Source organism: Hoeflea sp. CAU 1731, from assembly GCF_039888615.1.
In the GTDB taxonomy this organism is placed as follows: Bacteria; Pseudomonadota; Alphaproteobacteria; order Rhizobiales; family Rhizobiaceae; genus Flavimaribacter.
This window is the reverse complement of the sequence record NZ_JBDQQS010000018.1, coordinates 57,672-114,334: the sequence shown is the minus strand read 5'-3', so window position 1 is coordinate 114,334 and position 56,663 is coordinate 57,672. Positions and strand designations below refer to the sequence as shown.

Sequence of the window (56,663 nt, the reverse complement as noted above, 5' to 3'; positions counted from 1 at the left end):
ATCAATCTTCTTTTCACTATTAACTATCGCAATCCTATTATCATCGACATCTGTTACATTGTAAAACCAATGCCCTCCTAGAATAAACAGGGTGACCAGAACTGAAAGAACGATTGGAACAATTGCAATTGTGAACCGTGCTGACGGATTCAGGCCGATGAATCCGAGCAATCCAAGAAACGGACGGGCGATAAGTGGAGGATTATCTATCTTAAATTGTTTGCTGATTGCATTCTGTACCGTAGAGTCAATGTAATCGGCAAATTTTTTATTAGCGAATAGGTCGTCCAAATCTATCGGATCAGTATCGTGATTAGACATTTCCTAACCCCGCGTATAACATGTACCCTTCACGATCTTTCAACTTTAGGATACTAACACGTGCTGCAAAAGAAAATCCAGATACTTTTAGCGTCGTTGGTTCTTGTGATTTGCAGTATTGATGTTGTTTCAGCTCATCCAACGCACAATCAAAATGGATGCCATCCCGACGGAACTTGCCACTGATCGGAGTTCTGGGCGTAGGTTTTAGTGTCTGTCCAAGAATGGCCGGTCAGGTGTCGGGGGTTGAGTGAAGGGCGGCAATCAGATTCTTTATATTTTGCGACAAATACGGTGAGATCGAATGGTGTGGACATCATTCACCCGCTGTCAAAACCCCGTATATTCTAGTAAATACAACAGGCTAAACGAATATTCACAGCCATCCCTTTGCGGGAATCGGCTGTCCGGCGATGCGCTGACGGAAGAGAGGCTTTTCCGGGCATTCCCCCGGCCGGCATTGCGTGGATTGTTGTCAGGTCTGCGCTTTGAGAATTGAACAACGCTACGGACCGACAACAAAGTGGCGACCCGGAATGGCATTCATTTCAAATGCCACATGGCTTCGGTGTCGGCCGCGTCGCTGCGAGCGCAGCGGATTTTGACGTAATTGGGTCCCGAGACCCGTTGCGTCTTGCAGGCCCCGACCGGGCCAATATGTCTGACGGTGACATAGAGACCGTGGACTTCCCTGGTTTTAAAGTAATCTTCCTTACCGGAAACCGGACGGGGGTGGTGACGGCAGATCGCCTGCTTCAGCAATGTCTTGACATGCGTCGTCTGCAGTCCGGTTATGCCAGAGACATTGTAGTATGCCGGGTTATCAAGCTGCGTCTGATTGGCGGCACAGGCGCCTGGCGCCGAGTTTGTGTCGCGCGCAATCAATTGCTGGGCGCATGCCTTGGCGGCATCGTTGACGCGGTTCCAAGCGGATGATGCGTAGTTTTGCGATCTGCCCCAGGCGACAAACCGTGCGCCGTCCACTTCCTTTTCAGGCATGTCTCTTGCCGAAACCATCAATTTCACGGTGCATTTACGAAATTCTGCAGCCGCAGGCGATGCGATCAACATGGCGATCAAGAATGGGCCAAGAATTTTGGAGTAACTGAGCATTTCGCGTTCCATTTGTTGCTTGAATGGTTAAGTCTTAGACACAGGACTGGTGATGCGTTTCAATAGTTCTTACCCGACATCTTCCGAATGGGATAATTTGATGCTTTGAAGTTGGCACATCGGCCTCCTTTTTCCAAGTCGATGGCTCACGATGAGAACAAATCAGGAGCAATCCCTTGCTATTTCGCGCTATGCGTGCTATGAAGCGTGCCCAAAATCACGACAAGGCGACACAGTGATTTGTAGTCTTCAGACCCTGTCACGCCAGACAACCGGCCTTGATCCGGAGGCGCCGTGACTGCGCAACACATCGTCCAGCGCAACCGGGCGAATGCCGGCAACAGCACAGGACCAAGAACCGAGGCGGGCAAGGCCGCCGCGGCAGGCAACGCCCGCAAGCACGGCGCGACCGCGAAGCCTCAGCCGTCGCGCGTCGGCCTGTGGCTTCGCATCATTCTCGGCCGGCCAGACTTGACGCTTGCCGATTTCATTCCCTGCGACGAACGCAGCTTCCGCGCCCTGGCGCTGGCCGAAGCCGAGGCCCGGCTTGAAACCTGCCAACGCGCGCTCAGCGATTTCGAGGCGGGAAGGAATTTGGCCGCGCCTTACCCTGACGATTGCGACGACGCGGAGTTGATGAAGCGCGCGCTTGCCGGCGAAAGCCTCACCCGATCGGAAGACCGCAGGGTGATGAGCCTGTTCAACGCTCTCCTCGACCCGCGGGCCGCACGCCGCTTGGAAGATCCGGCCCGGCTCCTCCGGCGCTACCGCAACGAAGCGCGCGCCCGGCGAAAAAAGGCGTTCAAAGCCTGGATCGCATGCCCCGCTGAAGCCGAAACCCCGCCGCCAGTTGCGCCGGACGGACCGCAAAATCCCGGATTCCCGAAACGAAGCCAGATCGCCGAAGCGCCGGAAAAGGCGGAATCCCGAAACGAAGCCAGATCCGGAGAAGACGCTGCAAAGGCTGTAATACCAAATAATAACAGATACATAAGTGTTATTTTTAATTCGAAAGCATGCCCAAGCCGGCTCCCTGGCCATGTGTTGTCGAAGGAAAGACGTTTTTCCGGCCCTTCGCCCGGCTTGCATCACGCGGTCAGTGGTCATGAACACGCCTTGGCGCCATACCAACGACCAGTGGCAGCCATCCGATCGACGACCAATTTCTGGAAAACCGCAACTCCCTTGGGGAAGCAGCATGGTCTGCCTGGCGCGAGAGGCGCCGGATGGTCCCCGGATCAAGAACACAGGTAGAAAACGAATTATCAAATTTGTCGATTTGACGTAAATCTGAAAACCGTGAATTTGCAAGACTGCCGCAATGCCGGACCAATCAGCCGTTACCCACGGATAGTGACGACAAGGGAAATTTTGAGTGACGCGGGAAACACGGAAATCCGATTTTTTTAGTTTCAGGAAGATTGCTTCCGTCGATGCGGGGGACAATGGCGAGACAGCTGATTTCTTCGTCCGGATGGCGCAGGCCGAAGCGCATCGCAGACGCTTTGCCGAAAGCGACGTCAGGGAAATTCTGTCGATGGGCGGCGCTTTCGCGGTGTCCGCCCTTGCTCCGATTTCCACCTGGAGCGCCTATTGCGACGGCGCCGCGCGCTTTCGTCTCGCAAAGGCGAGGCGCAAGCAACTGGAGGCTCTCGCCATCAGGGCTGCGGCGATCCTGGACATGCGCGATGCGGATCAGGTTCGGAAACTTCATGAAGACTGGCGCGCGCATCAGATGCGTCGGCGGCTCGCAATCACGGCGGAATTCACCCGCGGCAAGCGCACTGTGGACCTGTCGTCACAGGGGCTGGAACACGTTAAGTCGTCGCTGAAGGCCGGCAAGGGCGCGATTTTATGGGCCAACCAATTCGCGACGCAGACGCTCTTCGGCAAGCGCGTGCTCTGGAACGAAGGTCTCAAGCCCGTACAGATCAGCGTCGAGCAGCACGGCTTCTCCCACTCCTCGTTTGGAATACGCACACTCAACAAGGTCGTCCTGTCGGCGGAAGACCGGTATCTGGCTGATCGCCTGACGTTCGACAGGGACGACGGCGCCGCCGTCACCCGGAAAATACTGAATCTGCTGGACGACGGCGCGCTGATAATCATTACCAACAACTCGTTTTCAGGCAGCAGTTTCGTGGAAGTTCCCCTGGTCGAGGGCGCCTATATGAGCATGGCGACCACTGCGCTTTCCATGGCGACGCGGCGCGGAACGCCGCTTCATGCGATGAACGCCATAGAAACGGAGCCGTTCAAAAGCTACCGCGCCGATTTCAGCCCGGCGTTAAACGATATGGCGGCTCCGGCCCGTCTCGGAAAAGGTCGTGACAATGAGGCCATGGCGAGGCTGGCGCTGAAGGCCGGCGAGTACATGCTGGAGGGGATTCACAAGGCGCCGGAACAGTTTCTCGGCTGGTTCAGCATCACGACCAGCCGCTTCGTCTGATTGTTCGAAAGGTTTTCCCGCAAGCGTGAGTGGCCTGCGTCGCGTTCAGATCCATGTCTTGCGGTGGAGCCGCCATGGGTCAAGAGACAGGCGATAGCTGTTGATCGGTACAGAGAAGGTTGCGAAGCGTCTCTTCCAGCTCGAATCGCCCGTCATGATGTCGACGCGGCGCATTCCGAGATCGATCGCGACGCGACAGAGCTCGATCATGAGAAGCAGACCCGGCGAGGCATGGGAGAACTCCGGATCATAGGCGATCTTCGAGCCGAAAAGCGTGTCCTTGTGAACGTAGAACAACGCAGAAACGACCCGTTTGTCGCCGCATGTCAGGGTCAGAACTTGAGACTTTCCAGGCAGCGATTCGCTGAAGGACTGAAACCATTGCTCCGTTTCAGGCTGGGAAATCCAGCCCTTGTCTCCGGAGCGCTCCATGGCCCAGTCGCGCTTGACATCGAATATCCAGGAAATCTCGGATTTCAGGTCGGAGTCAGCGTCATACAGGTTGAATTTCGTTTCTCCAAGTTGCGACAACCTGTTGAAATATAAACGGTATCTCTTGCGGCTTTTGGCCGGTTTGTCGGCAAAATAGGCGTCCCGATCGGCATAGTTTTTCAGGTCTGCTTCGAGCGCCGGATGCTCGCTCGAATCGACAGGCCCCATACTGGAAAGGATCGCATTGAGACTGGAATCTTCCCGCACAATCGAGACTTTGAGCTTGCGTGCAAACGGTATGGAGCGGACATGCCTGGCGAACTGACCGGCGATCACGTCGACATTCGCCTCCGGCGCGATGAGCACGTCGTCGTAGAGCGGCGTCAGAGACGTCAGCCATTTCAGCGTCGAGGTGCCGATCCGGTCGCGCTGCTGTATCATCGGGGCTGCAAAGAAGAGCTCGCCCGACTGTCGCATGGTGACGATGTGGAGCGAATTCGATCGCGCCTCCCGGTGGCGCGCCCAGTTCAGCATCACCGCGCGATGATCGTTGAAAAACGCCTTGGCGTAACACCGGGCGTGGAGGGCGTCCCATTCGGGACGAAGCGCCTCCAGCGCCTGCTGGCTTCGGATGATTTCGAGGGTGAGTCCCATTGTCACTTGGCTATCAGAAAGAGGGGGCGCGGAACAGGGAGGAAGGCAAAAAGGCTCGCCAGAACGGCGGCTTTCGAAGCGGGTGAAATTCGGCGCCCAGGGCTTCCAGCCGGCGTTCGTTGCGAACCAGGTCGTCTTCGTCGCGACCCATGATCATCATACGGCATCGCGCCTGGCCGGGATCAGCTACTCCGAATTCCGGGTCGAATGTCGAGACGGGAACCAGCCAGCCGGCTTCGAACGCCGGGCGGCACCGGGCTAGAAAGGACGACAGACCATGATCGATGAAACAGAATGCGAGCCTGCCGCAGGTCATGGCGCGCGGCTCCGCCAACGCGTCGAAAAGATAGCCGAAGGCCGAACTCGACGTCATGCGGAAGTTCAGGTCGATCGCCCAGGCGCGACCGTCGCGATCGAGCAGTATGTCGAAACCGGCCAAGCCGAAATAGCCGCGTTCACGGCCCGCCTCGGCGATGGCGCGCGCAAGGTCAAGAACAGCGTCCGGGGGAGCGTCTCCGGAGCACGCCAGATTGCCGACATGGACGCCGTTTCGCATGCAGATCTGCTTGCTTTGGCCGGAGGATCGGGGCGGTTCGGCGCGCAAGATTTCATAGCGCACGCTCCAGTTTGCAGACGCCTGGATGTAGTCTTCGACGATCACACGATCAGCGCTGGAAAGTTTTTTGCAGGCCCGGGGCAGGTGGCGCCTCTTGCGGCAGATCGCGACATCGGTCGCGCCGCCATTGGGCTTGTCCGTCGCCACCTTGAGAACGGTCGGCGTCTTCAGGCCAAGCACCGCCGCCTCGTCGAATGGGTCGAGGATTCTTCGCGCGGGCGCGTTGTTCCGCCCGGCCAGTTCACCGAGATTGGATTTGTCGTTCAGAAAGCAGATCGTTTCCTCGCGTATCGCCGGATCGCAATCATCAAACAGGCCCGGCGGATTGGCGTGCTGGAAAACCGGCTTCAGTCCCGAAGCCGCCATCGCCGTCACCTGCTCGATATAGTCCTGCCGATCCCTGTAGGTGATCACGTTCTCGCCGATGCTGAGGCCGCAGTCCTTCATGGCGGACAAGCTGTCGGGCGACATGGTCGATTCATGAACCAGCATCGGCATGTCGCCCGCCACGGCCACAAGGCCCGCCGTCATGAACTCGATCGTGTTCAGATCATCGATCACCCACTCGCTCATTTCCTCCATGAGCCTCGGCGCGATGAACACGTCCTCGCCGAAGATACGCCGCATCGTTGCCTGCGATGACTGTGTCACGCCTTACCGTCTCCTCCGCGACTGGCGACGCGATAGCGCTGCTGTCGCTTCAATCGCTTGAATTTTCTCCGCCATTCATCATACGGCGCCCAGCGCCGGGTCAGCTTTTCCCTGTCGTATCGGGCAAAGGCCTTCGTCAGATAGTCCACCGCGGGCGAGGAAGGTTTTCGCTCGATGAACGCCTGCCGGAGCTTGGTCAGATCGGATATCGATCCTTCCCCCGTCACGCGCACCCGCGCCGGATCGACCGGCGCCCGGCTGAACGTGGGAGCGCGGTCAAATCCATCAAGCACGTCCAGCGCCATCAACATGAAGGTGCAGTCTTCGCAAACTCCGCAATTGTCGACAGAATAATCGCAGACCCTCAGATTGGACATCAGGTCGGGCTCATCGATGATTCTCGCCACCTTGGACAGCCGGTCGACAAGGCCATGGTGCTCGATGCGGGCTCCCGGCGTTCCGAACAGAGGGTCGAGCGCCGGATGCGACCCCCACCGCCGGTTCCAGGAGGACTCGTCCGCGGAAGAGGCGATGAGCTGGTTTTCCAGGCGGTCGGCGAGCATGTGCCTGACGGCGGCGAGCAGCGCGCCGTGATACTCGACCCATCCGACCAGCCGGTCCGATACCCGCCGGATATCCGTGTGGACAATAAACGGCTCCAGTCCGTACCGGGCGCCGACCTGCCTCACCACGCCGTCGAGATGGCTGGCCTGGCGCGTGTCGCCGATATCGACGTCCGCGCCGACAAGCGTGACGAGGGCGTCGAGACGATCGCTCGCGTCCGCCAGCGAATAGGACGAATCAACGCCGCCGGAGTAGAAAACGCCGCTGCCGCGGCCGTCCGGATATTGGCGGGTCGTCGCTTCAGCGTGTATCTTGACGGGCCTGTATCCCGGATACCACCGGCAAAGCAGTTCCTGGATCTTCTGGCCGTTGTCCAGGAGCGCCTGATCCACGGGGCTGTGGATGTGGAGATCGACGCCGATTTCCATGGCCGGGACGAGGCCGAGACAGAACAACGCGTCGCCGCTTTTTCGCAGCGGGTGACCGGGGCAGGAAAAGTAAGTTGTCCGGCGCGCCTTACCCCACGCAAAGCTCACGTCGACCCGGTCGGACGGGGCGTCAGGTCCGTCGAAGGACAGGTTCAGTGGCGGTAACACGTGGTCGATTCCGTTCGGCGCTCAGCCATGATGTTATAAGCGTCCGGCCAGCCTGTTCAATTTGCTTCCGGCACGGACTCCAGAAAGGTCATGATCGTATCCGGAAGTCCGCCCAGATGCAGTATCGGCGCATGTCCCTGGCCGGGAACGGTGACAGAACGCATGCCCGGATGTCTTTCCGCCATCAGGTGCACCGATTCCTCGGAAAGCAGTTTCGAATGCTCGCCCCGCAAGGTCATCAGGGGCACGGCGCCGAGGCCGTCGAATTGCGGCCACATCGTCGGCAGCGGCGCGTTCAAATTGATCTCGCGCAACATTTCGGCGATCGCCGGATCGAAATTGCCGACCAGCCGACCGTCCTTTTCGACGAAGGTCGCCTCGGCGTAGTCCAGCCAGTCCTCGTCGCTCAGAACCGGAAAGGATTTGCCATGCGCCTCCTTCATCATCGCCGTCGCCTCGGCCATGGAATTCGGCTGGTTTCTGTGGTCGTGATAACTCATGATCTGCGCCAGTCCATCGCCGTCGATTACCGGCCCGGCGTCGTTGAAGATGGCGGCCTTGATCGCGCCCGGCCGGGTCGCTGCGAGCGCCATGATGATCAGGACGCCGCGGGAGGTTCCGAGAAACACGCCGTGCGGAACGTCGAGCGCAGTACAGCCGGCGACGATATCTTCGGCTTCCGTCAGGATGTTGTAATGCTTCCTGTCCTTGTCCCATTCCGAGCCGCCCCGCCCGCGATAGTCGAAGCAGACAACCCGGCGGGGCGTTGTCTCATGCCCGCTAATCAGTAGGGCGAACTGGTGGAAATCCGCGCTATTGCGCGTAAGACCGGGCAGGCTGATCAATGGCGTACGGTCGCGCGCCGCGGGATTGTCGCGTCCGTAAATGCGGGCGTGCAGCCTCAATCCGTCCGGTGATGAATAGGTGACGGAGTGGTATCCGCTATCGGTGTCGGCTTGCATCAGTTCCCCTCAGGCTTCGAAGGCTTTTTGTCTTGCGCCAAGGGAATAGAACAATTTCTCAGCGACGGCCATATCGCAGATCGCTTACGATATCCGCGTCCTGTCCCAGCCGGGTCTTGTAGACCTGATAGTTTTCCATCACCCGCTGCACGTAATTGCGGGTCTCTGGGTAGGGGATGCTTTCCACCCAGTCCACGACCTCGTCGATTGACTTGCCGTGGGGGTCGCCGAAACGCTCGATCCATTCCGTCGAGCGACGCGGGCCGGCATTGTAGGCGACGAAGGTCAGGATATAGGAGCCGCCGAAATCGGAGATGTGCTCGCCGAGATAGTGCGCGCCGAGCGTGGCGTTGTAGGCGGCGTCGCTGGTAAGGCGGGATTCGGAGTAGGAAAGGCCATGCTTGCGCGCCACAAGTTTCGCCGTCGACGGCAACAGCTGCAGCAGGCCGCGCGCATTGGCGCCGCTGACCGCAGCCGGATCGAAGGCGCTTTCCTGCCTGGCGATCGCGTAGGCCAGCGCCTTTCCGGAGCCGCCGATATTGGCGCTGGCTGGAATGACGCCGATCGGAAAGGCGAGCGCCGCGACGTCAGAATTCCGGGCGAAGGCGGCCTTTCCGACGAGCAGCGACATGCGATGATCGCCCTCGCGTTCGGCCATGGCGGTCAGCAGCGCGATTTCTCCCGGACTGTCGAGCTCTTCGGCAAGCGCCAGGTAGAGCCTGGTCGCCCGATAGCCGTGCCCGGCGTCGTTCAGGCGTTTGATGGCGAGCACGGATTCGCGCTGGGAAAACCTCTGGCGTTCCGCCGGCGTCGGGGAGGGGTAGTCGATCCGGATCGACTTGCGGTTCAGTTTTGCGGAAGCAAGTTGTCCGTAATAGGTTCCGGGGTATTCCGCGGCTTTGGCGAACAGCGCTTTGGCGGAGCCCGGTCCGCCTTTCTCCGCCGCCCGGCCGAGCCAGTAGAAGAAGCGCGATCTCGAAAGCGGCGTGGCGGAACGGTCGAGCCCGGCCTGAAAATGGCGCGCAGCCGTTTTTCTGTCATTGAGACCGCGCAGCGCGTACCAGCCGGCGTGCCATTCAGCGTCGACATAGTCGCCGGCGTCCGTCGCTGTGTGTTGTGTGGCCACCTTGTAGGCGAGCCGGTAGTCGCCCTTTTCGGCGAGCGACCGGGAAACGATGCGCTGCTCGGTCCACCATTCATGCGTGTCGACCAGCGCGTCGGCGTTACGCGGGGCTTTCAGAAGCCATTTCGCCGCAGTCTCGTATTTATCCGCCTGGCGGTAATATTTTGCGCGGGCGTGAATATAAATCGGGTCGCGATGCCAGCTCGAATCGACGGCGTCCAGCAGTTTGCCCGTATTGCCGCTGCGCTGGCTCAGACCGGCGCGGGCATTGAAGAGCGATTGTGCCTTCGCGAGCCCCTCGACCCTCTTCGCCTGGGACACGCGGTCCCTGTAAAGGAGCATATCCATTCGCCGCTTGTGGTCGGCCTGCGTCAACAGGCCGGAAAACTCGGACTTCACGAGATTCTCGGTCGAGCGATCAAGCGCTTTTGTGCGCCAGAGGTTGGAAATCACCTTGGCCGCCTTCTTCGAATCGCCGGTCGCGTGCAGCGCGCGGGCAAGCGCGATCGAGCCATCGACCGTTTCCGGCGTCGAGTTTCCGAAAGCCGCGACGATCTGCCGGGCGGTCGCCTTGCGGTCGCGGTATTCTTCGTAAAGCGCCTCTTCCGAATTGCCGCGGAGGGAATTAAGCCCAGGCCAGTCTTGCAGTTCGCGGGAGGCCGCCGCGATGTCAGCGGAGGGAACGCCCTTGGCGCCCGATACGGCGATCGCCCAGGTCAGGATGTGGTTGTCGAGCGATCCGCGGGGCAGGCTGTCGCGCATCGCGCGCGCCTTGTCGATCTGATCCGCCTTCAACGCGTCGAGGCCGGTTTTCAGCTTTGGCGAGACGGCTGCGGGGCTGGCGGCGCGCGGTATCGATGCGGTGGTCTCATAGGAAGGCGAGGCTTCCTCGGCGACGAATGCGCGATCCACAGAAGGTCGCGGCGTCGGCACCGGCACGTCTTCCAGCAGTGTCATCGCGAAACCGGGTCCGGATATGGCGAGCAAGGCGGTTGAAATCATCAAAGTCGCTGTAAGGCGTCGTGTCATGGCTTTATCTGACCGTGAAAATGCGGCGTAAGTCGGGACGCATGCCCGGCTTTTCCAGCCGGGGCTCGTCAAGACTTAGGGTCTCAGACTTCGATGAAAAGAGCGTTAATGGAAAGTTTCCCCGATCAAAAACGCGCGCGGTTATAGCTTGCGATGGCATGGGAGCGGGACTATGGTGCAGCGCCTTTCGGCCTGACGGCTGAGCGGGCTTGGAACGACGTTCCTCCTAGTGGAGATGGAACGTCAGAACTGTCAGGAGATGAAATGTTTACAGGGTCACTCCCAGCGCTCGTCACGCCGTTCGACGAGGATGGCGCGCTGGACGAACCGGCATTCCGCGCCTTCGTGGAATGGCAGATTTCAGAAGGAAGCAACGGTCTTGTGCCTGTCGGCACGACCGGTGAATCCCCGACCCTGAACCATGATGAACACAAACGTGTCGTCGAGATCTGCATAGAGGTTGCGAACAAGCGCGTGCCAGTCATCGCCGGCGCTGGTTCGAACAGCACGCGCGAGGCGGTTGAGCTGGCGAAGCACGCAGAAAGCGCCGGCGCGGACGGCGTGCTCGTTGTAACGCCGTACTACAACAAGCCCAACCAGAGGGGCCTGTATGAGCATTACTCGGCGATCGCCCGCGCCACTTCGCTGCCGATATTCATCTACAATATTCCCGGCCGCTCCGTGATCGACATGAGCGTCGAGACTATGGCCGCGCTCTCAGGCGAATTCGACAATATCGTCGGCGTCAAGGATGCGACGGCGAAGATGGATCGCGTATCGCTCCAGCGGCTTGCCTGCGGCATGGATTTCATCCAGCTGTCCGGCGAGGACGCCACAGCGCTCGGCTTCAACGCGCATGGCGGAGTGGGCTGCATTTCGGTGACGGCCAACGTCGCGCCACGCCTTTGCTCCGAATTTCAGGCGGCGACGCGGAACGGAAACTACGCGCTGGCGCTTGAATATCAGGACCGATTGATGCCGCTGCATCAGGCGCTGTTCGTTGAACCAAACCCGGCAGGCGCGAAATATGCGCTCAACAAGCTCGGCCATATGACAGATTCCTTGCGCAGACCGCTCGTATCGGTCGCTCCGGAGACGCGTGCGATCATTGACGATGCGATGCGCCACGCAGGTCTCCTGAACTGAGAAATCGCAGGAGAATCCGCAAGACATGGCTAAAGGGGCGAAACCCCGGGGCAGGATTGCTGCTGAAAACCGCAAGGCCCGGTTCAACTACGAGATCATCGAGACCTTCGAGGCCGGACTGGTTCTGACCGGCACCGAAGTCAAGAGCCTGCGGCAGGGCAAGGCGAATATCGCTGAATCCTACGCGACCGAGGAAAACGGCGAGATCTGGCTGATCAACTCGCACATTCCGGAGTATCTGCAGGCGAACCGCTTCAATCACGAGCCGCGGCGACATCGCAAGCTGCTCCTGAATGCGCGTGAAGTCCGCAAGCTCATCGGGGCGGTGCAGCGCGAAGGCATGTCGCTGGTGCCGCTGAAGATCTATTTCAACGATCGCGGCATCGCCAAAATGGATCTCGCACTGGCGCGCGGCAAGAAGCAGCATGACAAACGCGAGACCGAAATGAAGCGCGACTGGAACCGTCAGAAAGCAAGGCTTCTGCGTGATCGCGGGTAGTTTCGCTTCCGAATCAATGTCTCAACAGATTGAATCAAGTCTCAGAAATTGCGGCTTTGTTCCTGAACGCGGCGCCACCTGATCAAATGAAGTGCTTGCCGCATTTGCCGCAGACCTGTTCTTATTGCCGCGGAGGCGTCATGCAAGAGGGTGAAGCCGGATCGGCATTTTCACGCCGATCCGTAATAGGCTGCGATCAAAGCGCCGCGATGACCTGGATTTCGACGGTGAATTGCGGCGCGGCGAGCTTCGATTCCACGCAGGCGCGGCCGGGCGTTGCTCCGGGGGCGACCCAGGCGTCCCAGACCTCGTTCATTTCGTTGAAGCCCGCCATGTCGGACAGCCAGATTGTGGCGATCAGCAGCTTTTCCTTTGACGTGCCGGCTTCGGCCAGAAGTTCGTCGATCCGGGCGAGTATGTCCTTCGTTTGCTCGGCTACGGAAGCACCGGGAGCGCGCAGCGCGACCTGGCCGGCGGTGTAAACCGTATTGCCGTGCACGACCGCCTGGCTCATTCGCGCGCCAACGTCTATCCGTTTGATGTCACTCATCATGTTCTCCTTGTCCGTAATGGTAAAATGGGCGGAACCCGCCGCTTGGGATGCATCCTTCTGGGCAATGCCTGTCACGATGTCAACGCAGCGTCCGGCTGTTTCAGCGGGAGAGTGAAGAGCCTGCCGGCTTCCGCGACGTCGTCATCGACACCTGCCAGTCGCAGGCAGTGCCAAGCCATCGCGTGGTCGCTGGAGGTGACAGGCAATCCCGTCACAGCTTCTATTCCCGGCAGCCGCCCGGCGAGCCTGAGCGACGTGCACGAAATGAAAACGGCGTCCAGCGGCGTGGCTTCCGCGAGCGCGGCGACGCCTTGCGCGATCGAATCGAGATCGATGCGCGCGGCCTCGCGATCATCCATCTTGTTGTAGGTGCCGAATGCCGCCACATGCACGCCGCGACCTTCAAGATAGGCGCGGACGATCTCGTTGACGGCCGGCTCGTACGGGGTGATGACGCCGATGCGCCGGGCCTCGAAGGCGCGAAATGCGGCGAGTGCAGCGGTAATGGGCGTTGTGCATTCTATGCCCGGTCGAACCTTTCGGATCTCGCGGAAGATGGCGTCCTCGCCCATCGCCATAGTCGCGGCGGTGCAGCCGAACCCGATCACGTCGAGATCAAGACCGGGCATGATGAGTTCGGTGGCAGGCGCGATGCGTGGTCCGATTGCCCTGAGCGTTTCCGGCGTGATATCTGCGTCGTTGAACACGCGGGTGCAGTAGAGCCCTATCCCGGTTGCCGGCATAAGCGTCCGGTACTCGTATTCCATGGTCTGGTCCGTGGCCAGAACGATCAATCCGATCGCGGCGCGAGAGGCGACGCCGCCGTCGAGCGTGCAGGGCAGGGTTCCAATGTCAAGAAAGTCGGCGACATCAAGGGTCATTGCAGTCTCCTCAGCCATCATTGATCGAAGCGAGATCGAGCGCCGGCGCGCGCCCGGCCACCGCATCCGCGAGAATGCGCGCCGAACCGTGCGACATCGTCCAGCCGATGTGGCCGTGACCGGTGTCGTAGTAGAGGTTGGCGTGTTTTCGGCGGCCGATATAGGGCAGATTGGTGGGCGTCATGGGCCGCAGGCCGGCCCACATATGGGGTCGGTCATGGTCGGCCCCGTCCGGATAGAGCTCGCGCACGACTTCGGCCATAAACCGGAAATCCTCCGGCCGGTGACTGCGGTCGTGACCGGCAATTTCCGCCGTGGCTGTCACCCGAACCAGATCGCCGAAACGTGATACCGCGACGAGATTTTCCTCGTCGACCGAGCCGACGGTGGGCGGGTTGGGATTGTTGCCGACAGGAAGGGTCAGCGAATAGCCCTTGACCGGATAAATCGGCAGGGGGTCGCCGATCGTGCGCGAGAGGAACGGGCTGCCATTGCCGAGCGCCATGACGTAGAGGTCGGCTTTCAGCGTTTCCCTGTCGGTGTGGACAGCGGTTATCCTGTCGCCTTCGGCGTCGAGCGCAGTGACGGTTTCGCCGGTGCGGATTTCAGCGCCGTTCCCCTTGATATGCTCGGCAAGTCCGGTGGTGAATTTGTGGCAACTGCCGCTTTCATCGGTAGGGCAATAAACGCCGCCTGCAATTTTGTGGCCGACGGCCGACAACGCAGGCTCAAGCTCCAGAACTTGCGCCCGGTCGAGCACGTCAATGCGGTGTCCCAGCTCTTCCATGATGCGCATGTGCTGGACGCCGGCTTCGAGTTTCGCAGGATCACGGTAAAAATAGAGGATGCCCCGATCCACGCGGTCATAGTCTATCTGCGTGTCGCTGATGGTCTCGTGAAGAACCGTCTGGGAGTAGGAGGCGAGGCGATATTTGCGCTCTGTGTTGCGCGTCGAGCGGGATTGCGTGCACTGGGCGAGGAACTTCAGAGACCAGCTCCAAAGGTTCGGATCGAGCGAAGGTTTGAATCGTATGGACTGGTTTGGAGACACCAGGGATTTCAGCATGGTCATCGGCGCCGATGGCGAGGACCAGGTAAACGAGTGGCCGGGCGCGATCAGACCTGCGTTTCCCCAGCTGGTTTCGGAGCCGACCATGTCATTCTTTTCAATGACGGTGACCTGATGTCCGTCCTTTTGAAGTTCATAGGCTGCGGTGATGCCGACGACGCCGCCGCCAAGAACTGCAATCTGCATGCGTGTCTCCAATGCCGATCAATCGGATGGCGCCCGAATTGTAGCCAAGTATGGATTGGAGGCGCTGTCAACGTCCGGATAGGGATAGCAGATCGGAGATTTGGCCAAAGACCTGATGAAACATGGGCTCTGTCAACCTGCCGGTATTGGTGTTGTAGCGCGAGCAGTGATAGCTGGACACGATCGAAAGGCCGCCAATCTCGGTTTTGCCGCCGTGGCTGAATGGATGGGCGGCGACCCGTCCGCCAAGCGCCCGGATCGTCGAGTCGTGGGCGATCTTGCCGAGGGTCAGGATGACCCGGAGATTTTGCATGACATCGAGGGACGACAGCAGGAACTGCCTGCAGGTGTTTATTTCGCCGGAAGTCGGCTTATTTTCCGGCGGCACGCAACGCACCGAGTTAGTAATGGCCGTTTCGACCAGTTCAAGTCCGTCGTCGGGACGGGCTTCGAACCGGCCCTTCGACAAACCGAACTGGTTCAAGGTCGCATAAAGCAGATCGCCTGCGTAATCTCCGGTAAACGGGCGTCCCGTCCGGTTTGCGCCGCGCAGGCCAGGGGCGAGGCCGACAACAAGAAGCCTGACGTCGTTCGGGCCGCCGGCAGGGTACCAGGTGTCGACAGGCGCATTGTGCCAATCGGGGTGCAAAAGCCGGTGGCTTGCGATGAAGTCATGCAGGCGTGGGCAAAGCGGACAATCGCGCGGAGGGTCGATCAGTGTCGTCATGCCGACGACTATCTACGAAGCGTTGCGCGACTCGCAATCGATGAAACGAAAAAAAACTGCAGTTGTTGTGGATTAAACCAGGCCGCAATCAGTGCTGCAGGTCATACTCTTCTTCATCCATCATCGGCGCGCGCGAAGTCCGCTCCGACGCTGCGCGTCCGACTTCGTCCTTCAGGTCCGCAAGGTCGATGAAATTGTCGGCCTGGCGGCGCAGTGCGTCGGCGACCATGACCGGTTGCGTGGCGAGAGTGGAGACGACCGAAACCTTGCGTCCGCGCCGTTGCAGGGCGGAAACCAGGCTGGCGAAATCGCCATCGCCGGAGAAGATCACCAGATGATCGACCGTGCTAGCCTGCTCCATGGCGTCAACGGCGAGTTCGATATCCATGTTGCCCTTGATCTTGCGTCGGCCGCTTACGTCGGTAAATTCCTTGGCTGGCTTAGTAACCACGCGGTAGCCATTGTAGTCGAGCCAATCGATCAGCGGACGAATGGAGGAATATTCCTGGTCTTCCACGACAGCCGTGTAGTAGTAGGCGCGAAGGAGATATCCACGTTGGTTAAAAGCTGTAAGAAGTTTACGGTAGTCTATATCGAATCCGAGGCTCTTCGCTGTTGCATAAAGATTGGCGCCATCAATAAAGAGAGATATTTTTTCGCGAGAATCAAACATTTATAATCCTGTAGTTGATTTTTAGTGAGAGTAAATCATAAAACAGAAATTAGAAAGAGTATATCAAACAGTTTTTAACATAACGGTTAAACTAAAGCATCAAAAGAAACTACGCATATTACAAAGACATTGCGTAGCAACCTGTCACGCTTGTCCCACACAGACATATTTTTATGTTCGCAAAGAGGCAACCGTTTTTGCAGAATTTTATTGCTGTTGGCAAGAATGAAATCCGTTTGAACAGGCCGATACCTGAATATCGCCCAATTCGCTTGAAAAACTGGAGATTAAGGAGTATCTGGCTCCGTAATCCCTGAACGAACGATTTAACAAAGGACAGGCCATGGCCCGCGTCACCGTCGAAGACTGTATCGACAAAGTAGACAACCGTTTCGATCTCGTGCTGCTCGCCAGCCACCGCGCCCGTCAGGTTTCCCAAGGCGCCATGATCACGGTCGATCGTGACAACGACAAGAATCCCGTCGTTGCATTGCGCGAAATCGCCGACGAGACACTGTCTCCGGGCGACCTAAAGGAAGATCTCATCCATTCCCTGCAGAAGCATGTGGAAGTGGATGAGCCGGAGCCCGATCCGGCGTCCCTTCTCGAGACGACCGATCAGGCCGCTACGCCAGAGGCCGTCACGACAGAAGATGCGCCGCAGTCGGAAGTCGAAGGCGTTGCTTTCGATCGCATGACGGAAGAAGATCTGCTTGCGGGCATCGAAGGACTTGTGCCGCCGGAAAAAAGCGACGACTATTGAACCACTTCGGTGGAGTTACAATATGAGTAACATTCGGTGCGCCGGGATCCTTTCCGGCGCATTTTTCTTTTTGTCGGGCAGAGTTCCCGTCATGCCTGACTGTTTGGAGTTATACGGTCAATGATGCGTCAGTACGAGCTCGTCGAGCGCGTGCACAAATACAAGCCTGACGTCAATGAAGCCCTGCTGAACAAGGCTTACGTTTATGCCATGCAAAAGCACGGCAAGCAGACGCGGGCGAGCGGCGATCCCTACATATCGCATCCTCTCGAGGTCGCCGCTATCCTGACCGATATGCATCTGGATGAATCGACCATCGCGGTCGCCCTGTTGCATGACACGATCGAGGATACGACCGCCACGCGAGACGAGATAGACGAGCTCTTCGGAGAAGATATCGGCGCGCTTGTCGAAGGACTGACCAAGATCAAGAAGCTCGATCTGGTCACCAAGCGCGCCAAGCAGGCGGAAAACCTCCGCAAGCTGCTCCTCGCTGTCTCTGACGACGTGCGCGTGCTGCTCGTCAAGCTCGCAGACCGTCTGCATAATATGCGTACGCTGGACCACGTGGCCCCCGACAAGCGCGCGCGCATCGCCGAGGAGACGATGGACATCTATGCGCCGCTAGCGGGGCGCATGGGTATGCAGGATATGCGCGAGGAGCTTGAGCAACTTTCGTTCCAGCATCTCAACCGCGAGGCCTTCGAAACCGTGTCGGCGCGGCTCGAGGAGCTGACGAAGAAAAACAAAGGCATCATCAAGAAGATCGAGACGGAGCTGGAGGAGCTCTTTGTCGAGAAGGGTTTGAAGGCGAAGGTCAGCGGCCGGCAGAAGAAACCTTATTCAATCTTCCGCAAGATGCAGTCCAAGTCTCTGTCCTTCGAACAATTGTCGGACCTCTACGGCTTTCGCATCATCGTCGACGATCTGGACGACTGTTATCGCGCCCTTGGCATTGTCCATACGCGATGGTCCGTCGTTCCTGGCCGCTTCAAGGACTACATCTCGACGCCGAAGCAAAACGACTACCGCTCCATCCACACGACGATCATCGGGCCGTCTCGGCAACGCGTGGAACTGCAGATCCGCACCGAACGGATGCACGAGATCGCCGAATACGGCGTCGCCGCTCATGCCCTATACAAGGATAATGTCGGCAACGCCTCGCTTCCTGAGGATTCCAGAGCCTATTCCTGGCTGCGGCGTACGATCGAACAATTGTCCACCGGCGACAATCCGGAAGAATTTCTCGAACACACCAAGCTGGAGCTGTTTCACGACCAGGTGTTCTGCTTCACGCCAAAGGGGCAACTGATCGCCCTGCCGCGCGGGGCCACGCCGATCGATTTCGCCTATGCGGTTCACACCGACATTGGAGACACCTGCGTGGGCGTGAAAATCAACGGTCGGATCATGCCGCTGGTCACCCGTCTCAGCAATGGCGACGAGGTTGAAATCATTCGTTCGGGCGTACAGGTGCCGCCGCCGGCCTGGGAAGAGATCGTCGTGACCGGCAAGGCGCGGCACGCCATTCGGCGCGCAACCCGGGCGGCTGTGCGCAAGCAATATTCCGGTCTCGGTTTCAGGATCATCGAACGGGCTTTCAGCCGGGCAGGTGAGGTCTTCACACGCGACGACCTGAAGCCGGTGCTGCACCGGATCGGCTACAAGGACGTGGAAGATGCAATCGCCGCGGTCGGTCGCGGCGAATTGTCGTCCAGAGACGTGTTGCTGGCGATCCATCCGGATCACAAGAGCGAACGTATGACGATCAAGCAATCTCCCTCCGACGAGGGCTGGTTTAATCTGCGCAGCGCCGCCGGCATGATCTTCCGTGTGCCGGGTCGATCGAAGGCGCGCAAAGACGCAAAGGACCGGGCTGTCGACGACGCGCTGCCGATCCGGGGAGCTGGCGGAGAATTGCCGGTTTCCTTCGGTAAGGGCGGCGCTGTGCCCGGAGACCGCATCGTCGGAATTATGGAGCCAGGGCAGGGCATCACGATCTATCCGATCCAGTCTTCCAAACTCACCGAGTTCGACGACAAGCCGGAGCGCTGGATCGACGTGCGCTGGGATATCGACCAGGCCGGCGACAGAAGGTTCAACGCCCGTGTCACCGTCAATGCATTGAACGAGCCCGGAACGCTCGCAGACGTGGCGCAAACAATCGCCGCGAGCGACACCAATATCAACATGCTGACGATGGTCAGGGTAGCCGACGATTTCACCGAGATGAAATTCGATCTTGGCGTCTGGGACCTCAAGCACCTCAACAAACTTGTCACCACGTTGAAGGGGCTTTCCTGCGTCAGTGACGCCGTCCGCATATATGATTAGGTCCGGCCACAGATTCGCCAGCAAATCAGGATTTGTTTAACCTGACCAGTGCACAAAGGGACTGTTATCCGCAACGCAACCATGTACATTGGCTCCAGATATCCGCTCCCGTTCTCGAACATCGACACATGCTCTTTCGCCGACGCAAACCTGCTGGTTTTATTGAAAGGATACGCGTTTTTCTTTGGCCGCGGCGGTCCTTCTCAAGGTCGTTCCAGTATTTTGGAAAGCGGATATTGCGGCTGACGGCGACGCCGCACGCAATCGCAGCCGGCGTGGCGGCGGGAGTGGTCGCTTCCTGGACGCCATTTCTCGGGCTGCATTTCGTGATCGCCGCGGCGCTCGCCTATGTGATCGCCGGAAATATCATAGCATCGGCGCTCGGCACCGCCTTCGGAAACCCGCTGACTTTTCCCTTTATCTGGACCGCCAGCTACAAGCTTGGCAACCGGATCATGACCGACAATTTCGAGGAGACCAACAGGGTAATCGATCTCGGCCAGCTGTTCCGACATCTGGATTTTTCACAGATATGGGGCCCGATCCTGAAGCCGATGGCGGTGGGTTGCCTGCCATTTGCGCTGGTGTTCGGCGTCGGGGCCTATCTGATCGCCTATCTGAGCGTCGCCGCCTTCCAGAGCCAGCGCCGTCGCAGGCTTGACCAGAAACGCACGCGTCGCGACGGCCTCTCCAACGGTCAGACGGTATGACCAGCCGGATCCAGCGCTCATGATTGTCGGCATTGGAAGCGATCTGATCGACATCAGGCGTATCGAGCGAACCATCGCGCGTCACGGCGAGCGGTTTACGACGCGTTGCTTTACGGAAGTCGAGCAGGAGCGCTCTGAACGCCGCAAGCAGAAAGCGGCTTCATATGCAAAACGTTTTGCGGCGAAGGAAGCCTGTTCCAAGGCGCTTGGAAGCGGCATATCGAAAGGCGTTTTCTGGCGGGATATCGGCGTATTCAATCTCGATGACGGGCGCCCGACGCTGGAACTGACCGGCGGCGCGCTGCAACAGCTTGAAAAGCTCCTTCCTGAAGGCTTTTCCGCCGCCTTGCATCTGACAATAACCGATGATTTTCCGCTGGCCCAGGCCTTCGTGATCATCGAGGCTCATGCGAGTGAAAAGACAGCATCGTGACCGGATTCCATTTACAATGCGGGACCGGCGATCTAGTAAGCTGCAGCATCGAAAAGGATTAAAGGGTTTGGCAAACGTGTCCGACAAAGCGGAAAAGAAAGAATCGGCTCTCTGGGAAACCGTCAAGGTCATCATCCAGGCGCTGATACTGGCGCTCGTCATCCGTAGTTTTCTTTTTCAGCCTTTCTCGATTCCCTCGGGATCGATGATGCCCACGCTCCTGCAGGGCGACTATCTTTTCGTTTCGAAATACGCCTATGGCTATTCAAGGTACTCGTTTCCGTTCTCGCCCGACCTGTTTTCAGGGCGCATATGGGGCAGCGAACCAAAACGCGGCGATATCGTTGTCTTCCGCTTTCCTCCGAATCCGAAGATTGACTACATCAAGCGCGTCGTGGGTTTGCCGGGCGACCGCATTCGCATGAAGGGCGGCGTACTGTACATCAACGACACACCAGTCAAGCGCGAGCGAGTCGGCGAGTTCAACCCGCGCGCCCATGGCGTTAACGACAATCCCGCGGCTGTGTTTCAGGAGACGCTTCCAAACGGCGTCAGCTACGATACGCTTGATGAGTTCCCGAACGGCGCCGGCGACGACACGCGGGAATTCCTGGTGCCGGAAGGCCATTATTTCATGATGGGCGACAATCGCGACAATTCGGCCGACAGCCGTTTCGACGTTGGCTACGTGCCTGCCGAGAATCTTGTCGGACGCGCCGAGATGATCTTCTTCTCCATCGGCGACGGCGCCTCGCCCCTGCAAATCTGGAAATGGCCTCAGGATTTGCGGCCGACGCGGTTCTTCGAGTTTACTGAATGAGTCACAAGACAGGTCTCTCGGAAAGCGATTTCAGGCGACTTGAGGACATTGTCGGACACCCGATCTCGAATCGTGACAGGCTGGAACGGGCGCTGACCCATTCCAGCGCCCGCGCCGGGAGTTTTTTAAACTACGAGCGTCTGGAATTCCTGGGCGACCGGGTGCTTGGGCTGGTGATCGCCGAGATGCTGTTCAGCCTGTTTCCCAAGGCCAAGGAAGGCGAGTTGTCCGTCCGGCTGAACCGGCTCGTAAGCGCGACCACCTGTGCCGCGGTCGCCGACGAATTGCAGCTACACCAGTTCATCCGCACCGGTTCCGACGTGAAAAGCGTCAAGGGAAAGCGGATGACGAATGTCCGCGCCGACGTGATGGAATCACTGATAGCAGCAATCTATCTCGACGCTGGCCTGGACGCGGCGAGGCGATTCATCGCCAAAAACTGGGATACGCGGGCGAAAGATTCCGAACAGGCGCGGCGGGACGCCAAGACCGAATTGCAGGAATGGGCGCATGTAAGGACCGGCGATACGCCGCGCTATACGATCGTGGAAAGAACTGGACCGGATCACGATCCTCATTTCACCGTGCGCGTCGAGTTGGGCGGCAGTGAGCCCGAAATCGGGCAGGGCCGCTCCCGGAGGATCGCAGAGCAGGATGCGGCGACCCGTCTCCTGGAGCGGGAAGGCGTGTGGCAACGGACCAATGATGACAACTGAGACAGAAGAACCGCAGCAGGAAAAATCAACCCGGTCGGGTTTTGTCGCGATGATCGGCGCGCCGAACGCCGGCAAGTCGACATTCGTCAATCATCTGGTCGGCGCGAAGGTGTCTATCGTCAGCCACAAGGTGCAGACGACTCGTTCAGTCGTGCGCGGCATTGTCATGCATGACGGCGCACAGATCGTGCTTGTCGACACGCCGGGCATCTTCAAGCCGAAGAGACGGCTTGACCGGGCCATGGTTTCGACCGCCTGGGGTGGCGCGCATGACGCCGACATTATCCTGTTCATTATCGATTCCGAACGCGGTCTCGTCGACGAGGCTCTGAACATTCTGGAAGGGCTGAAAGAGGTCGACAGACCGAAGATCCTTCTCCTCAACAAGATTGACCAGGTGAAGCGGGAAAAATTGCTTGAATTGGCCGCGAAAGCCAACGAAACGGTCGATTTCGAGCGGACCTTCATGATTTCAGCCTTGAAGGGATCCGGTTGCGGCGATGTGCTCGATTTCCTGGCGCAAAGGCTCCCCGAAGGGCCGTGGTATTATCCGGAAGACCAGATTTCGGATTTGCCGATGCGACAGCTCGCCGCCGAGATCACACGCGAAAAGCTCTATCTGCGCCTGCACCAGGAACTGCCTTACGCCTCCCATGTGGAAACCGAGAAATGGGAAGAGCGCAAGGACGGCAGCGTCCGCATCGAACAGGTGATCTACGTGCAGCGCGACAGCCAGAAAAAAATTGTGCTCGGTCGCAAGGGCGAGGCCATCAAGGCGATCGGCCAGATGGCGCGCAAGGAGATCTCCGACATACTCGACCAGAATGTCCATCTTTTCCTGTTCGTGAAAGTCCGCGACAATTGGGGCGACGATCCCGAGCGATACCGCGAAATCGGGCTAGAATTTCCCGACTGAACGCGCGGGAAGGTTCCGTCATGCAGTGGCAGGATGAAGGCATAATTCTCGGGGTTCGCCAGCACGGCGAAACCAGCGTGATAGCGGAAGCCATGACGCGCGACCATGGCCGCCATCTGGGACTGGTGCGAGGCGGCCGCTCACGCCGCATGCAGCCCTTGCTGCAGCCGGGCAACAGCGTGGCGCTCAACTGGCGCGCGCGTCTTGATCAACATCTGGGCAACTATCAGGTCGAGGCCCTTGAACTGCGCGCCGCGCGTCTGATGGAAACTGCGACGGCCGTCTATGGCGTGCAGGCGATCGGCGCGCTTCTGCGGCTCTTGCCAGAACGCGATCCGCATCCACACCTGTTTGAGGCGTTCGGCATAATTCTCGGCCATCTTCACGAGCCGGTCGACGCCGGGGAACTTTTCATCCGTTTCGAACTTGCCGTCCTGGATGATCTTGGTTTCGGACTGGACCTGAAACGCTGTGCGGCGACCGGCGCGACCGAAGACCTTGCATTCGTCTCCCCGAAATCGGGCAGGGCGGTTGGTCGCAGCGCCGGCCAGCCCTGGGCGGAGAAGATGCTTGTTCTGCCGGAATTCCTTGGCAAGGCTTCGAAGCGGGCAGCCGACAGGGAGGGGCTCGCCTCTGCCTTTCAATTGACCGGCTATTTTCTGGAGCGGCACGTCTATGAGCCGCGTGGCCTAAAGGCGCCGGAAGCGCGGGCCGGTTTCATTCAGGCGGCGTTGAAGGCGCTTGGGCCTGCGCAATAGTTCCTGCGCGATGATGCAATCATTACGATTGTTTAATTAGGATTTCTCGCCTTGATGGCTATATCCGTTTCATCAACGCAAACGGAGAATACTGATGTCCCATATTACCGAACTTTGCAGGAAGGCGGCCCAGGAGAGAGCGCGCACGCTGGGTAAGAAGGGTCGATTGACCCGCCAGGAGCGCAAGGAACTTGTCATGGCCCACCGGCTGGCCAATGTGACCTTCATTCATTGAAACAGGTTTGGTTCGATGTCCGATTCTGCCTTTGTTTTCATACTACAAGCGGAACAACCGGAATCGGACTATGAGGTAGGGCGGTGCTTGAACCGCTCTATGCTGCGGGGGCGACCACTGGCCGGTCTACGGCTTTTTCCTGGATCGGCCAGTGTACTATCGCGGCAAACAGACCGAGCGCCACGCCAAGCCACCAAACCGGATCGTAGCTGCCGAGGCGATCATAAAGATAGCCGCCCAGCCAGACGCCAAGAAAGGAACCGATCTGGTGCGACAGGAATACAACTCCTCCGAGCATTCCAAGATGCCGTGTTCCGAACATGATCGCCACCAGGCCGTTGGTTGGCGGCACTGTGGACAGCCACAGCAGCCCCATGACAATAGAAAAGACGATCACGCTTGCGCCGGTCTGCGGCGTGAGCAGAAAGATCGTGATCGCGATTGAACGACCGACATAGAGCAGGACCAGCATCATCGGCTTGGAATGGCTTTGCCCAATGATTCCGGACGCCAGCGATCCGATGATGTTGAAAAAACCGATCAGGGCGATCGCCATGACCGCATATCCGGCGTCCAGGCCGATATCGCCGATATAAGCTGGGAAATGCGCGGTGATGAACGCGACCTGAAACCCACAGACGAAGAATCCCGCAGTCAGCAGTACGTAGCTGTGATGAGTGAAAGCTTCGCGCAGGGCCTCGCGCACTGTCTGCTCGTATTCGCTTGCAGATTGCGTTCCCGACGAGGCGTTGCCGCGCAGCGGTATCGCCAGAACCGGAATGACCAGCATTGCGAGGCCGAGATAGACAAGCGAATCCGACCAGCCAAAGGAGTCGATCAGGCCCTGGCTTATAGGCGCGAAAATAAACATGCCGGCCGAGCCGGCTGCCGTGCCGAAGCCGAAGACCAGCGAACGCTTCTCAGGGGCTACATTGCGCGCGAATGCCGACAGGATGATGCCGAAAGAGCCGGCCGCGACCGCCAGGCCGACCAGCACGCCGCCACCGATATGAAGCCAGGTCGGCGTCGTGCCAAGGGCCATGATCCACAGACCGGCGGCGTAGAGCACGGCCGACAGGAAAAGCACGCGCCACGTGCCGTACTTGTCGGCGATCGCGCCGAAGAACGGTTGGCCAAGGCCCCAGCAAAGATTCTGCAGCGCCATCGCCAGACCGAAGGTCGTGCGGTCCCAGCCTGTGTCGGCGAGCATGGGGAGTTGGAAGAACCCCATCGCAGAACGCGGACCGAAGGTTATGAGCGCAATGAGACAGCCGCAAATGATGATGATCCAGGGCAGCGCAGCCTTTGCCGGCGCGCTAGCGGTCGATTCCTTGGCCGTCGTGCTCATTGAAAGATCTTCCCGCCACGATAAATGGATTTCCGGACGTGCATGAATAGTCCAACGTTGGAAATAGCCTCGTTCAATCCCATAAGTCAAAGCAGCAATTCTGCAGGATCAATCAGAATAATTGATGCTTTTCAGGATTTTTCCATGCTGATCGTGATGGATAGTCACTTGATCGGCAGGACGAATGGCGCGCCTTCCCGTGCATTCCGGCCGCGTCCGATCCGCTTTATCGCGGCGTTCATGCGGCCTTTGCTACCAAGAATTTCATCCGCAAGGGCTACGAGGCGGGCGTTTGGCGTGGCCGAAGGCGATCGCCTTCGCAGTTCGAGCGCGAGCTCCATTTCGTCGAGATCCGGATTGACCGAAAGGGCGCAAATATACGCGGCGGCGGTCGATCGGGAAATTCCCATCCAACAGTGAATCAGCAGCGGCTTTTCCCGGGTCCATGATCTTGCAAAATCGATCATTCCGGAGACGTGATCGGCCGCCGGTCTTTCCATTCCGCTGATTTCAGCGCTGATATCATGCAAAGAGAGCCGCAGATGGCGGTCTGCCGGAACGCCCGCCGGGCGCTCGGCCTGCATATCTGGCGACAGCAATGTGATGATGTCTCGCACATCGTGCTCGCTAGCGGTTTTGTCGAGCCGGGAGAGCGGGCAAACAACCAGATGCGGCATGGCGCCTATTCCGTGTTTTTCGGGCGTACGGTTTCGATCTCCTCGAAGCGTTTTGAAAAGAGACGTTGGACCCGGGTCGCCGACATCGGCTCGATTGGAAGATCGTCGGATGAAATACCGCGCGGCCGTCCGAACAGGCGGGCCGCCTCGCTTTCGCTGAAACCGGCGAGTTGGATTGCTTCGAAGAAGGCCGAAATGCGATCGGCACGCTTGATTGCGTCCTTCAGCGATTTGGTCATCTGAGCCGGCAGCCCGAAACGCAGATGGATCGCTTCCTGCAGTCTGCGTTCAACGCTCTTGTAGTCGCCGCCGACGATCGCCTTGAAAGGTGAGATCATGTCGCCAATGACATATTCTGGCGCATCATGAAGGAGTGCGGCCATTCTGTCGGCGGCAGAGGCTTTCGGCTTCAAAAGGCAGAAGATCTGCTCCACGACGACGGAGTGCTGAGCGACCGAGAACGCGTGGCGGCCGATCGTCTGTCCGTTCCAGCGCGCAACTCGAGCGAGGCCGTGAACAATATCCGACAGTTCAATATCCAGAGGCGACGGGTTCAAAAGATCGAGACGGCGTCCGGAAAGCATGCGCTGCCAAGCGCGTGGCGCGGTTTCGCGGGCGCTCATTGCGCTGTTGAACCCGAATCCCGTTCTTCCTGCGCGAGCGAAAGGCCGGTCCATTCCGGAAAGGCAAGCCGTACGGGGACATCGCCCGCCAGCAATGCAGTATCCTTGTCGAGCGCGCTCGCGACACGGTCCGTGCGCAGAATCGCCAGTGCCCTGTCGCCGACAACGGAGCCAAGCGTTCCGACCGATTTGCCGCTTGCAGTGACGGCAGCGCCGCTTTCCGGCAGATCCACCTCTGCCCAGACCTTCATAACGCGCCGCCGCGCAGTGCCGCGATGCTGCATGCGGGAAACCACTTCCTGGCCGACGAAACAGCCCTTTTTGAACGACACACCCCTGTTCAGGTCCATCAGTGCATCATGCGGAAACGCGTCGCCGGCCTCGTAATCCCGACCGGCCTCGGCCACGCCATTGTCGACGCGCAAGCGGTCGTAATCGAGCAGAGAGGCGGTTTCGCCGCCTGCCTCGCCATAAAGCCGGCAGACGTCGGAAACCTGTGCAAAGCGCTCGTCGGCGAGGCTTTTTTGAGGCGTTTCTTCGTCCCAGACGGCCGTCACGGATGTGGATTCCTCAGGCTCGATGAAGACCTTTGCGCGAAGCTTGTACATGGTCATGCGCTTTACAAAATCGCCCAGCGCCGAGCGATCGATATCGAAACGAAATCCGTCTTTGCCGTGACGCGATACAAGGAAATCAAACATGATTTTGCCTTGCGGCGTAAGCAGGGCGCCTTGCCTCGCCACGCCAGCCTCAAGGGACAGGAGATCGCACGTGATCACGTCCTGAAGCAGCGTTTCCGCATCAGGTCCGTGAATATCCACGAGGCCGCGATTTTTCAGCGTTGTTCGAGTCAAATCCGCTTTTCCTTGCCGTATGCGGCATTACCTAATGGCGGGACGGGCTTCGGGCAAGACCGTATCGTGCGATGATCAATCACCTGCTAGAAAGAACAGCCATTCTCCGTCCGGCGAAATGCCCGTGCGGTAGAAGGAGTATGATCCGAAAGCCCTCATGTCCTGCAGGTCTCCGGCAGTAATGATCCGGAACAGTTCGACCATCTGCCGATCGTCGAGGACGTCGAGCGGCAGGGTGTAGAAATACGGCCAGATATAGATTTCGGTCGCTTCGCCTGCATCGAGGCGGGCATATCCGGCGTCGAAAATATCGAGAAGAATAGCCAGTAATTCCAGGCCATTCTGATCTCCGGACACGTCTTTCAGATACTGGATCGGATCGCTGTCAATGGCGCCGAATGAGAGTTGCGTAGCCGTAGGCCCGGTTCCCAGAAGTGGTCGCAGTTTCTCCGGATCGCCGCTTTTCGCGGCCTCGACGATCAATTCGCGCATGCGTCTGACCGGCTCCGGCAGAAGCGACAGATCCTTGCTTACTTCGACGTCGGGAAGATCGCGGCGTTCAACGCTTTCTTCCGGTGGAGCGGCGCCCAGTTTGGGTGGCAGCGGGAGACCTTGCCCGAAGCCGGTCTCATCTTCCGTTTCGGTTTCGATTTCCTTTATTTCGCTGAGCGCGAGTTCGATCCGGTCCGGTGGTTGCACGGCATGGCCGTTTAACGCAGTTTGCGCCGGCCAGACGGCGCCTGCGGTGAGGAAATACGCCATGAAGCCGAGGTTCGCGGCAAACGCCGGGCGTCCCGTGGCGGCAAAGGGCATGGCTCCTCCGGCGATTACTGAATCTGGCGGTCCGGTGAAAATTCTCCGGCGAGTATTCTGCTTTTGAGATCGTCGAGCACGGCTTCCGCGCCGTCTTCGCCGAACAGTTTGACGGCTTCACGCATGACCGTCACCAAGGCCGCGTCGGCAATGATTTCAGGTTCGATTCCGTCGGCCACGCCGTCCGCCCAGGCCTCGACCTGATGTTCAAGCGCCGTCTGCATCTTTTCGTGAATGATCATCTCGTCAATTTCAGACAAGTTTGCTTCTCTCATGTCACCACCTGGAGACTAAGGCTCCAATTTCTTCCCGACTCGAGAATACCACAGACTGTGATCTTCCAATGGCAGTCCGGATTGTCAGGTTAATGATTGTTTAATTTCCGTAGCGCGCAATGATCGCCGACGCAAGGTCGAGACCTTCTTTCCTGTATTGGGCTTCCGCCTCAAGCGCCACTTCGTTGCACTTCGTGTGCACCGCTGCGAAGGATCTGTAGCCGCGATTGAAGGCGGCCGTCAACCGGGCGCGGGTAGGGGCGTCCTCGCCTTCCAGCTCAATCAACGCCTGCATTTTGTCGCGCCAGCCCTCGTCGCGCTTGGCGCACAGTGTCCGGATATAGTGGATCGATCCCACGATCTCCGACAGCCGCAAAAGCCTGTTCTCGTAGGGCGGAAGCACAGCCTGCGCCGATGCCGGCGCAACAAGCCCTGCATGCAGCGCCCCTGCGAGAAAGATGGAGGCGATGCGCCTAGCAGTCACGTCCATATCCGGCCTCTTCCAGCTCATCGATACATTCTGCCACACTGGGAGTTACTGAAACATGTTGCAAATCCGAAGCGGAGAACCAGTCAGCTTCCTCGGCGTCGTCGGCGGCGATCGCTTGGTCGCTGTGCACCTGCTCGACCATGTGAACCGCCAGGACATAGTGGCTGCGTAACGAACCGTCGTCGTTGCGGGCGATCAGGTCATACAGCCTGAAGAAACGCACGCCGAAACCAACCAGTCCGGTCTCCTCGCGCAATTCACGCAAAACCGCCTGCGTTAATGTTTCCCCCGGCTCCACCTTTCCGCCGGGAAAGGCGTACTGTCCCTTTGCTTCGCCTCTGGCGCGCTTGACAAGGAGATAGCGGCGGTCGCGCCGGACAATACAGGACACGGCGGCGACGGGTGAAACAGGTTCAGGAGGCGATATCATCCTGTTGCCATAGATTATTGTGCCGCAAGTGTGAACCGCTATAAGATCGTCGCTTGTCCAATGTCGCGGAGGATTCATGTGCGGCCGATTTTCGCTGCTGGCGAACGCCCATGCCATCGAGCTGTTTTTCGAACTCGCCGAACTCGAGATTCAGGTTGTGCCGCGATATAACATCGCTCCCTCCCAACCGATCCTCATGGTCATGTCCGGTCCGGGCGCCGATCCGGACGAGCGCAAAAACATGCCAGACCGAAAAGCGATGCTGGTCAGATGGGGACTGCTGCCGTCATGGGTCAAGGATCCGCGCGATTTTCCAATGCTGATCAACGCACGCTCGGAAACGGCCAATGAAAAAGCCTCCTTTCGCGCTTCGATGCGCCATCGACGCACGCTTGTTCCGGCTTCCGGATTCTATGAGTGGCAGCGGGAAGGGCGGAGCAAACCGCAGGCCTACTGGGTGCGGCCGCGCAATGGCGAACTCGTCGCCTTCGCCGGGTTGACCGACACGCTTCTGGCCGTGGACGGTTCCGAAATCGATACCGGCGCGATCCTGACCACCGGCGCCAACGAGGAGTTTGCGCCAATCCATCATCGCATGCCGGTGGTTATTCGCCAGCGAGATTTCGCGCGCTGGCTGGACTGTAGGACACAGGAGCCGCGCGATGTCGACGATCTGCTGCAGCCAGTTGAACCCGGCTTCTTCGAAGCCGTGCCGGTGTCCAGTCTCGTCAATAAGGTCGCCAATATTGGGCCTCAAGTCCAGGAACGCGTCGAACCTGAGCCGGAGACGGAGAACTCCGATAAGGACGATGGCGGCCAGATGTCGCTGTTCGGGCCAGGGTAGGCCGAAGGAATGGCGCTGGAACAGGGATTGTTAGGGCCGGTTCTGTCGGGTTTCTTCCTCGGAGGATCGCTGATTGTTGCGATCGGCGCGCAGAACGCATTTATCCTGCGGCAGGGTCTGATCCGGTCACACGTTTTCGTTGTCTGCCTGATTGGCGCGCTCTCGGACGCCTTGCTGATCGCCGCCGGCGTCACCGGCCTCGGGACGTTTATTGCCCGCTCGCCCTGGCTGATCACCGCGGTGACGCTGGGCGGGGCCGCCTTTCTGCTTGCCTATGCGTTTCTCGCTTTCCGGCGGGCGCTCCATCCGCATGCGCTGCTGGCGGACAATTCCCGTGAACAGACCTTGCGGACCGCAGTCGCCACCTGTCTCGCCCTGACCTTTCTCAACCCGCATGTCTATCTTGATACTGTGCTGCTGATCGGCGGCCTTTCGGGACAATACGTCGGGGGGGCGCGCGTCGCCTACGGCGCAGGCGCTGTTCTCGCTTCCTTTGTCTGGTTCTTTGGGCTGGGTTACGGCGCGCGACTGCTTGCGCCGCTTTTTGCCAGGCCGTCGGCCTGGCGCGCACTGGACATCCTGATCGGGCTCGTCATGGCGGCGCTGGCGCTGGGGCTGCTGCAACGCTTCTTCGCTGAATGAGAATTCCTCTAATGAGCGCTTGACCTTCGCCTTTCGAGCGGCGATAAGGCGCTCATGAAAACGATATTTGGCGTTGTCGCCATCTGCATTTGCTGGATCATTATTCGCTAGCCATTCGCTGGCTCGGCCGTTTTCGTCTCAAAACAATCACGACAAACGCCCGACCAGTGGCACCGGGAGTTTTGTTATGGGCGTACGACCTCTGACATTCTACAACACGCTGACTCGGCGGAAGGAAGAATTCCATCCGATCGATCCCGACAGGGTGCGCATGTATGTCTGCGGCCCCACGGTCTATGACTACGCCCATATCGGCAATGCGCGACCGGTCATCGTCTTTGATGTGCTGTATCGACTTTTACGGCACGTTTACGGACCAGATCACGTGACCTATGTGCGCAACATCACGGATGTGGACGACAAGATAAACGCCCGCGCGGCGCGCGATTATCCAGGGGAACCGCTGAACGAGGCCGTCGCCCGGGTGACGAAGAAGACCGCAGACCAGTTTCATGAAGACGTTCGCGCGCTTGGCTGCCTTGAACCCAGCATCGAGCCGCGCGCGACAGACAACATTCCCCAGATGATCGAACTGATCGAGGAGTTGTTGAGAAAGGGCCATGCCTACGAAGCCGGAGGCGAGGTGCTGTTCGACGTAACCTCGATGCCGGCCTATGGCGGATTGTCCAATCGTTCTCTTGAAGAACAGCAGGCCGGCGCCCGCGTAGACGTCGAGGCGCACAAGCGCAATCCGGGGGACTTCGTGCTCTGGAAGCTGTCATCGGAAGGCGAGCCCGGATGGCCTTCGCCATGGGGCACGGGACGGCCCGGTTGGCATATCGAATGCTCCGCGATGAGCGCGCGCTATCTCGGTCAGACCTTCGATATTCATGGCGGCGGCCTTGATCTGATTTTTCCGCATCACGAGAACGAAATCGCTCAGTCCTGCTGCGCACACAGAACCGAGCGCATGGCCAACATCTGGATGCACAACGGCTTTTTGCAGGTCGAAGGCAGAAAGATGTCAAAGAGCCTCGGCAACTTCGTAACAATTCGCGAGTTGCTGGAGACAGAGACTTTTGGCGGGCGTTCATGGCCAGGCGAGGTTCTGCGTCTCGGAATGCTGATGACTCACTATCGCGAGCCTATCGATTTCAGCGTGCGCAAGCTCGAGGAGGCGGAGCGTATCCTGGACAAATTCGCAAGGCGGGCAGGGGACGCGCCGGCGGACGGACCGGTGGATGACGCTGTCATGGCGGCGATCGCGGACGACCTCAACGTTTCCGAGGCTCTGCCGAGACTGAACGAACTGGACGGCGCGGCGTTGGCCTCGTCCTTGTCGTTCCTCGGCTTCGAAACGTATCGGGAAACGGCCTCCGTCGACATGGACGAAGAAGAAATCGCCCGCTGGATCGAGCAGAGGCTTGATCTGATCCGACAGAAGAACTGGCCGGAAGCGGATGCAATCAGGGAGAGGCTGTCGGAAGCAGGAATCCAGCTGAAGGATGGGAAGGACCCGGCGACCGGTGAGAGGACAACCGAATGGGAGGCGAGGCGGTAGGACGGAGACAGGTTTCCGACCTATCTGCCACATGTGGATCATGAGAACCAAAATAACAACAGGCGGTTGCCAGTGCGGCGCCGTCCGATACCGCGTGGACGGCGAACTGAGCGACCCGCATATCTGCCATTGCCGGATGTGCCAGAAGGCGGCGGGCCATTATTTCATGCCGTTGGCTGGAGCGAAACGCGAGCAGTTCCACGTTACCCGCGGCGCCATTTCATGGTTCCGGTCGTCCGAGCCCGTCCGGCGCGGTTTTTGCAGCCGGTGCGGTACGCCTCTGATATTCGATGCGATGGCGTCTGACCACTATTCCGTGACGCTCGGTTCGCTGGACCAGCCTGAACTCGTGGCGCCATTGCAGCAGTTCGGAACGGAGGCGCGTATGCCCTGGTTCAAAGATCTCGCTGGTCTCGAGGCGCATGAAACCGGAACCGATGGCGAGATGGACGACGCAGAATTGTCGGCGATCGCCGCGAGCAATAGCCAGCACCCCGATCACGACACCGAAAACTGGGATGTGCAGCCATGAGCCGCGAGAAAATCTACCTGTTCGACACAACATTGCGCGACGGCCAGCAGACGCCTGGCGTCGATTTCAGCGTCGAGGACAAGATTGCGATCGCCGGGATGCTCGACAAATTCGGGATCGACTACGTCGAGGGCGGTTATCCCGGCGCCAATCCGACCGACACCGCCTTTTTCGAGCAGAACCGAATGAAGAAAGCGTCTTTTGTCGCTTTCGGTATGACGAAGCGCGCCGGTCTTTCGGCGTCCAACGATCCGGGTCTGTCGTCCCTCGTCCAGTCGAACAGCGACGCCGTATGTTTTGTCGCCAAAAGTTGGGATTACCATGTGGATGTCGCGCTTGGTATTTCCAACGAGGAGAACCTCGAATGCATTCGCGCTTCCGTTGAGCGGACGGTTGACGCAGGCAAGGAGGCGATGGTCGATTGCGAACATTTCTTCGACGGTTACAAGGCGAATTCAGAATACGCCCTGGCTTGCGCGAAAACTGCGCTGGACGCCGGCGCGCGCTGGGTGGTGCTTTGCGACACCAATGGCGGAACCCAGGCCGAGGAAGTAAGGGAGATCGTGACGGCCGTGATCGCGGCGGGAATTCCGGGCGACCACCTCGGCATTCACGCCCACAACGACACCGGCCTTGCGGTCGCCAATACGCTGGCGGCGGTGGAGGCCGGCGCGCGTCAGATCCAGGGCACTCTGAACGGTATTGGCGAACGTTGCGGCAACGCCAACCTGGTTGTCCTGATCCCCAATCTGGTGTTGAAACCACGTTGGAATAAAAGCTTCTGTACGTCGATCGACGAGGAGAAGCTGACGGAACTGACCCGTCTGTCCCACGCGTTCGACGAACTTCTGAACCGCTCCCCCGATCCGCAAATGCCCTACGTGGGCGCCTCGTCCTTCGCGACCAAGGCGGGCATTCACGCTTCTGCGTTGCTGAAGGACCCGAAGACCTACGAGCATGTGGAGCCTGAGAGCGTCGGAAATACGCGAAAGGTCATGGTCTCGGACCAGGGCGGAAAATCCAATTTTATCAACGAGCTGAGCCGCCGGGGAATCAAGGTTTCGAAGAACAGCCCAAAGCTCGACACGCTGATCGCCATCGTCAAGGAGCACGAGGCGAGCGGCTACGCCTACGAAGCCGCGGACGCCAGCTTCGAGCTGCTGGCGCGTCGCACCCTCGGCACGCTTCCGCAGTTTTTCAAGGTAGAAAGCTTCCGCGTCATGGTCGAGCGTCGCTTCGACGCAAACGGTGTCCTGAAGACGATTTCCGAGGCGATCGTGCGGGTCGAGATCGATGGAGAGCGCCACATCTCGGTGGCCGAGGGACATGGTCCCGTCAATGCTCTCGACATCGCTTTGCGCAAGGATCTTGGCAAATTCCAGCAGGAGATCGAGGATCTGGAGCTCTGCGACTACAAGGTGCGTATCCTCAATGGCGGCACTGAAGCAATCACCAGGGTGCTAGTCGAGTCGCACGACGGCAGCGGCGAGCGCTGGTGGACAGTCGGCGTCTCAGACAACATTATCGACGCTTCTTTCCAGGCGCTCATGGATTCTATCAATTACAAGCTGATCAAGAACCGAACGGCGGTTGAAGAGTTGTCGAGTTCATGAGTTCCCAGGAGGACGGCGACGGGGATTCCCGGAAAGGATTTCTCTACGCTTTCGGCGCATACGGTCTGTGGGGGCTGATGCCCTTCTACATGAAGGCCGTCTCCCATGTGCCGGCCTATGAAGTGGTTGCGCACCGAATACTCTGGTCCGTCCCGATCGCCGGCGTAATCCTGCTGATACTCGGGCGGACGTCCGATCTCAAGGTAGCCTTCCGGCAACCCAGAACTCTGGCTCTCGCGGCGCTGACAGCCACTCTAATCTCAGTCAACTGGTGGATCTATATCTGGGCCGTGTCAGTTGACCGGACTGTCGAGACAGCGCTTGGCTACTATATCAATCCGCTGGTCAATATCTGCCTCGGGGCGCTGTTTCTGAGAGAACGCTTCACCAGGTCGCAGACGGCGGCGATCGGTCTTGCAGTGATCGCCGTTGTTATCCTTACGGTGAACGCCGGCGGCTTGCCCTGGATATCGCTGACGCTGGCTTTCAGTTTCGGCGTCTACGGGTTTTTAAGGAAGACGCTTCCCATCGGTCCAACGCAGGGCTTCATGCTCGAAGTGCTGCTGCTGAGCCTTCCAGCGCTTGCGCTGTTGTGGCTGTTCGGCGACGGACACTTCACCAATGACGGCCTCGACGGCATGCTGCTTCTGATGCTCGCTGGACCTGTAACGGCGTTTCCACTTATCCTCTACGCCTTTGGGGCAAAACTGCTCAAATATTCGACGCTTGGACTGATGCAATACACCGCCCCGACACTGATTTTCCTGATCGCCGTCTTTATATTCGAGGAGCCGTTCTCCTATTGGCAGTTCGTGGCGTTCTGCCTGATATGGACGGCACTTGCGATTTATTCCTGGTCAAGCTTCCGGACGTTACGCGCGCGACCCGCCGCGCCGGCGGGCGAATAGGCCGAATCCTCAGTCAGGGTTGAAAATTCCATGGGCGTAGAAGGGGATCGACTCCGCAGATCGCATTCATAACGGCTCGCCGTTCGCACGGACACTCAACGGCGCCCTTCAGAGCTTTTCGATGATTTCGGCGTCGCCGCCGTTTCTGTCGATGCTTTCCCATGTCGTGAGAACCGCGTCGACGATATCCGCGGCGTTGTCGATAACAAGGGGTTTGACCAGATGGGAGGTGTGGAGGAAGCCTTCATTGGCCATGTGCTCGATCAACTTCAGCAAGGGATCCCAAAAGCCGTCAATATTGGCCAGAACCATCGGACGGTTATGCCGGCCGAGTTGGGCCCAGGTCATGATTTCGATGATTTCCTCAAGCGTGCCGATGCCGCCGGGCAATGCGACGAAGGCGCCGGACTTGCGGAACATGATGTGCTTGCGCTCATGCATGTCGTCGGTGACGATCAACTCGTCGAACTGCTTCAGATCCGCTTCGTTCGCTTCCTTGTTCTTCAGGAAATCCGGTATCACGCCGGTGACCCTGCCGCCGCCGGCGACAACGGCGTCAGCAACGGCGCCCATGATGCCGTACGTGCCTGCTCCAAAGACCAGACCAATATCCTTGTCGGCCATGTCGAGGCCTAGTTTCCGGGCCGCTGCTTCGTAGTTTGGATTTTGTCCGTTGCGGGAGCCGCAATAGACGCAGATGGTTCGATTCCTTGACATCGTTCGAGGAAGCATGAGGCTGCGGCAGCCGTCAAGCGTTCAGTTTGTCCCGTCGCCGAATTGTGAGGCTGGAACGGCGGTCTGGCGATCAAACTTGTTTGCAACTGCGAAAAAGTCTAGTTTGTCAACAGATTTAAGGCGTTTTCAATGGCGCCGGAACCTTGAGTTTTCGGCGATAGTCGCGGAAACACGAAGTAGATAATTCGCCGTTTTGTCACAATCCGGCTTTTGCTTCGAATCGTCGTGCGACTGGAGTGCAACATGACAAACAACAAAAGCCGTTTCTGGTCCATTCTGGCGCTTCTCGTTATCGTTGTCGGGATCGGCTATCTGCTGCGGTTCGACCCCTACGGCTGGCAGGAGAAACCCGAGGTTCAGCAAGCGACTGACGAAGAGGTCGTCGTTGAGGAAACCGTTTCAAATGACAACGGCGTCGACGCCGAGGTGGAGACCGTTGCAAAACAATCCGGGGTTGACGATGTCGATGACGCCGCCGCAACGCAAAAGGAGACCGCAGACATAGCGCCGCAGGGGGGCGTTCCAACATTCAGCCTTCTGCGCGTAGAGCCGGACGGCTCGACAGTTGTGGCGGGCAGCGCGGCTCCAGGCGTCATGCTCGAAGTGTTCAGCGGCGACACGGTGCTTGCGGAGACCGAAGTCGGGCCATCGGGTGATTTCGTAACAGTTTTTGACGATCCACTGCCGCCAGGCGACTACGAGATCGGCCTGCGAAGCCGCGGTGACGCCGACATGGTGATGCTTTCCGAGGAGATCGCGACCGTCAGTGTTCCCGAAGAAGACAGTCGTGAACTCATGGTCATGGTGACCAAACCCGGCGAACCGAGCCGTCTGCTTGACCAGCCGGAGGCTGTCGCCGACGCAGGCGGCGACGAGAATTTGCAGTCAGATGATAGGACAGCTGAATCCGAGGAGACATCTGACGCCGCCGGCAAAGAGATGGCCGCTGCAGAGACTTCGTCCGAGCCGGCTGGAGAGACTGTTGCAACCTCTGAAACTGGCGCGACAGCGCAAGACACTGAACCTGCGGCTGCGACCGAAGAAGTGACCACGGCTGCCGCGGACGAGGAGACGAGCAGTGGGGAAACCATTCAGGTCGCCTCGGCGTTGGAGACTTCAAACGAACCGGACACGGCTTCAGAAAGCGCGATGACCAGCGCCGACTCAGTTTCGACGAACCAGAAGGAGACGTCGGAATTGGCGTCGACCGAGGGCCAGTCGACGGCGAGCGCCACCGATACAGGAACAACCCAGACGGCTGCGGATGCGGCGACTGAAGTTGCCGACGCGGAACCGGCGAAGGGCGCAGCGCAGGACAAGCCTGTTGCAACTGTGATGGTGGAGAAAACGGATGATAAGGTTGAGACTGCCGCCGCCGCGCCAGAGGCCACGGCCTCACGGGAAGCCGACGAGGGCGTCAAGTCTACCGGAACAGCACGGCATGCCGTTGTAAATGAAGATTCTGCGTCGACGGAGAAACAAACAGCTGAACCATTGAGGACCGCGGCGATGACGGAGAAAAGCGAGGCCGCGCCGGAGCCGGAAGGTTCAGCCGAAGCCGCGCCAACCGAGGACACAGCAGAAGCGACAACAGATCCGGAACCTGGTGAAACCACTGAAGTAGCGTCACTGGATACCGGTAAGTCGCAAAGGCCCGCGGTCTCGGCAGATATCCGGGTGCGGATTGACGCCGTGGAGATCGAGAATGGGCAACTCTTCGTTGCGGGCTCTGGCACACCGGGCGGCAAGGTGATTGTCTTTGCGGACAACGATGCCGTCGGTGAAAGCATGATCAGCGCGACCGGTCGTTTCCTGGTCGAGGCACAGAAAGAACTTTCGGTCGGCGATCACACGATCCGGGCGGATTTGTATCTGCCGAACGGTTCAGCCGCGGCGATTCGGGTCGCTGTTCCTTTCAACCGGCCAGAAGGCAATATGGTTGCTGCGGTCGCCCCACAGCCAAAGGCGGACGGGGAAGCCGTAACCGACAAGGAAGACAAGGCGATGTCGGGCGCCGGCCCTGAAGGCGACCAGTCCACGTCGGAAGGTTCCACTGACCAAGCAGTGGTGGTCAAGGCGCCTGCCGCCAACACGACCTCCGAAACCGAATCTGAGCCAAAGTCGACCGGGACAATGGCGAAGACGGATGACAAGCCGACTGAAACACAAACTGAAATGAAGTCCGACGCGGACCAGAAAACGGTCGCCGAGCAGGACAGCGCGGCTCCAGCTGTCGAGCCCGGGGAGGAGCCTGCTGTCACGAATGTCCCGAAGACGACGGAGCCGGTCGAAGAAAAAGTGGCGGCAGTCGCGGAGCCGAAACCGGGGCCAGAGACAAAAGAAGTTGCAGTTGCGGGTGAAGAAGGAGAGCCGCCGACGGTTGTGCAGCCCCCGCTCGAGCAGCGTGATAGTTCGGTGATCATTCGTCGCGGCGACACGCTATGGCAGATATCGCGCAGGGTCTATGGACGCGGAGTGCGCTATACAACGATCTATCTCGCCAATACGGACCAGATCAGGAATCCCGATTTCATTGAGCCCGGACAAACCTTTATGGTTCCGGAAAAACCCTTGCCGAACGCCGAGCAGTTGCACCGGGACCGGTTGCTCAAACGCTGAATCGATCGACGTCGGATCAGTTTCGCATGGCTGTTGCGTTCTTGACGCAATTGTCACGGTAACTATTTAGAGTCGGGCGGCGAGCCGTGGTGCGTCGCCCGCAATAGTTCGTCGCGATCGGGAGGCGTCGGCGAAAAGACTTTTCTTCACCCAATCCAAGGCTTAATTTGTCAGACCAGCAAAAGACCGTTGCCGAAGACACCGGCAATCCGATTACGACGCTTCGCAATTTGTGGCCCTATATGTGGCCATCGGACCGCGATGACCTGAAACGCCGGGTTCTCTGGGCGACTTTTTTTCTGGTGACCGCGAAAATCGGTCAGGTCACGGTTCCCTATTTCTACAAATGGGCGACTGACGCCCTCAACGGCAATCACGACAATCTCGGTTTCCTGCCCGCCTTCCTGATCGGTCCGGTGATCCTGGTGCTCGCTTACAACCTTGCGCGCATCATTCAGCTCGGATTCAACCAGTTGCGCGATGCCTTGTTCGCGCGGGTTGGACAGCACGCGGTCCATCAACTCGCTTACAAGGTGTTCTTGCACATGCACGAATTGTCGCTGCGGTTTCATCTGCAGAGGCGCACCGGTGGGTTGTCGCGGATCATCGAGCGTGGCGTGAAGGGTATCGAGGCGATCGTTCGCTTCACAATTTTGAACACGCTGCCGACTCTTCTCGAATTCGTCCTTGTCGCGGCGATTTTCGGATTTTCCTACGGTTTCGCCTATGTCGCTGTTACTGCAGTGATGATCTGGCTCTATATCTGGTTTACCGTTCGCACAACGGATTTCAGGATCTCCATCCGTCGCGAAATGAACGATTCCGATACGGACGCCAACACAAAGGCCGTCGATTCGTTGCTGAACTTCGAAACCGTCAAATATTTCGGCAACGAGGAGATGGAAGCGCGGCGCTACGACGTCTCGATGGAGAAATATGAGGAGTCGGCGACGAAGGTCTGGACGTCGCTCGGATGGCTCAATTTCGGGCAGGGCGTCATATTCGGCGTCGGGATGACGATTATGATGGTCATGTCGGCGCTGGCCGTGCAGCGCGGCGACCAGACGATCGGCGACTTTGTCTTCATCAACGTCATGCTGATGCAGCTTGCGATACCGCTCAATTTCATCGGTTTCGTCTATCGGGAAATCCGTCAGGGACTGACGGATATCGAGCACATGTTCAATCTGCTCGACGTTCCGCCGGAAATCGTCGACAAACCGGACGCCAAGCCGCTGGTGATGGACAAGGGATCGATCCGCTTCGATGACGTGCATTTCCGCTACGACGAGAACAGGCCGATCCTGAAGGGCATCAGCTTCGAAGTGCCTTATGGCAAGACGGTTGCGGTGGTTGGACCTTCGGGCGCCGGAAAATCAACGATTTCGCGCCTTTTGTTCCGCTTTTACGACATTCAGGAAGGCGCCATCACGGTCAACGGTCAGAATCTCCGCGACATCACACAAAAATCGCTGCGCGCGGCGGTCGGCATGGTTCCGCAGGACACGGTGCTTTTCAACGACACAATCGGCTACAACATTCGCTATGGCCGCATGGACGCCACCGACGAAGAGGTGATGGAGGCAGCAGAGCTTGCCCAGATCGGCTACTTTATCCGCAGTCTTCCAGACGGTCTCAAGACGATGGTCGGAGAGCGCGGTCTCAAACTGTCGGGAGGCGAGAAGCAACGCGTCGCGATCGCCCGCACGATATTGAAAGCGCCGCCGATCCTCATTCTGGACGAAGCGACCTCGGCGCTCGACAGTGCGACGGAAAGCGAGATCCAGTCGGCGCTCGACTATGTCAGCAAGGGACGCACGACGCTGGTTATCGCGCACCGTCTGTCGACGGTTATCAGCGCTGACGAAATCATCGTACTGAAGGATGGCGTGATCGCCGAACGCGGCACTCACTATTCACTTTTGGATGAAAACGGGCTCTACAAGGCCATGTGGGATCGCCAGCGCGAGGCGCAGGAAACCGAAGAGAAGCTCAAGGATTTCCAGGAGCACGACGATCTCGGCATTATCGTGCGCAAGCGACCCGACAACATGTAGAACCCCGACGCGGGTCCATGTTACACTGAAAATCCCGAACGATGGCGGCACTGCGAGGATTCCGTTCATGAATTTTTTTGACGCGCTGACATCAGCGCTGACTCCGATCCACAAGGAAGGCTACAAGTTTATTCTGGCCTTCCTCGCTGCTTCGCTGGTGCTCGGCTGGATCTGGGATCCGCTGTTCTGGATCGGGCTTATCCTGACGGCCTGGTGCGCATATTTTTTCAGAGATCCCGAAAGGGTGACGCCGCTGGACGATGATCTTGTGATCAGTCCGGCCGACGGCAAGGTCTCCTCTGTCGTGCAGACGGTCCCTCCGCGGGAGCTTGATCTGGGCGATGGCGAGATGCTGCGTGTTTCAGTTTTCATGAATGTCTTCAATTGCCACATCAATCGCGCGCCGGTCCGCGGCGTGGTGCGTCAGGCGGTGTACAAGTCGGGCAGCTTCGTCAACGCCGAACTCGACAAGGCAAGCGAGGAGAACGAGCGCAATGGACTGGTGATCGAAGGCTCGCACGGGCTCGTGGGCGTTGTCCAGATCGCCGGACTCGTCGCGCGCAGAATCGTATGCTGGCGTTCTGTGAACGACACGCTGGACGCCGGAGAACGTTTCGGGCTTATCCGTTTCGGGTCAAGGCTTGACGTTTATTTGCCGCTATCGGCGGCCCCTCGCGTTTCGGTCGGGCAAACCGCCGTCGCCGGCGAAACCGTGCTTGCGGAATACAATGCGGCGCGCGGCAAAACCGTTTCGCGCAGGGCATGATGAGGTTCGGCTAAAATGGATACGGGATTTTCCCCTTTCGACCCGCATGGCCCCGAAAAGTCGGGCGAGAGGAGCCGGGGGCCGCGCCTGCGCGACATCTCGTTCCGCATGATGCTGCCGAACGTGATCACCACGCTTGCGATTTGCGCCGGTCTGACCGGCGTGCGTCTCGCTTTCGAACAACGTTTTGAACTGGCTGTCGCGATGGTGTTGCTTGCAGCCTTCCTCGACGGCATCGACGGCCGCGTCGCACGGTTACTCAAATCAACCAGCAAGTTCGGCGCGCAGATGGATTCGCTGGCTGATATCGTCAATTTCGGCGTGGCGCCGGCGCTCGTGCTTTATGTCTACCTGCTTGATCAGGTGAAATCTTTCGGCTGGATTGCGGCGCTTGTCTACGCCATTGCCGCAGGTCTGCGTCTGGCGCGGTTCAACGTTATGGCGGAGCAGCAGAGCAAGGCTGCCTGGCAGTCGGATTATTTCATCGGGATTCCGGCGCCCGGCGGCGCGCTACTGGCGCTTTTTCCCATCTATCTCGGATTTCTCGGCGTCGAACCGAGCCCGGGTTTCGCCTATGTTGCCTCGGTCTACACGATGCTGATTGGCTTTTTGATGGTAAGCCGCCTGCCGGTCTATTCCGGAAAATCGCTCGGTCAACGTATCCGGCGCGATCTTGTGTTTCCGCTGATGTTGGTGATCGTTCTCTATGTCGGTCTGCTGCTGACATACATGTGGGAAACGATGACCGTGACGACCGTGCTGTATCTGATCTCGCTACCCTTCGGCGCTCGCGCCTGGCAGAAGCGCTACGGACTGGCGGCAAGAAAGCAGGACGCCGAGTAAGCAGGCTCTGGCAAGGCGGTTGTCGTTACCCGACGGCAGCGCGAATCTGAGCGGCTGTCGCGCGCAGCGCGTCTTCCACCGCATGGCGCTTGTCCAGAAAGCGGGTGGTGGGTATCGGCACGGAAATGGCGTGGTATTCGCCAGTCATATCGGCAAAGGCGGTTCCGATTGCCGATATGCCCGGGGTGTGCTCGTCATTGTCGTAGGCAAGGCCGGTTTCAGTCGCACGGTCGAGCATCGAGTTGAATTGCCCCCAGTCGCCGGCAATGCCGCGTCGCTCCCACTCCTGTTCGACCAGCGACTTTGCCCGGTCACGGTCAATCATGGAGAGCGTCGCCTTTCCATTCGCCGTCGTCGTCAACGGGAATACGTCGCCGATCGCCGAGACGGTGCGCAAACGATGCGTGCCCGGAACTTGATCGAGAAAGATCATGCCTGCGCCCCGCAGCACGGACAGGTCGACGGTTTCCGTTACCTTCTGCGAAAGTTCCGAAATCGGCAGGCGGCAGATGTCGGCGATATTGTAGCGGGTCGCTTCCGACAGGGCGGTGATCTCCGGTCCGAGTCTAATGCTCCCTCCGGCACCGGTGCTGATGACCAGCCGTTCGGCTTGCAGGGCGCCCACAATTCGCTGCACCGTAGAGCGCGGCAAACCGACCCGTTCGGCTATTTGTCCGAGGCTCATGCCGGAGGTGTCGTGCCTGAGGGCGCGAAGTATCGCCGCCGCCCGCGATATAACCTGTATTCCCCGGTTTCCTCCCGGCGCGATGTCGCTCATGCCATGCCTCTGAACTGATTCTAATCTCCGCTGTCTTACATAGTGATGCAAATTCTGTCTACATATCCGCAATACGATGCGTTGTCGGGAATCCGTGTTGACACATCCTGCATAATGGTTCACCTGTATCATACAGCGGGACGAAGTGCGATCTTAGGCCGAAATTGTCGGAACACGATCAGCAGACGTTTCTGAGCCACTCATCGCCGGGAGGACGGCGAGCTGTCCATGGGAGGAACGCAATGCCGATTGAGCGTTTCGCAAGTACGCAGCCGTTTGCGGTAGCAGGCGTCCGTCGCGCCACGCCGCGGGGTTTCGGAGTGCGTGGCCGAAAAGTTACGCAATCAGGGCGCGATCCCGCGGTTTTGCCTGGCAAGAACCCTTGCAGAATTCCAACATGTCACATTCCAGGGAGGTAACGACATGAAATTCAGACACTTCGCAATTGCCGGCGTGTTTATTGCCGGATTTGTCTCAACGCCGGCAATAGCCGAAACGCTCAAGGTCACGACCTTTCTTCCCCCGATGCATACCTTTGTAAAGGCGGTCAATGCTTGGGGAGAAGAGCTGAACGAGAAATCTGGTGGCGAACTGGATCTCGAAGTCTTTCCGGCCGGTCAACTTGGTCCGCCGCCGCGGCAGTTCGACCTCGTGCGTTCCGGCGGCGCCGATATCGCCATCTTCCTGCACGGATTGACGCCTGGCCGCTTTCCGATGACCGAACTGGCCGGATTGCCTCTTACCTATCCATCCAGCGGCAGCGAGAGCGCCGCCAGCTCGCGTCGCCTGACTGAACTGGCGCCGGACTACTTGGCAGGAGAGCACGAAGGAACGCATATCCTCTGGCTGGCCGTGACGCCACCGCTCAAGATGCACTTTACCGACGCCGACCCGAGTGATCTTGGTAATCTCGAAGGTAAGCGTATCCGCTATGCGGGGTCGACCTGGCAGAAAATCGTGGAGAGTATGGGCGCGACTCCGGTTCCCGTGCCTCCAGCTGAAACCGCGGACGCTATGGGTAAGGGGGTAGTCGACGGCGCATCCTTTCCCTTCGAGGCAACGAAGGCGTTCGATCTCGCTCCAGTCACCGAATACTCCATGGAGCCGGGTCTTGCTTCCGCGACGTTTGCGGTCGTTATGAGCGACGCCGCCTATGATCGGCTTTCACCGGAACTGCAGAAGCTGATCGACGAGACCACTGGGCCGGACCGCGCCGCCTGGTTCGGCGCCCTGTGGGACGAAAGCGAAGGGCACGGCCGCGACTACATGGAGGAGGCCGGGGTAAACATCGTCAAATTGAGCGATGACCAGATTGCGGATCTCCAGGGGTCGTTCAGGGATATCGTCGATTCGTCGATCGAGTCCGTTGGCGGCAATGCTGCAAAATTCGTCGAAGCCTATAAAAAATGAGCCTGTTGGCCCGCCTTCGTGCGGGCCAAATTTTTCTCAAGGCATATAACGTGACCGATCCCGACCACCAGGCAGGCAGAACGATGAGGATTTTGCACTGGATCGCCAGTCTTGCGCTTTGCGTGATGATGCTGGTGGTTGTCGGCGACGTGATCCTCCGCGCTGTATTCAATACACCGATTCAGGGCGCCTATGATGTGGTCAGTATTTCTCTGCTCGTCATGACCGTGTTCGGCATTGCGCCCGTGGTCGCCGGCCGAAGGGAAATCATGATCGACCTGATCGACGGCTTTGTCTCGAACACCACTATTCGCGTACTTGCTGTCATTGCAGCTCTGACCGGCGGCATGGCTTTCCTGTTTCTCGGATGGGCAATGATAACGCCTGCGCTTGACGCCTGGCGCTGGGGAGAGCGGTCCCTTGAACTCGGTATGCCGAAATGGCCTCTTTGGGTTGTCGCTTTCCTCGGTCTGGTCGGAATTCTTTGGGCCTATCTCATCCAATTGAGGTCGAATTTGCGTGGCGCCCAAGACAGCGCCCCAGGCGAGGACAAGTCGTGAGCAGCTTTGCGCTCGGCCTTGGCGGAATAGGATTGATGCTAGTCATGCTGGCGTTCCGTCAGCCCGTCTGGATCGCGCTTGCGGTCATTGGCATTGCGGGTAACTGGACGCTCAACAGCCTGATGACCGCCAAATTCACTGCCGGCACCACTCTTTTCGACGTTGCTTCGAACTACAATCTGTCAGTTATTCCGCTGTTTGTGCTGATGGGAGAAATCGCCTCCGGTTCCCGTATGTCGGCGGAACTCTTCAATGCGGCGCGGGTTTTGCTCTCCGGCTTGCGCGGTGGCCTGTCCATGGCGTCGATCGCCTCCTCCGGCGCCTTTGGCGCCATCTGCGGCAGTTCGGTCGCGACTGCAGCGAGCATGACGCGGATCGCAATGCCGGAAATGAACAAGGCCGGTTATGAGCCGAGCTATTCGGCGGCGTCGGTTGCAGCCGGTGGGTCGCTTGGTATTCTCATCCCGCCATCTATCATCCTTGTCATCTACGGTTCGATTACCGAAACAAGCGTTGCGCGTCTGTTCGCAGCGTCGATGATACCCGGCCTCGTGCTGCTGGTTCTCTATATTCTGGTCGCGATCTGGCTTGCTCATCGCGCCGGTGCAGCGCCGCTTGAGGCGGGCGCTTCGATCGGCCAGCGCTTGTCTGCGCTGAAAGATCCATGGCAATTCGTTCTGCTGTTTGTTCTGACGATCGGCGGCATATATGCCGGCGTTTTCAGTCCGACTGAAGCCGCTTCGGTCGGAGCGTTTGGCGCTATTGTTCTGGGTTTTCTCAAGCGGACGCTTGATGGCGCGCGGCTGATTGCCGCCATTCAGGCAAGTGTGATCGTCTCCTGCGCCTTGTTTATGATCATCATAGGGGCAACGCTGTTCGCCAATTTCATCGTCCAGACCCGGCTTCCCGACACGCTGCTGCAACTGGCCCAGGACGCGGAACTCAACGTCTTCGTCGTGATGGGGCTGATCATCGTCATCTACATCGTTTTGGGATGTTTTCTCGAGGGGCTGGGGATGGTGCTGATAACTGTGCCGGTTTTCCTTCCGGTGGTCGTCGGATACGGATTCGACCCGATCTGGTTTGGCGTACTCGTTGCGGTGCTGGTCGAACTTGGCCTGATTACGCCGCCTGTCGGAATGAACCTCTTCATCATCCGCGCGCAGGTCAGAGAGCTGAATATTCGGCAGATTTACAGAGGAATACTGCCATTCCTCCTGGCTCCGGTGGCTCTTATCATCCTGATGTTCGTATTCCCGCAACTGGCGCTCTGGCTTCCGGAGCTTTTCTACAATTGAGAATGTTATGAAAACCGTACTTATCCGACACGAACGACCCGAGTGGACCGACGCATATGTTGAGCAATTTTCGGAGCTCTTTCCGGACTTCGAGTTTCGACCCGCTTATTCACTTGAAGATGCAATGCGCCATGCGCCGGACGCCAACGCAATCATCGGGATCGGGCCGCAAATGCCTCCGAAGCTCATTTCGTCGATGAAAAACCTCGAGTGGGTGCAGTCCTTGACGACCGGCATAGACAATCTCCTCGCCATGCAGGAAATGCCGAAGAACGTTCCGATCACGAAATGCGCGCGATTGCATGGGACGCAAATGTCGGAGCTAGCGCTGCTGTTCATGCTGAATCTTGTTCGAGATTTTCCCCATATGCTCAAAAATCAGAAAGCTGCGGTTTGGGATCGCCAGCCGCAGCCGCTTCTCTATGAAAAGACAATTTGCCTCCTCGGCCTCGGCAGTATCGCCGAAACCATCGCCAATGTGTGTTCGGTGCTTGGAATGACTGTAACAGGCGTTTCCAACGGCCGCAGCACTGCGCCGCACGTGGACCGCGTCTATCCTCGGGCGCAACTGGAAGAGGCTGCTTCGGAAGCCGATTTCCTGATTGTGCTCGTGCCTCTTTCGGATGAAACGCGCAATGTCATCGACGCCAGGATCCTTGCTGCCATGAAGCCTTCGGCCTTTCTTATCAATATGGCGCGGGGCGGCTGCGTTGACGAAGCCGCGCTGATCGATGCGTTGGAGCGGGGTGAAATAGCCGGGGCAGGTCTCGATGTGTTTGAAAACGAGCCGCTGCCCGCCGACGATCCTATCTGGCAGGCGCCAAACGTGATCCTGACGCCGCATGTGGGCGGATTCGCCGATATTTACCACAAGCAATGCTATCCGATCGTACTGGAAAATCTGCGCGCCTATGCGAGCGGCGGACCCGAAGCACTGAAGTCGGCGGCAAGAAGATAAGGAGAAGCGATGCAGAACAATTCCCCGATTTCGGACGCTGAACTGGAACGTCGCTGGACGGTGGCGCGAGGCGTCATGGATGAGCTTGGCGTCGATGCAATAGTAACGCAGGCGCGCGAGGACTGGATGGGCGGTTACGTCCGCTGGCTAACCGACATTCCGGCCAATAATGGTTACCCGCGCACAGTCGTGTTTTATCGCGATCGCCCGATGACAATCATCGAGATGGGGGCTTTCGGAACGGATCGTCCGGTTTCGGCCGCTGATTCCGTTAACCGTGGTGTTGGCCGATTGCTGAACACGCCGTCTTTCGTCTCCATTGACTATACGATTGCCTACGACGCCGCGTTGTTGGTGAAGGCTCTGAGAGACGCGGATGCGCTGCGTATCGGATTGCTGGCTCCGGGCGCGCTGCCGCACTCAATCATGACCGCGCTGCAATCGGCCGAGCCGGCTTTTGCTCTGGTAGACGCCACGGATCGGTTCGATTCCGCCAAGGCGATAAAAAGCGAGGAAGAGATTGGCCTGATCAAGAGGACGGCGGCTTTGCAGGACCGTGTCTTCGAGGAGGTTTGCGACTTCATCCGTCCAGGCATTACGGATCGCGACGTCGCCGCCCATGCGGAGGCGGTCGGCCGGCGGCTCGGCAGCGATCAGGGGATTTATCTGGGACTTTCGTCGCCGCTCGGAAAACCGTCGCGTTTTCTCAATCGTCCATTCCAGACAAGGATGATCGAGCCGGGCGATCACATGTCGTTGCTCATCGAAATCAACGGACCTGGTGGACTCTTTGTCGAAATTGCCCGCACGATGGTGCTGGGCCAGGCGGACGAACATCTCTCGAAAGCTTTCGATGCCGTCAAGGCAGCGCAGGCTCATACTTTGGCGTTTATGCGCCCGGGCGCACATCCGGCGGAGATCGCGGCTGCGCATGACGACTGGATGCAGGAAAGAGGCCTCCCGCCGGAGACCAGGCTCTACGCTCACGGACAGGGGTGCGAGATGGTGGAGCGGCCGCTGATCCGCCGCGACGAGACGATGCCGCTGGCGAAGGACATGTGTCTTGCAGTGCATCCGGGCTACGACGACGGGCGCGTGTTCGCCGTGATTTGCGACAACTATCTCATCACGCAGAACGGCGTCTCGGACTGCCTGCACAAGACCGATAAGAAAATATTCGAGCTCTGAGGAGAGAGACCGTGAAGACGCCGAAAATTGCACTTGAAGAGCATTTCATGCACCCGGATTTCCTGGAGTACTTTGGTACGACGGCGATCAACATCAGTCCGGCGCTGTTCGGAAAGGCGCGGGATGCGCTGATGGATTTCGGCGAACGTCGTCTTGCCGCCATGGATGAGATAGGAATCGAGAAATCGGTCCTCTCGCTTGCAGGCCCAGGCGTGCAGGTGGAAAAGCGAACCGCAGTCGCAGTCGACCGCGCGCGTAAGGTCAACGATTATCTTGCCGAGGAAATCGCCAAACGACCGGACCGGTTCGGAGGCTTTGCCCATCTCGCGATGCAGGATCCGGCAGGCGCGGCTGACGAACTCGAGCGTTGCATTCGAGATCTCGGCATGCAGGGGGCCATGATCAATGGTCAGACAGGCGGAGCCTATCTGGACGACGACCGGTATTCTCCTTTCTGGGAGCGTGTTTCCGATCTGAAGGCGCCGATCTACATTCATCCGAACAATCCGCCGGAGGTTGTTCATATGTATCACGACCACCCGGAACTTTACGGACCCGTCTGGTCATGGACGGTCGAGACGGCGACCCATGCATTGCGGCTGGTCTTTGCCGGTACGTTTGATCGCTACCCGGGCGCGCGATTGGTGCTTGGACATCTAGGCGAGGCGCTGCCGTTCCTGCTGTGGCGGCTCGATAGCCGCTGGGAGATATCCCACCGGGGTGAAATGAGTCTGGACAAGCCGCCTTCCGACTATTTCAGGCAAAATGTCTGGGTCACAACGTCTGGTATGTGCGCTGACGCGCCTCTGCGCTGTTCAATCGATATGATGGGGATTGGCCAGGTTCTGTTTTCGGTCGATTATCCGTTTGAAACGGCAAAGGAGGCTGGCGACTGGATCGAGGAAACTCCTCTGACGGATGAGGAGCGGCGCCTGATTTGCTACGAGAATGCGAGATCGTTGTTAAAGCTTGGAAGTTAAATATCGGGACGGCCAGGCGCGACGACCTTGCTGTTCTACAGTATTTTGAAGTTTGTGCACGCATGTTTGCGATAAGGCGCGAACTCGGAAAACAAAGTTGACATAGCTTGTATTATGGTGCACCTGTACCATATAGCGGGACGAAAAAGTCGGTTGCTACGACTGAAATCGGCTGAAGATGGCCAGGGAGGAAAACATGGTTGAAATTCGCGGAATCGAATTCCAGGGCAATACCGACAATGATATGGGGCTGGAGTTCTACAATCTCAGCCACCGCTACGGATTCCAATGCCCGAACTGGCCGTATTTTCGCGATGTGCAGATCGAACGCATGCACTACATGGCGAAATCCGGCGTCCTGAGTCAGACGCTTACAACCACCATGCATGTCACGACCCACATCGATGCGCCTGCGCATGTGGTTCAGGGCACGCCCTTCATTGACGAGGTTCCGCTGCCGCACTTCTTCGGCACGGGTCTGGTTGTTCCGATTCCGAAAGAGAAGTGGGAGCAGATCACGGCGGATGACCTGGAGAAGGCTTGCGGTCACGCGATCCGCAAGAACGACGTCCTGATCATCAATACGGGCTGGCACAAACAGTATGAGGACGGTGACTATTTTGCCTACTGTCCGGGTCTGGTGCCTTCGGCCGCAGACTGGATGATCGAGAAGGGCGTCAAGGTCGTCGGACACGACACGCAGGCTAACGACCATCCGCTCGCGACCGCTATCGGCCCGCACCGGAACGGACCGCTGTTGCCGCATCTGGCCGAGGAATACAAGGAATGGTCGGGCGGCATTGCATGGGATGAGGCGTTCCCTGATTGGGAGCCGGTCCACAACAAGTTGTTCCGCGCGGGCATACTGGGAATCGAGAATGTAGGCGGCGATCTCGACGCTGTGACCGGCAAGCGCTGCACATTTGCGTTCTTCCCGTGGAACTGGGACCGGGGCGACGGCTGTATCATCCGGCTGGTTGCAATGATTGACAAGGGTCAGAATTACCGGATCGAGGCTGGCGAGAGTTTCTGACGCAAGATTGCCGGGATCACGGCAATCCGTTCATGAGAGGAGCGCAGCAATGCTGATCAAGCGATTTGAGGATGCGCAGGCGTATGAGGCGCCCAACCACTGGGACGTCCATGGTCTGCGACTGCAGGGTTTCGAGGAAGGTGGACCGACCAATCAGTGGGTCGGCTATTCCCAGTTCCTGCCAGGCGGCGGCGCGGGGCCGGACTCGACGCCTTTCGAAAAAGTATATGTCGTTCTGGAAGGCGAAATGACCCTGGAGTGGGACGGCCAGACGGAAGTTCTTCGTGCGCTCGACTCCTGCACGATACCGCCGGGACAGGAACGCCGTATCGAAAACCGGTCGAACCACGTCTGCAAGATGCTGGTTGTCATTCCTTATCCGCCGAAAGGGTGAAGTCATGGCCGATATCTCAAATCCGCTGTCGCTGTTTGACGTCAAGGGCAAGGTTGCGCTGATTACTGGCGCATCGGGCGCTCTCGGGGCCGTCGCTGCCCGCGTCCTGGCCGGAGCCGGGTGCAAGCTGGTGTTGACTGCCGGATCGGCGGACGCGCTCGGTGAAATAGCTGCGGAATGCCGACAGGCCGGCGCCGAGGTAACTGAAATCAATGCGCGTCCGTCGGACGAAGACACATGCGCCGACATGGTCGCGCGCGCGGTGTCCGCCTATGGCGCGCTTGACATTCTCGTCGTCGCTTCCGGCATGAACAAGATTGCGAAGATCGACGACATGGCGGCGGAAACCTTCGCCTCCGTCATGGACGCCAATGTCACGCAGAGCTGGCTTCTGGCGCGCGCCGCGACCCGGCAGATGAAGTCGCAGGGAACGGGCGGCAAGATCGTGCTGGTGAGTTCCGCCCGCGGCCTTCTCGGACATCCCGCGGGCTACACCGCCTATTGCGCCTCGAAGTCCGCAGTAGATGGCATCACCAAGGCGCTGGGTTGCGAACTCGGTCCGACCGGCATCACGGTCAACGCGATCGCGCCGACCGTTTTCCGCTCACCGCTGACAGCCTGGATGTTCGAGGACACCGAAGAAGCAAAGAAAGTGCGCGACGGTTTCCTGACCCGTGTTCCGAAAGGGCGACTTGGCGAGCCCGAGGATCTGGCCGGACCCTTGCTGTTCCTTGCCTCCGCAGCCAGTGATTTCTACACCGGCCATATCCTTTACGCCGACGGCGGATACACGGCGGGCTGAGGTGATGGCAATTCGGCACATCGCAGTGATCGGCGCCGGGCTCATGGGGCACGGTATCGCCCTGACTCTCGCAAGGGCCGGCCATCACGTGGCGCTGACCGATCCGATGGCCGAGGCTCTTCATCAGGCTCCGGAGCGAATTGCCGCCAGCCTGGAGTCGCTTGGAACGGGAACTGATGAGATTTCCGCCTGCCTCGAGAGGGTTAGCTTGAGGGATACGTTGCCGGACGCCGTGCAGCACGCCGAGTTTGTTTTCGAGGCTGCGCCGGAAAAGCTAGCGCTGAAGCAGCAGATATTCGCCGAAGTGGAGGCGCATGCTTCATCCGATGCGATCCTGGCTTCGAATACGTCCGTAATCCAGATTACGAAAATCATGCGGGATCTGAGACGCCGCAATCGGGCGCTTGGGACACATTGGTGGAACCCGCCGCATATGATCCCGCTGGTCGAGGTTATCCGCACGGAATGGACCGACGATGCGGCGATGGAGGAGATGACGCAGCTCCTCGCAGGCACCGGAAAGACGCCTGTGCGCGTGGAGAAAGATGTGCCGGGGTTCATTGGCAACCGCATGCAGCATGCGCTGTGGCGCGAGGCGATAAGCCTGGTGGAGCGGGGTATTTGTGACGCCGCGGCGGTCGATACCGTCATAAAATCCTGCTTCGGACGACGGCTGGCTGTTCTGGGGCCGCTGGAAAACGCCGATCTGGTTGGTACTGACCTGACGCTGGACATCCACGAAAACGTGCTTGCCGATCTGGAAAACCGTCCGGGCCCGTCGCCCTATCTGGAACAATTGGTAAAGGACGGCAAGCTCGGCATGAAGGCGGGCGAGGGCTTTCATACATGGACGCCGGAGAAGGCGGATGAGACGCGCGCCAGGGTGGCGCGTTTCCTCGGACGTCTTGACACGGTGCTCGATGACATAGACTAGACGCCGGAAAAAATCCGGCATCAGATAAGGGAGGATTTGATGACGCATTTTACGACTAACCGCCGCACGGTGATCCGCGGACTGGCCGCGATCGGCCTTGCGGCGCCCGCAATATTGCGTGGCAGGAGGGCATTCGCTCAGGACCGCACTATCAAGGTCGGGCATGTAAGCCCGCGGACCGGCCCGCTCGCGGGCTTCGCCGAGGCCGACGAGTATGTTCTGGAAGGCATCCGGGCGAAGTTCGCCGAAGGGATCGCCGGGCAGGGCGGAACCTATAATATCGAAATCATCACCGCGGACAGCCAGTCCAATCCGAACCGGGCCGCAGAGGTGGCGTCCGATCTGATCCTTCGCGAGGAAGTGGACATCATCACCGCCGCCTCGACGCCCGACACCACCAATCCGGTGGCCGACCAGGCGGAATTGAACGAGGTGCCCTGCATCACCACGGATTGCCCCTGGCAGCCCTATTTCTTCGGTCGTAGCGGCGATCCCGCAAACGGATTCGAGAACACCTATCATTTCTTCTGGGGGCTCGAGGACGTGATCGCAGCCTTCCTGGACATGTGGGACGGTACTGGCGTTGAAAAGACCGTGGCCGGTCTGTTCCCCAACGACGCCGACGGAAACGCCTGGGGCGATCCGGAACTGGGACTGCCCAAGCCGCTTGCCGCCGCAGGTTACACGCTGGTCGATCCCGGTCGCTACCAGCCATTGACCGACGACTTCACGGCCCAGATCAACGCCTTCAAGGAAGCGAATTGCCAGATCGTGACCGGCAACATGATCCCGCCGGACTTTGCAACGTTCTGGGCGCAAGCCGCCCAACAGGGGTTCAATCCGAGGATCGTCACTATCGGAAAGGCGCTGTTGTTCCCGTCCGTCGTGGACAGTCTCGGCGAGCGCGGTAACGGCCTCTCTTCGGAAGTCTGGTGGTCGCCTTACCATCCTTTCTCCTCGTCGCTCACCGGTATTAGCGCGAAGGATCTTGCCACTGGATACAGCGACGCGACGGGCCGACCCTGGACCCAGCCGATCGGCTTCAAGCACGCCCTTTTCGAAGTGGTGGCGGACGTCGTCAAGCGCGTCGACGATGTCAGCGATCCGCAGTCGATCGTTGCGGCGATAGCCTCGACATCGCTCGATACGATCGTCGGCCCTGTCGACTGGTCTATTGGCCCGGTCAAGAATGTCACCAAGACGCCGCTTGTCGGCGGCCAGTGGCAGAAGGGAGCAAACGGGCTGAACCTTGAGATCGTCGCGAACGCGACTGCTCCTGAAGTGCCGGTGACGGCTGAAATGCAGCTTCTGTAAAAGCGCTCGCCGCGAGTCACTTGACCCGCGGCGACCGTTTCCAAGAGGAACCAGTGTCAGAAATCCTTGGCCTTTCGGGCGTATGCAAGTCTTATGGCGCGATCGTCGTCGCCGACAGCCTGACCTTTTCCCTCAGACAGGGTGAGGCGCTGGGAGTCATCGGGCCGAACGGTGCGGGCAAGACGACGATGTTCAATCTGATTACCGGAACCGTTGCGGCGAATTCGGGGCGTGTCCAGTATAGCGGTCGTGATGTGACCCAGGACAGCGCCGCGAAGCGTTGCCGCGCGGGCATGGCCCGCAGCTTCCAGGTGCCGCAGCCCTTCGGACACATGACGGTTTTCGAAAACGCCATGGTGGCCGCGACACAAGGCGCCAATCTGACGGGCAGGGAAGCCGAATCGACATGTCTGGACGTCCTAGACCAGACGGGATTGCTCGATAGGGCGAACGCCGTTGCGGGGAAGCTGGCTCTGCTAGACCGCAAACGGTTGGAACTGACCCGCGCGCTTTGCGCAAAACCGAAACTGCTGCTGCTGGACGAAATCGCGGGTGGACTGACCGACGAGGAATGCCACCTGCTTGTTGAGACGATCCAGGCTATTCACCGGACAGGGATGTCGATCATCTGGATCGAACATGTTGTGCATGCGCTCCTCAAGGTGGTCGGACGTCTGATCGTCATCGATTTCGGCAAGATGATTGCTGAGGGGGATCCGGCGACAGTCATGGAAAGCCGCGAAGTGAAGGAAATCTATCTCGGAATTGAAGCCGATGCCTGAACCTGTTCTGGATCTCCGAAAGCTGGACGCCCATTACGGAGACTTCCAGGCGCTCTACGGCGTCGATATGATCGTCGAGGCGGGCGAGGTGGTTGCAATTATCGGCGCAAACGGCGCCGGTAAGACGACATTGATGCGCTCGATCTCCGGATTGATCCGGAACCGCGCGGAACAGATCATGTATCGGGGACAGCAAATCGGCGCACTGAGGGCGGACCAGGTTGCAGGCCTTGGCATAGCCCTGGTGCCCGAAGGGCGGCAACTTTTCCAGTCGCTGTCGGTGGAGGAGAATCTGATCATAGGCGGCCGGACTGGCCGCAAGGGGGCCTGGTCGCTTCAACGGATTTATGACCTCTTTCCCGTTCTGCGCGAGAGGCGGAATCTCCCTTCGACATCCCTTTCAGGCGGCCAGCAGCAAATGGTGGCGATCGGCAGGGCGCTGATGGCCAACCCGGACCTTGTCATGTTCGACGAAATCAGCCTGGGTCTTGCTCCCGTCATCATCAGGCAGATTTACGAGTCGCTGCCAACGATTGTCGGTGAGGGCATGAGCGCAATGATCGTGGAACAGGATATCACCAAGGCGCTTTCGGTTTCATCGCGCGTCTACTGCCTGCAGGAGGGCCGTGTCTCGCTGGAAGGCCGGACAGACGACGTTAGCCGCGAGCAGATTTCTACCGCTTATTTCGGGACCTGACGAGATGGACTGGATCAATGCAATCGTGCAGGGAACGTTGCTCGGAGGGCTTTACGCTCTGTTTGCGGCAGGGTTGTCCCTGATCTTTGGCGTCATGCGTCTGGTCAATATAGCCCATGGCGACCTGATCGTTCTGGCGGCCTATCTCGGTCTGACGGTGATGGCGGCTCTCTCGATGAACCCGTTCGTAGCGCTCATTCTGGTCGTGCCGCTGATGGCCGGCTTTGGATATGTTCTGCAGCGCGGCGTTCTGAACTGGACGCTTGGCGATGATATTCTGCCGCCATTGCTGGTCACGTTCGGCCTCTCGGTGATCATTCAGAACGCGTTGCTTGAAGGCTATTCCGCCGATCCTCAGAAGCTCAACGCAGGCGCTATCGAGGTGGCGAGCGCCAACATCGGCGGATTGGCCGTCGGCTACCTTCCGCTCGTGATGTTTCTGACAGCAGTGCTGGTTGTAGCTGGCCTCCAGTGGATATTCTACGCAACGGCGCTCGGCCGGGCTTTCAGGGCGGTTTCAGACAATCAGGACATCGCCCAATTGATGGGACTGAACCGTCGTCATGTCTTCGGACTGGCTATGGCGCTGTCCCTCGCGGTAACCGCCATCGCCGGAATTTTCCTCGGAGTTCGGACCTCGTTCGATCCTGCAACCGGCCCGGCCCGTCTGATCTTCGGGTTCGAAGCGGTCATTATCGGCGGGCTCGGTAATCTGTGGGGTACGCTCGCTGGCGGTGTGATCCTAGGCGTGGCGCAATCGATCGGCGCCCAGATCAATCCGGGCTGGCAGATTCTCTCAGGCCATATTGCATTCCTGATCATACTCGCCGTTCGCCCGCGCGGCCTTTTCCCGAGGATGGATGGATGAGCGTTGTCGATACACATCGTGTCTTCCGCGTCACGACCGCAAGCCGCATCGCTTCGGTTCTCGGCTTGCTTCTCCTGCTCGCTCTGGCTGCAGCGCCCTGGTGGA

60 protein-coding genes (2 of these 60 cut by a window edge) are annotated in these 56,663 nt (G+C 58.9%); 38 read left to right on the top strand and 22 right to left on the bottom strand.

Annotated features, from left to right (window positions below; genetic code table 11):
* A protein-coding gene (locus AAFN47_RS23355; protein ID WP_499811674.1) for a hypothetical protein crosses the window boundary here: on the bottom strand, positions 1-321 show its 5' end (the start). It extends 516 nt beyond the left edge of the window; only the first 321 of its 837 coding nucleotides appear in the window; the start codon lies at positions 319-321; its stop codon lies off the left edge, out of view.
* Between the two features lie 543 nt (positions 322-864).
* Positions 865-1,320, bottom strand: coding sequence for a hypothetical protein (locus AAFN47_RS23350; protein WP_499811673.1), 456 nt, complete (start codon positions 1,318-1,320; stop codon positions 865-867).
* 408 nt (positions 1,321-1,728) lie between these two features.
* Between AAFN47_RS23350 and AAFN47_RS23345 the strand changes: the two genes are divergently transcribed.
* Positions 1,729-2,688 carry a hypothetical protein gene (locus AAFN47_RS23345; RefSeq protein ID WP_499811672.1) on the top strand — a complete coding sequence of 320 codons (960 nt, stop codon included), beginning with the start codon at positions 1,729-1,731 and terminating at the stop codon, positions 2,686-2,688.
* Between the two features lie 121 nt (positions 2,689-2,809).
* A complete protein-coding gene (locus AAFN47_RS23340) occupies positions 2,810-3,883 on the top strand; it encodes a lysophospholipid acyltransferase family protein (protein WP_499811671.1) in 1,074 nt (357 codons plus the stop codon).
* Positions 3,884-3,928: 45 nt separating this feature from the next.
* Here the strand turns inward: AAFN47_RS23340 and AAFN47_RS23335 are convergent, their stop codons facing one another.
* From AAFN47_RS23335 to AAFN47_RS23315, 5 genes are read right to left on the bottom strand one after another with little or no spacing between them, the layout of a single operon-like run.
* Positions 3,929-4,969, bottom strand: a complete 1,041-nt coding sequence (locus tag AAFN47_RS23335) for a GNAT family N-acetyltransferase (RefSeq protein ID WP_499811679.1) — start codon at positions 4,967-4,969, stop codon at positions 3,929-3,931.
* A 13-nt stretch (positions 4,970-4,982) separates the two neighbouring features.
* Entirely contained in the window at positions 4,983-6,236 is a 1,254-nt protein-coding gene (locus AAFN47_RS23330; protein ID WP_499811670.1) for a hypothetical protein, read from the bottom strand.
* Positions 6,233-7,396: a hypothetical protein gene (locus tag AAFN47_RS23325; protein WP_499811669.1), complete on the bottom strand. Its 1,164-nt coding sequence runs from the start codon at positions 7,394-7,396 to the stop codon at positions 6,233-6,235. The genes AAFN47_RS23330 and AAFN47_RS23325 overlap by 4 nt, the downstream gene beginning before the upstream one ends.
* A 56-nt stretch (positions 7,397-7,452) precedes the next feature.
* Positions 7,453-8,358 (bottom strand): alpha/beta fold hydrolase, encoded by a 906-nt coding sequence (locus AAFN47_RS23320; protein ID WP_499811668.1) that lies wholly within the window; start codon positions 8,356-8,358, stop codon positions 7,453-7,455.
* Positions 8,359-8,416: 58 nt separating this feature from the next.
* Entirely contained in the window at positions 8,417-10,510 is a 2,094-nt protein-coding gene (locus tag AAFN47_RS23315) for a lytic transglycosylase domain-containing protein (RefSeq protein ID WP_499811667.1), read from the bottom strand.
* Between the two features lie 264 nt (positions 10,511-10,774).
* Here AAFN47_RS23315 and dapA point away from each other — a divergent pair, with 264 nt between their 5' ends.
* Complete coding sequence (gene dapA, locus AAFN47_RS23310; RefSeq protein ID WP_499811666.1) at positions 10,775-11,656, top strand: 4-hydroxy-tetrahydrodipicolinate synthase; 882 nt, start codon at positions 10,775-10,777, stop codon at positions 11,654-11,656.
* 25 nt (positions 11,657-11,681) lie between these two features.
* A complete protein-coding gene (smpB, locus tag AAFN47_RS23305) occupies positions 11,682-12,155 on the top strand; it encodes an SsrA-binding protein SmpB (RefSeq protein ID WP_499811665.1) in 474 nt (157 codons plus the stop codon).
* A 196-nt stretch (positions 12,156-12,351) separates the two neighbouring features.
* On the opposite strand, the gene AAFN47_RS23300 is transcribed toward smpB, so the two are convergent.
* The 5 genes from AAFN47_RS23300 to AAFN47_RS23280 form a co-directional block, all read right to left on the bottom strand.
* Complete coding sequence (locus tag AAFN47_RS23300) at positions 12,352-12,705, bottom strand: RidA family protein (RefSeq protein WP_499811664.1); 354 nt, start codon at positions 12,703-12,705, stop codon at positions 12,352-12,354.
* Between the two features lie 74 nt (positions 12,706-12,779).
* Positions 12,780-13,589, bottom strand: a complete 810-nt coding sequence (locus AAFN47_RS23295; protein WP_499811663.1) for a maleate cis-trans isomerase family protein — start codon at positions 13,587-13,589, stop codon at positions 12,780-12,782.
* Positions 13,590-13,599: 10 nt separating this feature from the next.
* Entirely contained in the window at positions 13,600-14,844 is a 1,245-nt protein-coding gene (locus tag AAFN47_RS23290; protein ID WP_499811662.1) for a D-amino acid dehydrogenase, read from the bottom strand.
* A gap of 67 nt (positions 14,845-14,911) precedes the next feature.
* Positions 14,912-15,571 carry a uracil-DNA glycosylase gene (locus tag AAFN47_RS23285; RefSeq protein WP_499811661.1) on the bottom strand — a complete coding sequence of 220 codons (660 nt, stop codon included), beginning with the start codon at positions 15,569-15,571 and terminating at the stop codon, positions 14,912-14,914.
* Between the two features lie 88 nt (positions 15,572-15,659).
* On the bottom strand, positions 15,660-16,244 hold the full coding sequence (locus tag AAFN47_RS23280) for a LabA-like NYN domain-containing protein (protein WP_499811660.1): 585 nt from the start codon (positions 16,242-16,244) through the stop codon (positions 15,660-15,662).
* A 343-nt stretch (positions 16,245-16,587) separates the two neighbouring features.
* Between AAFN47_RS23280 and rpoZ the strand changes: the two genes are divergently transcribed.
* The 9 genes from rpoZ (at position 16,588) to AAFN47_RS23235 (ending at position 23,932) form a co-directional block, all read left to right on the top strand.
* Positions 16,588-17,007: a DNA-directed RNA polymerase subunit omega gene (gene rpoZ, locus AAFN47_RS23275; protein WP_499811659.1), complete on the top strand. Its 420-nt coding sequence runs from the start codon at positions 16,588-16,590 to the stop codon at positions 17,005-17,007.
* 120 nt (positions 17,008-17,127) lie between these two features.
* Positions 17,128-19,344, top strand: coding sequence for a RelA/SpoT family protein (locus AAFN47_RS23270; RefSeq protein WP_499811658.1), 2,217 nt, complete (start codon positions 17,128-17,130; stop codon positions 19,342-19,344).
* A 128-nt stretch (positions 19,345-19,472) separates the two neighbouring features.
* Entirely contained in the window at positions 19,473-20,054 is a 582-nt protein-coding gene (locus AAFN47_RS23265) for a DUF2062 domain-containing protein (RefSeq protein ID WP_499811657.1), read from the top strand.
* Between the two features lie 19 nt (positions 20,055-20,073).
* Entirely contained in the window at positions 20,074-20,487 is a 414-nt protein-coding gene (gene acpS, locus AAFN47_RS23260) for a holo-ACP synthase (protein WP_499811656.1), read from the top strand.
* 16 nt (positions 20,488-20,503) lie between these two features.
* A complete protein-coding gene (gene lepB, locus AAFN47_RS23255) occupies positions 20,504-21,307 on the top strand; it encodes a signal peptidase I (protein ID WP_499811655.1) in 804 nt (267 codons plus the stop codon).
* A complete protein-coding gene (gene rnc / locus AAFN47_RS23250; protein WP_499811654.1) occupies positions 21,304-22,023 on the top strand; it encodes a ribonuclease III in 720 nt (239 codons plus the stop codon). Before lepB ends, rnc begins: the two co-directional genes overlap by 4 nt.
* Entirely contained in the window at positions 22,013-22,939 is a 927-nt protein-coding gene (gene era / locus AAFN47_RS23245; protein ID WP_499811653.1) for a GTPase Era, read from the top strand. The genes rnc and era overlap by 11 nt, the downstream gene beginning before the upstream one ends.
* A gap of 20 nt (positions 22,940-22,959) precedes the next feature.
* Positions 22,960-23,697: a DNA repair protein RecO gene (gene recO / locus AAFN47_RS23240; protein ID WP_499811652.1), complete on the top strand. Its 738-nt coding sequence runs from the start codon at positions 22,960-22,962 to the stop codon at positions 23,695-23,697.
* Positions 23,698-23,791: 94 nt separating this feature from the next.
* Positions 23,792-23,932, top strand: coding sequence for a hypothetical protein (locus AAFN47_RS23235; protein WP_499811651.1), 141 nt, complete (start codon positions 23,792-23,794; stop codon positions 23,930-23,932).
* Positions 23,933-24,029: 97 nt separating this feature from the next.
* Here AAFN47_RS23235 and AAFN47_RS23230 read toward each other — a convergent pair whose 3' ends face one another.
* The 8 genes from AAFN47_RS23230 to AAFN47_RS23195 form a co-directional block, all read right to left on the bottom strand.
* Positions 24,030-25,280 (bottom strand): MFS transporter, encoded by a 1,251-nt coding sequence (locus AAFN47_RS23230; protein ID WP_499811650.1) that lies wholly within the window; start codon positions 25,278-25,280, stop codon positions 24,030-24,032.
* 164 nt (positions 25,281-25,444) lie between these two features.
* A complete protein-coding gene (locus tag AAFN47_RS23225; protein WP_499811649.1) occupies positions 25,445-25,957 on the bottom strand; it encodes a tyrosine phosphatase family protein in 513 nt (170 codons plus the stop codon).
* Between the two features lie 5 nt (positions 25,958-25,962).
* Positions 25,963-26,580, bottom strand: coding sequence for a YfbR-like 5'-deoxynucleotidase (locus tag AAFN47_RS23220; protein ID WP_499811648.1), 618 nt, complete (start codon positions 26,578-26,580; stop codon positions 25,963-25,965).
* Positions 26,577-27,434 (bottom strand): CAF17-like 4Fe-4S cluster assembly/insertion protein YgfZ, encoded by an 858-nt coding sequence (gene ygfZ / locus AAFN47_RS23215; RefSeq protein WP_499811647.1) that lies wholly within the window; start codon positions 27,432-27,434, stop codon positions 26,577-26,579. The genes AAFN47_RS23220 and ygfZ overlap by 4 nt, the downstream gene beginning before the upstream one ends.
* A gap of 75 nt (positions 27,435-27,509) precedes the next feature.
* Positions 27,510-28,247 carry a hypothetical protein gene (locus AAFN47_RS23210; RefSeq protein WP_499811646.1) on the bottom strand — a complete coding sequence of 246 codons (738 nt, stop codon included), beginning with the start codon at positions 28,245-28,247 and terminating at the stop codon, positions 27,510-27,512.
* A gap of 14 nt (positions 28,248-28,261) precedes the next feature.
* Positions 28,262-28,522, bottom strand: a complete 261-nt coding sequence (locus AAFN47_RS23205; RefSeq protein WP_499811645.1) for a hypothetical protein — start codon at positions 28,520-28,522, stop codon at positions 28,262-28,264.
* Positions 28,523-28,622: 100 nt separating this feature from the next.
* Positions 28,623-29,006, bottom strand: a complete 384-nt coding sequence (locus AAFN47_RS23200; RefSeq protein WP_499811644.1) for a TIGR02301 family protein — start codon at positions 29,004-29,006, stop codon at positions 28,623-28,625.
* Positions 28,996-29,442 carry an NUDIX hydrolase gene (locus AAFN47_RS23195; RefSeq protein WP_499811643.1) on the bottom strand — a complete coding sequence of 149 codons (447 nt, stop codon included), beginning with the start codon at positions 29,440-29,442 and terminating at the stop codon, positions 28,996-28,998. The genes AAFN47_RS23200 and AAFN47_RS23195 overlap by 11 nt, the downstream gene beginning before the upstream one ends.
* Positions 29,443-29,518: 76 nt before the next feature.
* Between AAFN47_RS23195 and AAFN47_RS23190 the strand changes: the two genes are divergently transcribed.
* The 6 genes from AAFN47_RS23190 (at position 29,519) to rarD (ending at position 35,542) form a co-directional block, all read left to right on the top strand.
* The gene (locus AAFN47_RS23190; RefSeq protein ID WP_499811642.1) at positions 29,519-30,286 is read left to right on the top strand and encodes an SOS response-associated peptidase; all 768 of its coding nucleotides are present in this window, start codon (positions 29,519-29,521) and stop codon (positions 30,284-30,286) included.
* A 9-nt stretch (positions 30,287-30,295) separates the two neighbouring features.
* Complete coding sequence (locus tag AAFN47_RS23185) at positions 30,296-30,928, top strand: LysE/ArgO family amino acid transporter (protein WP_499811641.1); 633 nt, start codon at positions 30,296-30,298, stop codon at positions 30,926-30,928.
* 187 nt (positions 30,929-31,115) lie between these two features.
* Positions 31,116-32,489 (top strand): cysteine--tRNA ligase, encoded by a 1,374-nt coding sequence (gene cysS / locus AAFN47_RS23180; protein ID WP_499811640.1) that lies wholly within the window; start codon positions 31,116-31,118, stop codon positions 32,487-32,489.
* A 40-nt stretch (positions 32,490-32,529) separates the two neighbouring features.
* Complete coding sequence (locus tag AAFN47_RS23175; protein ID WP_499811639.1) at positions 32,530-33,021, top strand: GFA family protein; 492 nt, start codon at positions 32,530-32,532, stop codon at positions 33,019-33,021.
* A complete protein-coding gene (cimA, locus tag AAFN47_RS23170; protein ID WP_499811638.1) occupies positions 33,018-34,634 on the top strand; it encodes a citramalate synthase in 1,617 nt (538 codons plus the stop codon). Before AAFN47_RS23175 ends, cimA begins: the two co-directional genes overlap by 4 nt.
* Positions 34,631-35,542 (top strand): EamA family transporter RarD, encoded by a 912-nt coding sequence (rarD, locus tag AAFN47_RS23165; protein ID WP_499811637.1) that lies wholly within the window; start codon positions 34,631-34,633, stop codon positions 35,540-35,542. Before cimA ends, rarD begins: the two co-directional genes overlap by 4 nt.
* A 108-nt stretch (positions 35,543-35,650) precedes the next feature.
* On the opposite strand, the gene AAFN47_RS23160 is transcribed toward rarD, so the two are convergent.
* Positions 35,651-36,259, bottom strand: coding sequence for an LOG family protein (locus AAFN47_RS23160; RefSeq protein WP_499811636.1), 609 nt, complete (start codon positions 36,257-36,259; stop codon positions 35,651-35,653).
* 261 nt (positions 36,260-36,520) lie between these two features.
* Here AAFN47_RS23160 and AAFN47_RS23155 point away from each other — a divergent pair, with 261 nt between their 5' ends.
* The 4 genes from AAFN47_RS23155 (at position 36,521) to pssA (ending at position 42,562) form a co-directional block, all read left to right on the top strand.
* Positions 36,521-38,896, top strand: coding sequence for a LysM peptidoglycan-binding domain-containing protein (locus AAFN47_RS23155; protein ID WP_499811635.1), 2,376 nt, complete (start codon positions 36,521-36,523; stop codon positions 38,894-38,896).
* Positions 38,897-39,063: 167 nt separating this feature from the next.
* Complete coding sequence (locus AAFN47_RS23150; RefSeq protein WP_499811634.1) at positions 39,064-40,953, top strand: ABCB family ABC transporter ATP-binding protein/permease; 1,890 nt, start codon at positions 39,064-39,066, stop codon at positions 40,951-40,953.
* Between the two features lie 67 nt (positions 40,954-41,020).
* A complete protein-coding gene (locus tag AAFN47_RS23145; RefSeq protein WP_499811633.1) occupies positions 41,021-41,719 on the top strand; it encodes a phosphatidylserine decarboxylase in 699 nt (232 codons plus the stop codon).
* A 15-nt stretch (positions 41,720-41,734) separates the two neighbouring features.
* Positions 41,735-42,562 carry a CDP-diacylglycerol--serine O-phosphatidyltransferase gene (pssA, locus tag AAFN47_RS23140; RefSeq protein ID WP_499811632.1) on the top strand — a complete coding sequence of 276 codons (828 nt, stop codon included), beginning with the start codon at positions 41,735-41,737 and terminating at the stop codon, positions 42,560-42,562.
* 25 nt (positions 42,563-42,587) lie between these two features.
* On the opposite strand, the gene AAFN47_RS23135 is transcribed toward pssA, so the two are convergent.
* Positions 42,588-43,340, bottom strand: coding sequence for an IclR family transcriptional regulator (locus AAFN47_RS23135; RefSeq protein ID WP_499811631.1), 753 nt, complete (start codon positions 43,338-43,340; stop codon positions 42,588-42,590).
* A gap of 423 nt (positions 43,341-43,763) precedes the next feature.
* Here AAFN47_RS23135 and AAFN47_RS23130 point away from each other — a divergent pair, with 423 nt between their 5' ends.
* The 15 genes from AAFN47_RS23130 to AAFN47_RS23060 form a co-directional block, all read left to right on the top strand.
* A complete protein-coding gene (locus AAFN47_RS23130; RefSeq protein WP_499811630.1) occupies positions 43,764-44,750 on the top strand; it encodes a TRAP transporter substrate-binding protein in 987 nt (328 codons plus the stop codon).
* Between the two features lie 50 nt (positions 44,751-44,800).
* On the top strand, positions 44,801-45,310 hold the full coding sequence (locus tag AAFN47_RS23125; protein ID WP_499811629.1) for a TRAP transporter small permease: 510 nt from the start codon (positions 44,801-44,803) through the stop codon (positions 45,308-45,310).
* Entirely contained in the window at positions 45,307-46,608 is a 1,302-nt protein-coding gene (locus tag AAFN47_RS23120) for a TRAP transporter large permease (RefSeq protein ID WP_499811628.1), read from the top strand. The genes AAFN47_RS23125 and AAFN47_RS23120 overlap by 4 nt, the downstream gene beginning before the upstream one ends.
* 7 nt (positions 46,609-46,615) lie before the next feature.
* Positions 46,616-47,566 (top strand): D-2-hydroxyacid dehydrogenase, encoded by a 951-nt coding sequence (locus tag AAFN47_RS23115; protein WP_499811627.1) that lies wholly within the window; start codon positions 46,616-46,618, stop codon positions 47,564-47,566.
* A gap of 9 nt (positions 47,567-47,575) precedes the next feature.
* Positions 47,576-48,754, top strand: a complete 1,179-nt coding sequence (locus AAFN47_RS23110; RefSeq protein ID WP_499811626.1) for a M24 family metallopeptidase — start codon at positions 47,576-47,578, stop codon at positions 48,752-48,754.
* Positions 48,755-48,765: 11 nt separating this feature from the next.
* Complete coding sequence (locus AAFN47_RS23105) at positions 48,766-49,734, top strand: amidohydrolase family protein (RefSeq protein ID WP_499811625.1); 969 nt, start codon at positions 48,766-48,768, stop codon at positions 49,732-49,734.
* Positions 49,735-49,930: 196 nt separating this feature from the next.
* Positions 49,931-50,767, top strand: a complete 837-nt coding sequence (locus AAFN47_RS23100) for a cyclase family protein (protein ID WP_499811624.1) — start codon at positions 49,931-49,933, stop codon at positions 50,765-50,767.
* Between the two features lie 49 nt (positions 50,768-50,816).
* Positions 50,817-51,161: a cupin domain-containing protein gene (locus AAFN47_RS23095; RefSeq protein ID WP_499811623.1), complete on the top strand. Its 345-nt coding sequence runs from the start codon at positions 50,817-50,819 to the stop codon at positions 51,159-51,161.
* Between the two features lie 4 nt (positions 51,162-51,165).
* The gene (locus tag AAFN47_RS23090; RefSeq protein WP_499811622.1) at positions 51,166-51,963 is read left to right on the top strand and encodes an SDR family NAD(P)-dependent oxidoreductase; all 798 of its coding nucleotides are present in this window, start codon (positions 51,166-51,168) and stop codon (positions 51,961-51,963) included.
* Positions 51,964-51,967: 4 nt separating this feature from the next.
* Entirely contained in the window at positions 51,968-52,897 is a 930-nt protein-coding gene (locus AAFN47_RS23085) for a 3-hydroxyacyl-CoA dehydrogenase family protein (RefSeq protein WP_499811621.1), read from the top strand.
* A gap of 39 nt (positions 52,898-52,936) precedes the next feature.
* Entirely contained in the window at positions 52,937-54,211 is a 1,275-nt protein-coding gene (locus AAFN47_RS23080; RefSeq protein ID WP_499811620.1) for an ABC transporter substrate-binding protein, read from the top strand.
* A 53-nt stretch (positions 54,212-54,264) separates the two neighbouring features.
* Complete coding sequence (locus AAFN47_RS23075) at positions 54,265-54,993, top strand: ABC transporter ATP-binding protein (protein ID WP_499811619.1); 729 nt, start codon at positions 54,265-54,267, stop codon at positions 54,991-54,993.
* Positions 54,986-55,690 (top strand): ABC transporter ATP-binding protein, encoded by a 705-nt coding sequence (locus AAFN47_RS23070; protein ID WP_499811618.1) that lies wholly within the window; start codon positions 54,986-54,988, stop codon positions 55,688-55,690. Before AAFN47_RS23075 ends, AAFN47_RS23070 begins: the two co-directional genes overlap by 8 nt.
* A 4-nt stretch (positions 55,691-55,694) precedes the next feature.
* The gene (locus tag AAFN47_RS23065) at positions 55,695-56,558 is read left to right on the top strand and encodes a branched-chain amino acid ABC transporter permease (protein ID WP_499811617.1); all 864 of its coding nucleotides are present in this window, start codon (positions 55,695-55,697) and stop codon (positions 56,556-56,558) included.
* Positions 56,555-56,663, top strand: the 5' portion of a protein-coding gene (locus AAFN47_RS23060; RefSeq protein WP_499811616.1) for a branched-chain amino acid ABC transporter permease. The gene runs 920 nt beyond the window's last position; 109 of the gene's 1,029 nt are visible here — the first part of the coding sequence; the start codon lies at positions 56,555-56,557; its stop codon lies off the right edge, out of view. The genes AAFN47_RS23065 and AAFN47_RS23060 overlap by 4 nt, the downstream gene beginning before the upstream one ends.

Coding starts and splice junctions, on each gene's coding strand:
- AAFN47_RS23350 (WP_499811673.1), bottom strand. CDS start 1,320: ATGCCTGAAAAGGAAGTGGACGGCGCACGGTTTGTCGCCTGGGGCAGA.
- AAFN47_RS23335 (WP_499811679.1), bottom strand. CDS start 4,969: ATGGGACTCACCCTCGAAATCATCCGAAGCCAGCAGGCGCTGGAGGCG.
- AAFN47_RS23320 (WP_499811668.1), bottom strand. CDS start 8,358: ATGCAAGCCGACACCGATAGCGGATACCACTCCGTCACCTATTCATCA.
- AAFN47_RS23315 (WP_499811667.1), bottom strand. CDS start 10,510: ATGACACGACGCCTTACAGCGACTTTGATGATTTCAACCGCCTTGCTC.
- dapA (WP_499811666.1), top strand. CDS start 10,775: ATGTTTACAGGGTCACTCCCAGCGCTCGTCACGCCGTTCGACGAGGAT.
- smpB (WP_499811665.1), top strand. CDS start 11,682: ATGGCTAAAGGGGCGAAACCCCGGGGCAGGATTGCTGCTGAAAACCGC.
- AAFN47_RS23300 (WP_499811664.1), bottom strand. CDS start 12,705: ATGAGTGACATCAAACGGATAGACGTTGGCGCGCGAATGAGCCAGGCG.
- AAFN47_RS23295 (WP_499811663.1), bottom strand. CDS start 13,589: ATGACCCTTGATGTCGCCGACTTTCTTGACATTGGAACCCTGCCCTGC.
- AAFN47_RS23290 (WP_499811662.1), bottom strand. CDS start 14,844: ATGCAGATTGCAGTTCTTGGCGGCGGCGTCGTCGGCATCACCGCAGCC.
- AAFN47_RS23285 (WP_499811661.1), bottom strand. CDS start 15,571: ATGACGACACTGATCGACCCTCCGCGCGATTGTCCGCTTTGCCCACGC.
- AAFN47_RS23280 (WP_499811660.1), bottom strand. CDS start 16,244: ATGTTTGATTCTCGCGAAAAAATATCTCTCTTTATTGATGGCGCCAAT.
- rpoZ (WP_499811659.1), top strand. CDS start 16,588: ATGGCCCGCGTCACCGTCGAAGACTGTATCGACAAAGTAGACAACCGT.
- AAFN47_RS23270 (WP_499811658.1), top strand. CDS start 17,128: ATGATGCGTCAGTACGAGCTCGTCGAGCGCGTGCACAAATACAAGCCT.
- AAFN47_RS23265 (WP_499811657.1), top strand. CDS start 19,473: ATGCTCTTTCGCCGACGCAAACCTGCTGGTTTTATTGAAAGGATACGC.
- acpS (WP_499811656.1), top strand. CDS start 20,074: ATGATTGTCGGCATTGGAAGCGATCTGATCGACATCAGGCGTATCGAG.
- lepB (WP_499811655.1), top strand. CDS start 20,504: ATGCGGGACCGGCGATCTAGTAAGCTGCAGCATCGAAAAGGATTAAAG.
- rnc (WP_499811654.1), top strand. CDS start 21,304: ATGAGTCACAAGACAGGTCTCTCGGAAAGCGATTTCAGGCGACTTGAG.
- era (WP_499811653.1), top strand. CDS start 22,013: ATGACAACTGAGACAGAAGAACCGCAGCAGGAAAAATCAACCCGGTCG.
- recO (WP_499811652.1), top strand. CDS start 22,960: ATGCAGTGGCAGGATGAAGGCATAATTCTCGGGGTTCGCCAGCACGGC.
- AAFN47_RS23235 (WP_499811651.1), top strand. CDS start 23,792: ATGTCCCATATTACCGAACTTTGCAGGAAGGCGGCCCAGGAGAGAGCG.
- AAFN47_RS23230 (WP_499811650.1), bottom strand. CDS start 25,280: ATGAGCACGACGGCCAAGGAATCGACCGCTAGCGCGCCGGCAAAGGCT.
- AAFN47_RS23225 (WP_499811649.1), bottom strand. CDS start 25,957: ATGCCGCATCTGGTTGTTTGCCCGCTCTCCCGGCTCGACAAAACCGCT.
- AAFN47_RS23220 (WP_499811648.1), bottom strand. CDS start 26,580: ATGAGCGCCCGCGAAACCGCGCCACGCGCTTGGCAGCGCATGCTTTCC.
- AAFN47_RS23210 (WP_499811646.1), bottom strand. CDS start 28,247: ATGCCCTTTGCCGCCACGGGACGCCCGGCGTTTGCCGCGAACCTCGGC.
- AAFN47_RS23205 (WP_499811645.1), bottom strand. CDS start 28,522: ATGAGAGAAGCAAACTTGTCTGAAATTGACGAGATGATCATTCACGAA.
- AAFN47_RS23195 (WP_499811643.1), bottom strand. CDS start 29,442: ATGATATCGCCTCCTGAACCTGTTTCACCCGTCGCCGCCGTGTCCTGT.
- AAFN47_RS23190 (WP_499811642.1), top strand. CDS start 29,519: ATGTGCGGCCGATTTTCGCTGCTGGCGAACGCCCATGCCATCGAGCTG.
- AAFN47_RS23185 (WP_499811641.1), top strand. CDS start 30,296: ATGGCGCTGGAACAGGGATTGTTAGGGCCGGTTCTGTCGGGTTTCTTC.
- cysS (WP_499811640.1), top strand. CDS start 31,116: ATGGGCGTACGACCTCTGACATTCTACAACACGCTGACTCGGCGGAAG.
- AAFN47_RS23175 (WP_499811639.1), top strand. CDS start 32,530: ATGAGAACCAAAATAACAACAGGCGGTTGCCAGTGCGGCGCCGTCCGA.
- cimA (WP_499811638.1), top strand. CDS start 33,018: ATGAGCCGCGAGAAAATCTACCTGTTCGACACAACATTGCGCGACGGC.
- rarD (WP_499811637.1), top strand. CDS start 34,631: ATGAGTTCCCAGGAGGACGGCGACGGGGATTCCCGGAAAGGATTTCTC.
- AAFN47_RS23160 (WP_499811636.1), bottom strand. CDS start 36,259: ATGTCAAGGAATCGAACCATCTGCGTCTATTGCGGCTCCCGCAACGGA.
- AAFN47_RS23155 (WP_499811635.1), top strand. CDS start 36,521: ATGACAAACAACAAAAGCCGTTTCTGGTCCATTCTGGCGCTTCTCGTT.
- AAFN47_RS23145 (WP_499811633.1), top strand. CDS start 41,021: ATGAATTTTTTTGACGCGCTGACATCAGCGCTGACTCCGATCCACAAG.
- pssA (WP_499811632.1), top strand. CDS start 41,735: ATGGATACGGGATTTTCCCCTTTCGACCCGCATGGCCCCGAAAAGTCG.
- AAFN47_RS23135 (WP_499811631.1), bottom strand. CDS start 43,340: ATGAGCGACATCGCGCCGGGAGGAAACCGGGGAATACAGGTTATATCG.
- AAFN47_RS23130 (WP_499811630.1), top strand. CDS start 43,764: ATGAAATTCAGACACTTCGCAATTGCCGGCGTGTTTATTGCCGGATTT.
- AAFN47_RS23115 (WP_499811627.1), top strand. CDS start 46,616: ATGAAAACCGTACTTATCCGACACGAACGACCCGAGTGGACCGACGCA.
- AAFN47_RS23110 (WP_499811626.1), top strand. CDS start 47,576: ATGCAGAACAATTCCCCGATTTCGGACGCTGAACTGGAACGTCGCTGG.
- AAFN47_RS23100 (WP_499811624.1), top strand. CDS start 49,931: ATGGTTGAAATTCGCGGAATCGAATTCCAGGGCAATACCGACAATGAT.
- AAFN47_RS23095 (WP_499811623.1), top strand. CDS start 50,817: ATGCTGATCAAGCGATTTGAGGATGCGCAGGCGTATGAGGCGCCCAAC.
- AAFN47_RS23090 (WP_499811622.1), top strand. CDS start 51,166: ATGGCCGATATCTCAAATCCGCTGTCGCTGTTTGACGTCAAGGGCAAG.
- AAFN47_RS23085 (WP_499811621.1), top strand. CDS start 51,968: ATGGCAATTCGGCACATCGCAGTGATCGGCGCCGGGCTCATGGGGCAC.
- AAFN47_RS23080 (WP_499811620.1), top strand. CDS start 52,937: ATGACGCATTTTACGACTAACCGCCGCACGGTGATCCGCGGACTGGCC.
- AAFN47_RS23070 (WP_499811618.1), top strand. CDS start 54,986: ATGCCTGAACCTGTTCTGGATCTCCGAAAGCTGGACGCCCATTACGGA.
- AAFN47_RS23065 (WP_499811617.1), top strand. CDS start 55,695: ATGGACTGGATCAATGCAATCGTGCAGGGAACGTTGCTCGGAGGGCTT.